The sequence below is a fragment of the Streptomyces cadmiisoli genome, from assembly GCF_003261055.1.
In the GTDB taxonomy this organism is placed as follows: Bacteria; Actinomycetota; Actinomycetes; order Streptomycetales; family Streptomycetaceae; genus Streptomyces; species Streptomyces cadmiisoli.
In genome coordinates, this window is sequence record NZ_CP030073.1 from 8999638 (window position 1) to 9057308 (window position 57671).

The window sequence follows — 57671 nt, forward strand, 5'->3', positions numbered from 1 at the left end:
TGCCGTCCTTCTTCTCTTCGACTCGCCTGGACCTCTCTCCATGACTCGCATACTGCGGCGTGGCCCGCTTGCCCTGATCACGCTCGCTGCCGCCGCTACGTTGCTCGTCGGCTGCTCCACCTCTTCCACGGCCGGCGCAGGCCAGTAACGCACGGCACCTGGCAGACCCTCTCAGCCAAGCGCGAAGCCGACTTCCACGCCTTCGAGTAAACAGGCAATGTCGTTTACGGCTCGGACAGCCAGAGCGGCAAGGTATGGGCCAGTACCGACGCCGGCCGCAGCCGCGCGCCTGTATCGAGGCACTCGACCTGGCCTCCCATCCCGCCAGCTCCGCAACCCTGTGGGCCGCCACTGGCACCGCTCTTGAACGCAGCTCGGACGGCGGGCGCACTTTCCGTCCAGTCTCCTCGGCACCCGCCCTGGTTGTGGTGGAGGAGCCGCAACCAGGCTTGCTCGTCGGGCTTGCTGCCGACGGCCGCGTACTGACCGGCCGGCGCGGCGGTGAGCCATGGACCCGAGTGGGCCGCTTGCCCGGAAAGGGCCGGGCCGCGGTGCTGACCGCGGTGACCCAGCAGTGGCTGCTGGCCGCCGACAGCACCGATGCCTCCGTGATTACCGCACCGTGTGCCCGGCCAGACGCGATCTGCGCAGTGTGTGTCGCTGGTGCGAAGTAGCGGCGGTGGGGAGTGGTGGACGCGCCGGCGGTGCGGCCGAGTGCCCCTTGTCCGGGGGCACTCGGCCGCACCGCCGAGCCAGTGGCTCCGGTGAAAGCGGCGGGTCCGGGCCGCCTAGCGCAGCGGCCGGAGACCGTTGCGCACCTCGTTCACGAATGCCTCGGGCTGCTCCCAAGCGGCGAAGTGACCGCCCTTGGGGAGCCTGTTGTAGTGGATGAGGTTGGGGTAGGCCTTCTCGGCCCAGCTCCGCGGAGCCTGGTAGAGCTCGTCAGGGAAGACGCTGACAGCGACCGGGAGCTTGACGCCCTTGACCCCGAAGAACTGGATCCCGGCTTCCGCGTTCTCCCAGTAGACACGCGCGGCGGAAATCGCCGACTTTGTCAGCCAGAAGAGCGTGATGTTGTCCAGGACGTCGTCGCGCGACAGGCCCTCGGTCTGCCCTGCGAAGGCGCGGGAGATCAGGTCCAGGCTGTCCCTGTCATGGTCGAGCATGAATGCGGCGAGGCCGACGGGCGAGTCGGTCAGGCCAGCGAGCGACTGCGGGCGCGAACCCATCATGTGAGCGTAGGCAACGTGCCGGTACACGAAGTCCAGCTGCTCGACCGCGCGCCGTTCCTCATCATTGGAGAGAACGACGTCGGACGGCGGGGGGTTGCCCGCGGCGATCGCCTGCTCCAGGGCCGGCGGCACCACGCCGGCCATGTTGGTGTGGATACCGAGCAGGCCCTGAGGGGCCTGGGCCCCCATGAGGTCGGTGACGATGGCACCCCAGTCACCGCCCTGCGCCGCGTACTTCGTGTAGCCGAGGCGCTGCATCAGCTCCGCCCAGGCTCGGGCGATGCGGGCAGGGTTCCAGCCTGCCGAGGTCGGCTTCCCGGAGAACCCGTAGCCAGGCATCGAAGGGATCACCACGTGGAAGGCGTCCGACGCGTCTCCGCCGTGGGCTGTCGGGTTGGTGAGCGGCTCAATGAGTTTCATCTGTTCGATGATCGACCCAGGCCATCCGTGGGTGACGATGAGCGGCAGCGCGTTCTCGTGCTTCGAGCGGACGTGGATGAAGTGGATGTCCAGACCGTCGATCTCGGTGACGAAGTTCGGGACAGCCTGCAGCTTCGCCTCGATCTTGCGCCAGTCGTACTCCTCCGCCCAGTAGCGAGCGAGTTCCTTGAGCGTCTCGAGTTGGGTGCCCTGGGACTGGTCCTTCACCGTCTCGGCCTCGGGCCACCGAGTGGTCGCAATACGCCGACGAAGCTCCTCGAGTTCCGCCTCAGGGAAGTCGATCGTGATCGGACGGATCGCCGCCGTTTCAGGCTGGAAAGACACCGCTGTTCTCCTCGATATAAATGTTGCCGGAAATTGCGTGTCGCGCCGGGTTCGCATTGCTCCGCAGAGCAACCGGGCTCCATGAATCCGTTTTGTTTCCCCGGCGCTACATAAATGATGCGATCCGGCGTGCCGCCGCAACAATCCGCAACATGACCTAAGTGCTCGGCGCGGATTTCAGGTCTCTCTAGGTAAGTCATGGCACTGTCCCGATGCCCCGTCGGTTCCTTGGTGCCGCAGCCCCGCGCCCCGGTGAGCAGCCTGCAGCGTTCGGACTGCCGCACTCCTTGGGGCGCCGCTGGCGGGGCCGCGCGTTCCGCAATGCGTCGCCCCACCGCATTCCAGGGGCGCCAATGCTACGGGTGCTCGACTCTGAAAAGCTATTGTCTTTGATGCAACTGTGGGTGTCCCGTTTCGTGCACAAGGGCGGTGGCGAGCCGTGTTGTCCCGGTCACGTCGAAGACACAGGATGCTCCTTCATCGCGTTCCTTACACTTCGGATTCCCGCGCTCGCTCAGTCGGCATCCGAGGCCGCTGATGCGTCCATACTCGCGGTGAAAACCACGTCGATTAGTTGCGGCCGGACCGACGCTTGCTTGGCGCGACCTGATCCTTGAGAAGGATGAATTGCACGAATGCATCTCCCACGCTCGTGCTGGTGCAGGGCGCCTGGCACGGCCCCTGGTGCTGGCGGCCCGCTGATCGACAGTCGTCGGATATCGACATACGCACAGTTGTCCTGCCCAGCAGTGCGCAGGACCCGGTAACACTGGGAGACCACCTCTACGACGATGCACAAGCGGTGGTCGAGGTCCTGAAGGCCGTTGAGGGTCCCGCCGTCGTAGTGGGCCACTCCTGTGGCGCCACCCCTGTCACGGAGGCTGCCGCGACGATGGGCAACGTGAAGCGGATCATCTACTTCACCGCCCTCATGCAGGATGCCGGCGACTTCGTTCTCTCCCTGGTGGGCGGCACCTTTCCGCCCTACTGGAAAGTGCATGCGCAGCCTGACGGGGCCGCCGGCCTGGGCTACTTCGAAGCTGGTCAGCCCTTGGATGTGCTGTACGGTGACGTCAAGCCTTCTCTGGCTCGACGGTGCGTCGCGATGCTCGCCCGGCTGTCCCCGGCTTCGGTTCCGCAGTCCCTTACCCAGGCGGCCTGGCGCACCGTGCCGAGTACGTACATCCGGTGCGAGGAGGACGCGGCCCTGCCGCTGGCGCTCCAACAAGCCATGGCTGCGCAGGCCCAGCGAACCCTGCGGATGCGCTCCGCGCGCTCGCCCTTCCTTTCCCAACCGGCAGCACTGGCCGCCGACATGCTTCGAGACGAACTCAGCCGCTGAGAACCCCTTGAGGCCGGGCGATGCTGCCGACGCTCGATGCAGAAATCTCAGCGCGGACTGCCATGCGTACCCGCTCAGTGCGCATGGCGGGTCCCGAGGCATGAGCGATGGCCTTGACCGCCCTGGCATCGGCGTTCGTGGCTTGTCCTCCAGGAGCCGATCCTCTGTAGCTTGGACCCTCGGTCGGCTGTGATCACGGCGACACGGTGCGCGGGTCGTTGGAGGCTCCGGCTGTACTTCAGGTCATCGCGACGGATTTCTCGGTGGTGCGTGAGTGCTCGCATGTGTAAATGATCTCTGAGTCAGTGCGGCAGGCCGGCGACCCCTGGTCGGTGATCGCAATGGATCGGCTTCATCTGGCCACGCAGGTACCCAGAGGGAAGCGATGTGGCTCGCCCGCAGGTGCGGGCGAGCGGCCTAGTGTCGGGGGAACCTGGGCACGGGCCCCTCCTCGCGACCCCGTCCCGCTGCCGTTGGCGCCCGCCTCGGCCTGATGCGCACATCTCGTATCGGCGCAACTTGCAATTTGCCACCGAGGTGACTACCTTGCGACTTGCTTGCGATTCGCAAGTGTAATGGACTTGTTGAGGGCGCCGGGGTGCGGTCTTCAGGAGAGGGGAGTCGCCAGCCATGTACGGACACATGCGAGAGTCGCTCCGTCATTCAGACCGAGACGTCCTCAGTGCCAGGCAGTTCCTGTTGGGCACGCACGGGACAAACCGCCACTATCCCGCGATGCTCACGAGGTCCTCGTGAAGCGTCAAGAGCTGATGCACTCCTCGTGCCCGATCGACCGCGCCATCTCCGAGGTTGGCGACGCCTGGACCTTCCAGATCCTGCGTGACGCCATGCACGGCGTCACCAGGTTCACGGACTTCAGCAAACGCATCGGTGTCGCGTCGAACATCCTGACCGCACGACTGCAAAAGCTGGTGGCGGTGGGCATCTTCGAGATCCAGGAAGCAGCGCTGGGCAACTCCCGTGAGTACGTCCTCACCGACAAGGGACGCGACTTGCACATCGTCCTTGCCGCACTGCGTCAGTGGGGGCAGAGTCACCTGTTCGAAGACGACGAGGTGATCACTCGCGTCGTCGACACGCGCACAGGGCGCCAGCCCCGTCCGATGACCGTCACCGCTGAGGACGGCCGCGAACTCGGGCCCGAGGACATCCTCGTCGTTCAGTCGCGGGCTGCGGATCCGATCGAGGCCGCCGCACCCGTCACCGGCACCTCCCCACGCCCCAAAATCTGACCCTCTCGCCCGCAGCACTTCAGCCGGCTGTTACTCGTCACCACAGGGGCCCAGCGGCGCACCCACGCCCTCTTCGGGGCCAAGGCGTGCTGTGGCGCGCCCTGCTTCAGTCCCCGTACGCCACTGTCGTGCCGTTCCCTGCCGAGACCACCGACATCCCCCTGTGAGGAAGACACCCGTGCCGCCCACCCGCCTCCTGGTCAACCGCCAGGCCCACGCGCCCTGCACCAGTGGCCGCACGAAGGGGGCGCGCGGTGACGGGGCCTGACACTGTCGACAACAGCACAGCCACCGGCCTGTTCGGCCGCGAGGACGACCTCCAGCACATCAGGCGCCTTCTAGGTATCGGTGCCGGCGGCGGAGCACTGCTCCTTTCAGGAGACGCAGGGATCGGCAAGACCGCTGTCCTAGACGCCATGGCCGCTGCTGCCCGTGCGGAAGGCGCCCAGGTACTGCGCGCCGCGGGCGTGGAGTTCGAGGCGAAGTACGACTACTCAGGCCTCAACCAGCTCTTGTTTCCGTTTCAAGACACCCTCCGCACACTGGAGGCCCCCTTTCGCGACGCCCTGCTCGTCGCACTGGGCTTTGAAAGCGGCTTGCCGCCGCCGCAGTTGATGGTCTCCAACGCCGTCCTGCTGCACCTGCGGGCGATCGCCGGGGACGCCCCACTGTTGATGGTCGTCGACGACTTCCCCTGGCTCGACCGGGCAAGCGCGGACGTGCTGGGCTTCGTCGCACGCCGTCTCGCCGGCACCCAGATAGGCGTTCTTGCCGCGGCTCGTTCCGAATCACTGAGCCTGTACGACAACGGAGCTCTGCCCGAATACCGGCTGCAGCCGCTGGACCAGCGCGCTTCAGCCCATCTGATCGCCACACGACACCCGAATCTCGTTGCCAGCGCACGCCACCGCCTGATGACCGTGGCGAAGGGAAACCCCCTGGCCCTCCTCGAACTGTCCTCCGTCCTGCCCACGATGCGAGAACCAGCCCTGGGCGAGGCGTCCGCCGTACTACCCCTCAGCCGACGCCTGGAGACCGTATTCGGCTCCAGAATCATCGTCCTTCCCCGCCCGACTCAGAGCTTGCTGCTGCTGGCTGCCCTGGAGCCCACAGGCGACCTCGCGGTGATGCAAGCGGCTGCGCGCCAGGCGAACAATGGATACGGGCTGGATGACCTGGCACCCGCTGAGCGGGCCCAACTGGTGTACATCGATGAACGTCGGCGACTGAGGTTCCGCCACCCCCTCATCCGATCCGCAGCAGTAGAGGGCTCAACAAGCACTGCACGGCGCGCCGTGCACGCAGCATTGGCGCAAGCCCTCACAGATCAGCCCGAGCGTCAAGCCTGGCATCTGGGTGAAGCCACCGTTGAGCCGAACGAGGACGTGGCAGCCCTGATGGAGCGCGCGGCACGGATCACGCTGCGCCGCGGTGATGGCGTCGGCAGTATGCGGACCTTGATGCGCTCAGCCGAGCTCACCCCGCACGGATCCGACCGTGCGCGCAGACTTGCCGAGGCGGCCTACATCGGCGCCGAGTCCACCGGCGCCCTGACCAGCGCCCAACGGCTCCTGGACGATGCCCGGCACACGGCCTCAGACCTGACGTCTCTGCATGCCGCCGCGGCCGCTGCCCACCTCATCTTGAACAGCGACGGCGACGTCGACATGGCCCACCGCCTTTTGGTCCATGCCATCGAAAACGGAAACCACGCTTATGACGCGGCGGACACGGCGCTCATTGACGCCCTTTGCACACTTGCGTTGGTCGCCTTCTTTGGCGCCCGCCAAGACCTGTGGAAGCCCTACTACCAAGCCGTCAAGAAGCTGACACCCCGCCCGCCAGCCGTTCTGGCCGCGCTGGGAAAGACGTTCTCCGACCCGGCGCGCACGGGTGGCGAGGCAACAAAGGAACTCGACGAACTCATCGAGGCGTTGCCGAACGTGCCCGATCCTGTCGAGGTCGCGCGCGCCGGGTCAGCAGCTGTCTACGCCGACCGAGTTGGAGACCTCAGGGAAGCCCAGTGGAGGCTGGTGCGCATGGGACGTGACGGGGGCCCTGCCCGACGATACATGTCCGGATTGATGCACCTCTGCCTGGACGACTTCCTCACCGGAGAATGGAACGAGGCAGCAAGCCTGGCCGACGAAGGTTTCCAGCTGTGCGAGAGCCACGGCTACACCGCTTTCGCCTGGTACTTCCTCTATGTCCACGCTCTCCTAGCGGCTGCACGCGGAGAAACAGACGAGGCGGAGGAAACAGCCGAACGCATCATCCGATGGGCCATTCCCCGCAAGGTGTCCTGCGCCGCACACTTCGGCCACCATGCCGCCGCCCTGGCCGCGCTGGGACGCGGAGATTTCGCCGGCGCGTACGAACACGCGAACGCCGTCAGCCCGGCTGGAACCCTCGCCTCGCACGCTCCGCATGCCCTGTGGGTGACGATGGACCTGGTAGAAGCCGCCGTAAGGACCAACCGCCACACAGAAGCAGCCGCACACGTCCGAGCCATGCGTGAGGCCAACCTGCCTTCGCTCTCCTCACGGCACGCCCTGCTCACGGAAGCATCCGCAGCCGTCAGCTCCATCGACGACGAACAGGCACTTCAACTGTTCGTGAAAGCACTGGCCATACCCGGAGCGGCACGATGGCAGTTCGACATGGCGCGCGTGCAACTGTTCTACGGCGAGCGGCTGAGGCGGGTCAGAGCGACCACAGACTCCCGCGCACCCCTGAAAGCCGCACTGGGCACTTTTCGACACCTCGGAGCCCTTCCCTGGGCTGCTCGGGCCGAGGCCGAACTACGGGCCGCTGGCGGTGTGACACGCCCCCTCGCGGCGGCCAGCACACAAGTGCTCACACCACAGGAAATGGCGATAGCCCGGTTGGCAGCCACAGGCCTCACCAACAAGCAGATAGCCCAGCGCCTGTTCCTGTCCCATAGGACCGTGGGCGCCCACCTTTATCAGATCTATCCCAAGCTGGGTATCACTTCACGTGGCATGCTGCGAGACGCTCTACAAGGCAGAGCTGCATCAGACAGCCCCCACACACCGGGGTGAAGCTTGTGCTGGCCGACGCGAAGGTAGGCGATATACGTGGTCGCCGGGATCGTCGGCTGGACCGTCCTCCTCTGGCAGACCACGCACTGCAGCTTGGCGATCATGGAGAGCAGCGTAGACCTGCGGCCGCAGGCCGATAAGGCCGAGCCTGGGCTTCTACCTGCACCTGACAGTGGTCCACGCGACGGGCCACGACGTGCGCGACGGGCCACGACCTGGCCGCAAGCCTTGGCCTCGGCTGTCGCGCCGACCGGCTGCTGATTTGCCCGCCTCCGCTACAACTTTGCTTCCCGCGAGGATAGGGCCGCTGGCCGGAGCTCTGCGTCAGGTTGTACTGCTGGACAGCCGCCCCGACCGTGACCGGCTGTCTGTTGCCATCGGACCTGGACCGGCTGCCCCGAACTCGGACCGACTTCTTGCGTGGCTGCGGCCGGGGCTTCGTTCACTCGTCCGAGTCCCTCGACGGGCGGGTCGGACAGGAGCCGGGCCAGGCGCGGGGCGTCGTAGCGACGTCGAGGACCACGAGGATGTCATTGCCCCCGTCACGCCATTGCTCCTGATGGATCACGTGCTCAGCCTCCGGGCGGTCGGCGGTCCCGTCCGTACGACGAACAACTCCCGTACGGGGTCAGCGGCTCCGCGATCTCCCACAACCCGCCCGGAACAATCCAACTCCACGTACCCCGCCCCATACGAGTGATCATCGCATAGGACGCGACCTAATAGACCAAAAGAATATATTGGTAACTAGGCGAGATGATCACTCATGAGTCAATTGTCAAAACACTTAGTGAGGCCGGAGTGCTATGTCCCTTCAAAAGAGGTCTAGTCCCTGCTAGGGTTCCCGACCGAAGCGGCTTCGGCAGCTTGAAATGGAATGCGTATCAATCGAAAGGGTCAGCGTGCACCTGCGGAAGATCACATCTATAGGCGCGACAATTCTGATAGCTGGCGGCATTGCAGTTGGCACGGCAGCGCCTGCAAATGCCGCCACGGCTTGCCCTTCCTCCGGTGTTGCCTGCCTGTGGTACAACAGTGATTACGAGGGCGGAATATACGTCCAAGGCGCTTCCCTCTCGGACTACGCCGGATACTACTTCAGTACCTCAACGGCGCCGAACGGCTCAAATGGCTCAGGTCAAGAAGTTAAGAACAATGCCGCATCCGTGACCAATCGGAGCACATTCTACAGGTTTAGAGTGTACTACAACTCGGGGTGGGACGGCAGTTATGCATACCAGACCATCGGCATTTCCTCACGGGCAAATCTGAATGCAACCATGAAGAACGAAAACGCTTCAGGAGCATTCGTGGACTGAGGCAAGAAGCGAGAGGGGCGCTCCAGAGGTATGGGGCGCCCCTCTCGGTATGCAATGAACTCCCGATGTTATGGAAAGTAACTACTTTGTCAATTTTTCCAACTAAGGTCGACCTGCTTCTCTCTGTGCTGACTATCGCCTTGGTGACGGGATGTGCGACGGGTTCGGGTGGCACACCTGACAATATTCCAGTCCAGGAAAGCGTCACTCCGACCGCGACAAATGACGCGCCCACTCCCGTCCCAGTCGAAAAATATCTGCTGTCCGACGAAGAGTGGCACACCCTTGAAAAAGCCGATCACCTGTTGCGTAAACGTTGCATGCAGCGCTTCGGGTTCGCCTACCCCATCACGTTCAAGGACAGCGAGCCTTTGGGTTATTCCTTGACTACATATCGATACGGCATCCTCGATCCGGACTACGCTACGCAAAATGGCTACCGCACACCAAGGGCCCTCAATGCAAGGTCCGTCGATCAGGAGAATCGAAAAAGGAACGCTCAACTGGAAGAACTTTCGCACGACGCCAAACTGGTACTTTTCGGCGTCCAGCCCGAGAAGAATGGTCGACCTGTTGCAACTGGCAAGAATCTCCGCAACTATGAAAAGATTCCAAAGGGTGGATGTCTGAATGAGGCTTTGAAATCTCTCTACGGCGACTCGTCGGCAGGTACAGACTCACCTGTGGCAGTCGACGTAAACCTCAAGAGTTTCAATCAAACTCTACGCGATCCAAGCGTGCTGAAGGCGTTCGCCGGCTGGTCCTCATGCATGAAGAGAAAAGGGTACGTATACGCTACCCCAATGCAGGCGAGCGGCGACCCACGTTGGGCGGCCTCGCCGGGTTCGTCCGATGAAAAGGTTACCGCCAAGGCCGATGTCGAATGTAAAATTCAACATAACGTAGCCGGTGTATGGAATGCGGCAGACGTGTCCTACCAGAACAGAATGATAAAACGACATTCGACGGAACTTCGTGCTGTCGAAACCTCCATTGACCGCCAGGTTGAGCGAGCGCGGGCGATACTCGCGAAGTCAGATTCTGAATAGACGCGACCCACGCCGGGCGTTCGGGAGTGTTCTCACTCCGGGCTCTAATATTCCAGGCTTTACTCAAGTTGAACTCGTATATTCCGCGCGATGGGCTGACGAACCATGATCCTCGCGCTATTGCTGGATTATGAGGTACGCGGCAGCGGGCGGGTACACACCCGCGGAGCAATAGCGCCGGGAGCAAATGCGGTTGGAGGTCGCGGAGCAGTTCAAGAGAGGCGAGGCGACCGCGGAAATCGCGCGGGAGCTTCGGGTGACGCCGCGCTCGGTGCGGCGTTGGCGGCAGCTGTGGCGGCGGGGCGGTGTGGAGGCGCTGGCCTCGCCCGGCGCTGTCGCGCGAGAGGTGATGCGGTCGGCCGAAGACTTGGATACACCGAACAGCGATGCGAGCTGGCGCAGCGTCAGGTCTGTTCGCCAGTAGGCCATGGCCAGGAGCACCCGATCCTCAAGCGGTAACCCCCACAGCCAGCCTGGCCGCACAGTGTCCGCGCCGTCGCGGCGCAGCACCGTGGTGATCTTGCGGAAGTGGCGCGGGCGACGCATTACTCGGGGTGGCGACAACGGCGCTGCGCAGCCTCGGCTCGGCGCTGCCGGAGAGTGCGATGGACGCCAGCCGGTTCCGGCCTAACCTGGTGCTCGACGTGCCCGGGGACCACGCGTCCGGGTACCCCGAGCACCGTTGGATCGGCCGCCGGATGGTGATCGGCACGCTGCGGCTGCGCTTCACCGAGGCGTGCGACCGCTGCGTGATGATCACCAGGGAAACTCCGGCTGTCCCGCATGACCGCGCCGTGCTGCGCTGGGTCGCCCGTGAACTCGGCAACGCCCTCGGTGTGTACGCGGCGGGCGAGAACCCCGGACATGTCCGCATCGGGGACAAGGCCCGCGGGCTCGACTGAATGTCGCCAACTGTGCCTGAGCGCTCCAGCGCCACTGGCAACTGGGGCGCTCAGTGAGCAGATGGCTGGTCAAAGGCCGGGCCACCTCATCCTCGAGGGCCGCCCGGTCCCGCTCACCGGTCTCGTCCGCGAGCGCACCTTCGTGCGCACGGTGCGCAGCCTGCCGTCGCGCTGACGGGACGACAGGAACGTCGGGGCAGCTGTTCCCCGTGCTCCGTCGGAGGTACTCCGTTTCGGTCACGCTGCTGCACGTGCTCGGGCCAATCACTCCGCTGGGTGACTGCGCTCGGGCGCCTTGCGGGTCAAGATCACGTTCATGAAAGCTTCGTTGCTTCGTCGCGCATGCACTGCGGCCCTGCTCCTCGCCACGACGCTGGCCCCCTCGGCGGCAGCCCAACCCGATGCCGGTGCCGGACGGTCCGACGTCCTCGGGGCGCAGGCGCGCCTTCTCGGTGAGAAGATCGTTCCCCACAAACTCTCCTTCCAGGGCACGACTGTTGGCGGGCTGTCCGGCATCGACCAGGATCCGTGCACGGGCGAGTACGTCATGGTCAGTGACGACCGCTCGTATATGCAGCCCGCCCGGTTCTACACCGCCGAGATCGACGTGGACGGCGCCGGGGTGCACTCGGTCGACTTCACCGGTACCCATCCGTTCCTGCAGCCGGACGGCTCGGTTTACCCGCCGTCAAGCGCCGGCGACGGTAAGGCAGTGGACCCGGAAGAGCTGCGCGTTGACCCGATGAGCTGCCGGTACTGGTGGGCGCAGGAAGGCGAACGGCCGAAGTCGTCGAACGACCCGGTGATCCAGCCGTCGATCCAGCTGGCCAGCCGCACCGGCGCGTACCGCGGCCGACTGCGTCTGCCGTCCCACTACGAGAACACCCTGGCCGATCGGGGCATGCGGCGGAACAAGGCGGTGGAAGCGATCACGTTCGGCGGCAACGGCGGCCTGCTCACCAGCGCCGTCGAGGGTCCGCTGATCCAGGACGGCCCGGAGCCCGACCTGGAACGCGGTGCTCTGGTCCGCGTCACCCAGCAGACTCGGTGGGGCCAGGTGGTCGGCCAGTACGCCTACCCGCTGGACAAGATCTTCGCGAAATCCGATCCGTCCAGCCCGTGGCCTCCGGACACCGGCGTGACTGCCGTCCTCGCTTTCCCCGACGACCCCAGCCGCTACCTCGTACTCGAACGCACCTGGGTGGCGGGCGCGGGCTTCAAGATCCGCATCTACGACACCACCACCAGCGGCGCGACCAAGGTCCAGAACATGGACTCCCTTGCCGGGCAGCGAGTCGTGCCGATGCGCAAGAAGCTGGTCGCGGACTTCCACGACCTGAACCTGTCCGCGATCGACAACACAGAGGGCATGACCTGGGGCCCGACCCTTCCGAACGGCGAACGGACACTACTCCTGGTCAGCGACGACAACTTTGCCGACGACGAGGTAACCCAGATCGTCGCACTCGGCATCCGCGACAGCGAGTGACGACGGTGGCGGCCGCGGAAGCTCGGCTCACGGCCTCCCGTTCTCGTACCCGCTCACGGAGCCGGCCATCGGACTCAGTGATCAGCCCGTGCCCACCAGCGTCGAGAGAGGGCGTATGCCCCGGGTACGGCGGCGTGGCCGTGATGTGCGGCGGGGTGGATCGAGTTGTACTGGTCAGAGGCGTTCGCCCGCTGTGTCTGGCGCTGCCTACGAGCCATGAGGCGGTGCTGAAGGCTCACAACTGCTCCGGGAGTCGCTGTCCGGTACTCGGTGTCCGGTGAGAACCATCTTCCAGTGCAGGTCCAGCGTGAACCGTCGGGCTTCGATCCCGTCCACCGTGTAGTCGATCCACGCGCGGTTGATCACTGCGCCCTGTTCCCCCGCCGTGACAACGAATAGGAGTTCGGTTAACCCGTTCCCTCCTTCAGTCACATTGGCGCAGGTCTGGGTGATCCGTCGACCCGGTTCGAGTTGTTCGTACGTCCCGGGCCTGGGGGTGCGCGTGTGGCGGTCTGGATCCACGAATTCGGGCGGCGCGCCCCTGACGGACGTGATGCTTGCCGCACTGGCGTCCCCATTGCGCAACTGGAACGAGACGTTGAGCGGTCGCAAGAAGGCTTCGTACCGGATGCTCTGGATCCTTATGTCCCGCCCTCGTGTGCTGCAGAGGCAGTAGGCACCGAACGACGCCGCCCCGGGGATGAGTTTTTGGTTCGGCGACAACGATGAGACCGCCAGAGGTACGTGCATCGAGGTGATCGTTCGGCTGGCGTCCGCTGTCGGCTGTCATGGAGAAGAGCAGGGTGCCCGCCATGGCCCCTGCTAGCAGGGGTGAAACCGCGCGTTCGGTCCGCGGGGGAGGCGTCTGAGGAGACGCGCCTTGGCGGGCCTTCACCGGCGATGCTGATGCCATGGGGAGCACCTGCCCCTTCCTTCTTGCCTATCGGGGGGATGCCCATGCAGACGTTGCAGGGCGGACGTGCTGCAGTGCCTTCCTCCTGTGCCGGCGCGCCGGCATGAGGTTCCTGCCCGGCTGACGGCGATGCGGAACGGAAGCTGGTCATCGGCACGAGCCTTGTCGAACGCCGGGCCAGAAGAGCACTCTCCTTGATCACAGTCGACGAACCCGCAGCTCGCAGCAAGAAGGAGCCCTGACAGCGGCAGGCGGCATCCCGCGCCGGCTGACGCACACCCTGGCGACTCGCGCAGCAGACTGATCGGCGCACCGTCAGGAGCCAGTTCATCGTCGCGCTCGCCACCGTCCGCGCCTTGACCCACGACGGCCTGCCATCGTTGCTGCTCAACGACCCAGACCGAGCCGAGGCATCTGCGTGTCCGTCGCCGGGGGACGCCTTGATCACATCGTCTATCCCGACGAGCTCATCACCGAGTTGGCGACAGTATGGCTGCGAGCGGCTATGTTGTCGGCCCAGAACCACCAACCCCCACCTACTGGTCAGCAGGGTCTCCGCAGCCGACGAGGCTGGGCCGAACATCAGTACCGAGGCCACGAAGACCGTCTTCGAGCGGGTCGGTATCAGCGCCAGCAGGCTGCGTCAGGACCGAATCTACGACGAAGCCCGACGCACGGCCGACCCTGTCCATCTGATACCCATGTTCGGGCTGGCGACGTCGGCGGCCATGAAGTACGTCATGGCGGCGCGCCACAGCAAGCAGGCCGATCCGATTCAACCTTGAGGAGTGTGCGTCACCAGGTGGTCCAGGCGAACGTGTCGATCCGATTGCCGCGACGGTCTGACCGGCCGATATCCTGCGCCAGTGATGACCGCCGATGATCGCGAGTTTCCAGATGCGCTTGCCGCCGCGCTCGCTGTCCCTTTCAGCTACGACGCCGGTGGCGGGGTTGATTTCGAGCCCTTCCATCGCTTCCTGTCTGCTGACGAGACCACGGACTGGATTCAGGCATGGACCGGAAACACGGAGCTGACCGGTGACGATTTCCGGGTGTTCGGGCAGAACGGCGCCGGAGGCTACGCAGCGTTCTGGCTTGTCCGCCCTGACGAGGATATTGCCGATCAGCCCATTGTCTTCCTTGGCTCCGAGGGCGAGACCGCTGTCGTCGCACGAGACTTGGCCGACTTCCTGTGGCTGCTTGCGGGCGGCTACGGCCCCTTCGAAACGATCCCCTCTTTCACTGACACATACGAGCCTGACTGGCGTCCGCGATCCAGCCCGGAGCGTGCCGCCATCGCCGAACGCTTCGCCCCGCAAGGCCGGCGCCCGCCTGCCGACGTGATCAAACTGGCCGCCCAAGAGTTCCCTGACTTCGAGAACACGATTGACCAGCTGTGTCGCTGAGTGGCTGCCCCGCAGCACCCTAAAAATGCCAAAGGTATGCACGCACAGCCGTGCCCTACGGTGCACACAAGGGTGTATGCCGAAACCGGATGCTCGAGAATGCCCCCGCGAAGTCGCTGAACCCATCGCACACACCCCCGCATATGCCCCGAGAGGACCGGCAGGTCCACGCTCGACCCCCTCCAAGAATTCGGGAACCTGTCGGCTTCGGTCTGCGTACAAGTGCAGTCGGCCCCGAAGGTGCCGTCGACGAGTGTGCGCTGCGGGGTGGACGGCTAAGCCGGGGTGAGGGCCGGGCTCGTGCGGCCGAGCAGATCGAGGGCGGCCCGGGGACCGTGGTCGCGGCGGGCGGCGGCCACCTCGTCCAGGTCCCAGGCCATCTCGCCGACGACGGTGCGGCACGGGCCGCGGGTTTCCACCCGACCACGTACCAGCAGCAGCCCGGAGTGGAACACGGCGCGCGCGACGTGCCCGTGGGAGTCCTTGAAGAAGGCGATGTCGACGAGTCCGGAGGCGTCCTGCAGGGTGCAGCAGATGATCCGCCGCGTGGCACGCGTGCCGCGAGCCCCGCGCGTGCCGCGCACGCGTGACGCCAACTACCGACCCGGCCCCGCGGCCGCCGGCAAGCACCTCTGAGGGAAATCCCCCCGGCGTGTGTGCCAACATGCCGTGCATGTCCACCGATCCCATACACGCAGACGCTGTGCACCACACGGCCCGCCTCGTGGCCACGGTGCCTCTTCCGCTCGGCTCCGCCCGCGCCGATGCCGTGCAGCTGCTGCCCTGGTCAGGGCGCCTCCTGCTTGTCCAGCACGGTGACGAGGAGCTAGCCGTGGCCGAAATCGGCGGTGCGGGCGCGCAGTTCCGCTTCCCCGCTCCGTGGCCCCGGAGGTTCGGCGGGGCGACCGTGTCGCCCGGCGGCGATGTCGCGGTGTTCTCCGGGGTGCACAGCGTGCAGGCCGTGGACCGGACCGGGGAGGTCCTGTGGGAGCTACCGCACGGCTGCTGGGCCACCGCCACTTGTGCGTGGACCCGGGCTCCGCTCGCTTCGTACCGGGACGATCCCCGCCACCAGAACCCCGACCAGGGCTCGGCCGCGTTTTCCGTGGACGGCAAGACGGTGTGGGTCCACGTCCGGCAGTACGCCGAAGGCCGGCGGCCGTATGAGGAGTGGCTGGTCCTCGATGCCGCCGACGGTGAGGTTCTGTGCCGGGCGGAGACGATGACCGTGGGAGCCGGTTCTGTCCACTTCCCGCACCCTGACCCCGCCTGCATGGGGCTGAGCATCGCGCAGGGAGACGATGACGCCCCGGTGCTGTGGGGCCGCCGCGACGGAAGAGCGCTCGCTGTGGCGCGGGCCGAGGGCGAGATCCTCCAGTCGGTCAGCCCTTCGGGGCGCCACTTCCTGTGCACCGACCCTGGGCAGTGGGCCCTGTACCTGCATGACGCCGCAGACGGGGAACAGCTGCGCCGGGTGGATGCCAGGGCTGTGCTGCCGCCCGTTCCCGGTGATGACATGGCCCGGTGGGACTACGAAGGCGCGTACCCGTACGAGGACGGTGCCGTCGTGAGCACCGAGGAGTACGCCGAGGTGCCGAGGCACTGGCTGGTGGATCCCCGGTCCATGTCGGTGCGCGGACGGATCGCCTACCCGGTGCCCGTGGCGGGCAGCCCGCGATCCGCGGGGCCGGGTATGTGGTGCACTGTCGCCGGCCAGGACGCAGCGGTCCACCTGTGGCGCCTCGCTGACGAGGCAGGCGAGGTCGGCGAGGCCGGTGAGGAGATCAGGAGCTGAACCGTCGCAGGCACGAACGCCCGGCCGGAATGGTTCCCGGCCGGGCGCTCTGTGTGCGACGGTCACGGCACGGTGTGCGGTGCCAGGGTGACTGCTAGCGCCTCAGTCGCCAGAACGTGCGGAAGTCGGTCTTGTCGTCCGCTCCGGCGAAGACCTCACCGCCCAACTCCATTGTGCGCTCCACCAGCGGAGCGCAGATGTCGGAGCACACGTTCTTCGAGGTACCGCCGTAGAGCACTTCGTAGTCCGGGTTCGCCTCCAGCCATCGGAACACCGATTCCTCGGCGTGCTCGAAGGCGGGGTTGCCCTGCTTGGTCGACCGTCCCGGCACCAGCTGGCCGGGTACGAACTCCTCGCCGTCGGAGAGCTTCAGGAGCTTCTCCTGCTGGCCGGAGCTCATGCCCACCTTCTCGATGATGTCGGTGGTGCCCTTCTTGCGGACCCCGATCACCGCCACGGTGACGTTCTTCTCCTTGATGAAGTGCAGCTGGTTGGCGAGTTCCTGGGCGCGCTGCTGCGCCCTGACAGCCTCGTCCTTGTAGCCGCAGTTGTGGACCAGGACCGAGGTGCTGCCCGTGCCCACGTAGTACGTGTGGACACCCTCGACCGACAGGTTGTGTACCTTGGCCGAGTGGTGGGCGGTATCGACCGCGGTGATCTGGACCCAGGTGCCGGCCGAGGTCTGCAGCCACATTCCGGACTTGAGGTCCGTGGCCTGGACCCACTTGCCGAAGTCCGGCAGCCAGTACAGGTGCGCGGCGGTCGAGGTGAGCTTGAGCGCCTTTCCCTTGCCAGCGGTGTCGACCGTCAGCGTGACGAGGTCCTTGACGCCCTCGTGCTCACGCGTCTCGGTCACCGCCCGGGCCCGGGTGTCCCCGGTCTCCGGGTCGGTGGCCACAACCAGGTCGCCGACTTTCAGCTTCTCGATGTCCCGGGTCGCGCCGTCCGCGAGGACGACCTTCGTCCCTGGCAGGAAGCTGTTCACCTTGCAGGCGGGTGCCTGCGGGCTGTCCGGCGACTTTGTCGTCGGCGCGTCGACCTTGCCGGCGTTGGCCGCGTCGCCGGCGTTGTCCGCCGTCTTGCGGACGTCGTTGGCCGAGTCCACGGCGTTGACGCCCTTCTCGACGTACCGGCCCGCCTTGACGGCAGTGGCCGCGTATCCCGCGAGCGGGATCGCCGAGCTCAGCGACAGTGCGGCGTCGACGTAGTTGCCCTCGGCGGCGTACCAGATGCCGTTGGCGACGTCGGCGACCTCACCGACCACCGGGACCAGGCCGACCACGTCGAGCGCGGCATGGCCGATGTCCGAGAGCGACAGACCGAACAGGTGTCCGTCGATTTCGACGAAGCTGATCGGGTTGCCGCCGGCGAACGCGTACCGGTTGCCGGTGAAGGGGTCCGTGGCCAGGGACATGTCGGCCAGAGCACCGCTGTACGAGTCCCGGGTCAGGAAGCGGTTGAGCCCCGGGTCGTAGTTGCGGAAGCCCATGTCGTACGTGCCCGAAGCGCCGTCCCAGCGTGAGGAGTTGAAGCGGAAGGAGTTGTAGTCGCTCTTGCCCTCGGTGCCGCTGGCCGGCTTGTCCGCACCGGTCATCTGGGACTGGTCGTCCGAACCGTAAGCCGTGTAGCCGTATGTGGAACGGGTCTTGCCGTCCTCCTTCGTGATCGCCTCGACATCGCCGCGCGGGCTCGTGACGTACTGCGAGATCTCCTTGGCGCCGTCGTCCTTGTGCTTGATCTGCGTGGCGCGCTGACCACCGGCTATGTACTGGTAGTCCTTGTCCGCCTTGCCGTCGACCGTCTCGCGCAGGAGCGTCTTGTCCATGGCGAGATAGGTGAACGCCGTGGTCTCGCCCTGGTCGCCCGAAGTGGTCTGGGAGACCGTGCGGTCGAACGGGTCGTAGGCGTACGACGTGACCACCGCGGTGGCACCCACGCCCTGGCGGACCTTCGCCTCGCGGTCGAAGCCGTCGTAGTAGTGCTTCTCGACGGTCTGACCACCTGTGCTGACGGTGTCGAGCCGGCCCAGCGGGTCGTAGTTGTACGTGGAGGTGACCCCGCCCGAGCTGGCCGACAACAGCCGGTTGCGGTCGTACCGCTGGGTCGTGGTGGTCCCGTCGAGCGTCTGCTCGACGATGTTGCTGTTGCGGTCGTACCGGTACGACTCGGTGGACGCGTCGTCACCGCTCTTGGTGACCTTGGTGACGCGGTCCTGCGGGTCGTAGTCGAAGGCGTACGTGTTGTCGATGTAGGCCGTGTTGTCATCGGCGTTCATCAGTTTCAGCACGTCCTTGGAGCGGTGCCCGTTGGGCGAGTACTCCAGGTCGTGCTGCGCCACCACTGCGCCGCCCGACGTCTCTTCGACGGACTGTTCCACCGATCCGTCGGGGTAGTAGCGCATGTCGAGCGTGTTGCCGTTGGGCTTGGTCTGCTTGAGGAGCTGACCGCGGCCGGTGTAGGTCATGGAGGTGATCTGCTGATCGCCCGCGGTGGGCGCATCGGCGTTGGTCACCTTCTTGACCATGTCGCGCTCGTCGTACTCGATCTTCGTCCAGGTCAGATCGTGCGTGGACGTGACGGGGTTGCCGTTCTCGTCGTAGGTCAGCGCGGTGGTGTTCTTCACCTCGGTGCCTGCGAACTCCTCGACCCTGGTGATGTGGTTGAGGCCGTCGTAGGAGATCTTGTACGTGTCGATCTTCGCGGCGGGCGAGAGGTCGTGGACCTCGGTCATGTTGCCGTTCGCGTTGTAGCTGTAGGTGAAGTCCTTCTTCTCGTTGTCCGTCTCGCCAGAGTTCGAGCGGACCAGCTTCACCGCGTCGGCGAGCACGGTGCCGTTCGCCTGGTCGGTCAGTGTGACCTTCTGCGGGCCGTCCTCGACGAACGCGTAGGACCCGAGTGTGACCCAGGTGCCGGTGTTCGCGGTCTGGTCGACGGTCCTGGTGGTGCTGCCGCCGTCGTGGTCGACCTTGAACTTGGCGTCGGACGCGGCACCCGTCATCTTCGGGTACCGGACGAGTACCTCGTACGTGCCGTTCTGCGGGATGTTCAGCTGCCACGACAGCGAGGCGCTGCCGGTGCCCGCGGGATGCGAGTACGTGTCGTAGCCGTACTGCTGCTCGGCCTGCGTCCGTGCCCAGGAGCCCTGGGTCGCGGTGTTGTTGAAGTCCGAACTGTCCACCAGGACGACCTGGTTGCCTACGGGCACACCGTCGTCCGAGCGGGCCTTCTTGTTGCCCGACGGGTAGTAGTCCCAGGTCAGGGTGCGCTGCTGGGAGCCGCCTGCCGAGGTCAGTGTGTTCTTCGTCTGCTGGCCGAGCTTGTTGTACTCGTAGGCCGTGGTGATGTCCCACGGGTCCTTCGCCGTACGGGTCCAGCCGTTGTCGAAGTACGTGTACTCGGTGATGTTGCGGACGCTCTGGCCGTCAGATGGTGGAGCGGAGACCGACTCGAGGTTGCCGACGGAGTCGTATGAGTAGAACACCGAGTCCGGCGAGGAGTAGGTCGTGTCGTCCTTGTCGTAGGGCGAGCGTTCCTCCTTGACCCGGTTGAGCTCGTCGTAGACCGTCTCCGACAAGAAGTCCGTGGCGTCGCCGCCAGTGGCGACTCCGCGCGGAGTGATCGTCTTCGTACGGTTGCCGACCTGGTCGTACTCGTACTGGGTCGTGCGGTAGGTGATGGTCCCGGAGCCGTCCTCCTTGACCGGCACCTTGGACTCCACCAGCGCGCCGCGTTCGTCGTACGTCGCGAGCGACTCGTTGCCCTCCGCGTCGGTCTGCGCGATCTGGAGGCCGTCCTTGTCGTAGCGGACCGACGTGGCCCACTCCAGCGCGTCGATCGTGCGCTTGACCCGGTGGTTGAGGTCGTACTCGTAGCGGCTGGTGTAGTCGCCCGTGTCCGGGGTGGCGTTCTTGCGGGCGTCCACCACCTTGACGACATTGCCGACGTTGTCGTACTCCACCGAGGCCTTGTTGCCTTCGGCGTCCACCATTTCGACGGCCTGATAGATCGGGTCGTAGGCAGTGGTGGCGGTGAAGTCGCCCTCGGTCGCGGTGAGGTTGCCCTGTGCACCGGTGGCCGAGACGAGGTTGCCGACCTTGTCGTAGACGGATGTGGACTTGCGCACCGGACCGGTGGGCTCGTCCGACGGCTTGACCGTCTCCACGCGCTGGTCCGCCTTGTCGAACACCGCTGTGGTCTCGCTCCCGTTGGGGGCGATGGCCTTGGTGATGTTGTCGTTGGCGTCGTAGACCGGTGCGGGTGTGACGAGGAACTCGCCGGCCCGCTGGTCCTTCGGCTCGCGCTTTTCCAGCGGTCGGCCGAAGGTGTCGTAGGTCTGGCTGACCTCGGCGTCCTGGGCGTTGGTGACCTTGGTGACATTGCCGCGCGCGTCGTAGGCGAAGGTCGAGGGGTGACCGGCCGCGTCCGTGATGGTCTTCGGGTAGCCGGCCGGCTGGAACTCGCTGTACTGCGTGGCGTGTCCGTTGGCGTCGGTCTCCTTGATGACCTGGCCGTAGGCGTCGTATTCCGTGCGCGAGGTGTAGTCGCCCTCGGTCGCCGTGGCGACACCCTTCGGGTCGGTGACCGACGTCAGGTTGCCCTTGGTGTCATAGCCGAACCGGTAGGTGCGGCCTTCCGGGGACTTCTTCTCGAAGAGGTCCGCGATATGGCCGTCGAGCCCGTAGGAGTAGGTGAGGGTCTGTGCCGCGGTGTCGTTCTTGTTGGCCTCGGCGTCCTTCATCTCCAGCGGATAGCCGGTGTTGGGGTCGTACTTCCAGGTGGTGACGGCGCCGTTGGCCTCCTCCAGGCGCGTCACGTTGTTGTCCGTGTCCCAGGCCGTCTTCGTGGTCTCGGACTTGGCGTTGGTCATCGCCGTGGCGCGGCCGTAGCCGTCCAGGAGGTACCGGGTGGCGTGGTTCTCGGCGTCGGTCACCTTGGTGTCGATGACCGAGCCCGATGTGCCGTCCGGATCGGTGTATGCGTACTGCGTGGTCCCGCCGAGGCGGTCCGTCAGCGTCTGGGTGTTCCAGTGGAACTTCGGGTCGTCGCCCTCGCTGGGGTAGTAGTAGTCGAGCGAAGTGCTGTTGCCGCGCGGGTCGGTGACCTTGACCAGCTTGGCGTTCTTGTTGCCCTGCTCCATGTCGTACGTGAAGCGGAACACCTTGGGCTGCGCACTGCCGGCACCGTCGGTGAAGGTGGTGAGCAGGCCCTTGTCGGAGTACTCGAAGGTGAGCTTCCGGCCCGAGATGTCGGTCATCGACTTGACGTGGTCGATGATCTTCGGGCTGTTGGTGTCGGCCTTCGTGTAGTACTCGACCGTCAGCGACTGCCGGGCGGCCGGGTCCTCGATGTAGGTGAGGAACTTGACCGGCTTGTTGTTCGACTTCCGCTCGGCGTACGTGTAGGTCTGCGTGTTGCCGTTCTTGTCGACGATCGACGTGAGGTAGCCGTCGCAGTCGAAGAAGAACTGGGTGCGGTCCGGGCGGGTCAGCGACCAGGCCCTCGGGTCGCCGTCCTTGTCGGGGGTGCAGTCCACGCCGGTGCCCTGCCGCAGCAGGTAGTGCACGCCCGCCGGGGCCAGCCACGTCCCGTCCTCCTGCTTGCGGAAGACATGGGCGGTGCCGTCACCGTCCGGGAGGGTGACCTCGGTCGGGTGGGGGTTGGGGTGGAAGTCCAGCGCGGCGCCCAGTCGTAGCGGCATCGCGGCCTGAGCCGACCAGCCGTGGCCGAGCACCGTGTCGGAGGTGTCCTGGGAGTTGTACGCGAACCGGGCGAAGGTGGTGATGCCGCGGCCCGGGTTGGAGAACGCGTTGTACTGCCAGACACTGTTGCCCGCGTACAGGTTCGTCATCAGCGACGAACCCGCACCGGTGTTCTTGCCCGCGTAGGAGTAGAACTTCTCCAGGCCGAGCTGGTTGGAGGTCGGGTCCTCGGTGCGGACGTTCTGCGCCAGCGGGGCGATGCCCTCGCCGGCGGACAGCCAGGTCCCGGTGGCGGTGTTCTTGAGGTCCCACTTCAGCACGTAGTCCAGGCGCTTGTTGCCGGAGTCCGAGTTGATCGGGGCCTTCAGCTTTGCCGGCACGGTGACCGAGTCACCGGGCAGAACCTCCTCCGGCAGCGCCGTCTCCAGCTGGTTGCCGCCGGTGGTGGCGTCGGTGCCGTCCGGGAGCGACCAGGTGTAGGAGAGCGCATAGTCGCCCGCCGCCCAGGCGCTGGTCGTGGTGTTGGTGAGGGTGACGTCGGCGGTGTACTCGTCGCCCGGGATCATCCGGGACGGCGTGTACGGGGCGTGGTAGGTCGCCTCCGTCGACTTCGTCAGGTACGTGACGACCAGCTGCGGGCGCAGCTGAGGCTCCTCGGCCTCGGAGGAGAGGAAGAGGGTCCGTTCACGCGGGCCGCCGGTGGACTCGTCGCGCAGCTTGACGGCCAGGCCATGGTTGCTCGACGGGTTGGATATCCAGCCCTGGGCCAGCGAGGTCACGGACCACCACTGACGCGCCGGGTCGTTGGTGACCGTGCCCACCGTGTCGGAGACGGCGGCGTCCATGTCACCACCGGCCGTGGTCCACGAGGTGGTCGAGTTCGCCTTCGTCCAGGACGCCGTCGCCTCGTCGAAGTCGCGGGTCAGGCCGTGCGCCTCGTAGATCGCACCGGACGAGTCGGTCGTGGTCTGGAAGCCCCACATGTTCAGCTGCGCCTCGAGGACCCGGGCGTTGCTCGGGATCTCGCTGACGCTGGGGAACTTCAGCACGGCACGGGTGTTGCCGTAGGTGGCCGAGTTGTTGCCCACCGACAGCCACGGGTGGGCGACACCCGCGTCGTTGAGCGTGTCGTGACCGGTGGCGGACTCGGTGGCGGAGAGCGTGGTGTCGCTCTGCCCGGACTGCAGGACCACTGTGGTGCGGCCGGCCTTCGGCAGACGCACCAGCTCCGTGGTGGACGGGAGGATCTGTCCGTCTCGGGTCTTCACCGCGACCATGTAGTAATACGCGTCGCCGAACTCCTCTGCGGAGTCGGCCGGGGTCGGCCGGGCCGAGGTGTCCGTGTACGCGCGTGTGTCCTTGGCGACCGGGGAGACCAGGGTCTGCGAGGACGGCTTGAAGTGCTGGAAGACGCTGCGGTGGACCTGATACTCGACGATGTCGTCGCCCTGCGAGGTCGACGGGTCGGTGTACGCGGGCCAGCTCAGCTCGGCACCGGTGGAGTGGATGACCTTCGGCGGGTTGACGTCGACGCCCTGGTTGCCCCAGGTGAGGACCAGCTTCGGGTAGTTGGCGGCCTCGCCCTTGTAGGCGTACTCGGCGGCCTCGTACCGCGGGCCGCCCTTGGGGGCGCTCGCGGACTCGTCGGCGGCCTTCACCACGAAGCCGTGGTTCTCGTAGGTGCCGTCGAGCCACTGCTGGACGGTCTTGGTCACCGGGAAGGAGTGCCAGGTGTTCACCTGCTGCGGCTGCTTGGTGACCACACCGCCCTTGGTGAAGCGCACCGCGTCCGCGAGCACGATCGTGGAGGCCGAGGCGGGGCCGTCGCCGAGCACGACCTGGCCGGTGGTGCCCGCCTTGAACGCGTGCTTGCCCAGCGGTTTCCAGACACCTTCGGTGCCGGCCTGCTGGTTGACCTGGTAGGTCTTGGTGCCGCCGTCGTACGTCACCGTGTAGGGCGCGTTGGTGGCGCGGTCAAAGGCCGGGACGTGGTGCACGTCGACCTGGTACTCACCGTCCTCGGGGAGGTTCGGCCGCCAGGTGTACGTGTCACCCGCTGTGGTGTCCTTGTTGTACCGGTAGTCCTGCCCGATCGCGTACTGCGTGTACGCGGTGTTCCCGGAGGTGGGCCAGGCGCCCTGGGCGGCTGTGGTGCCGGAGTCGCCGTCGTCGACGAGGACTGACGTGCCGGACAGCTCACCGGTGATGCCGCCTGCGTTGTTCCAGGTGGCGCCCGCCTCGGTCCACGCCGTGGTGGCGCGGTGCGCCTCCAGCTGGACCTCGGTGGCGCCTGTGGTGTGCGTTTGGTCGTAGTACAGCTTCAGTTCAGCCGCATCCACCTGTGTGCCGACGGGTATGCCGGACAGGCCGAAGCGCAGCAGCGCACGCGATGTGCCGGTGCTGGTGTTGCCGACCGAAAGACGCCAGAGGTCCCCGTAGTTGGCATTCGGGTCGTCCGAGGAGATCATCGCGTCCGCGGACTGCGAGGGCGTCGGCGCGATCGTCACTGTCGGGTCGACCGTCACCGGGTACTGGCGCTCAGGCGACGCAAGCCACTTGGCGTCCGGCTTCAGGCTGACGCCGTACGAGCCGTCCTTGCCGGACAGGACCTGACGGACGGCGTCGGTGCCGACGGTGCCGTACGCCGAGGAGGCGTCCTTCTTCGCATCCGTCATGAACGGCGCGGGGATCACCAACGCGGGGGTGCCGGCGGGGGAGTTCTCGCCGTACAGCGAGATGGTGCCGTCCTTCTCCGACTTCGCAGTCAGGCCGTCCGTGGTGAGCGTGAACTCGTAGGAAGGCGTGCCCTTCGGCCGCTCGTTGAGGACGATGTCCTCCTTCACGCCGCCGTTGCCGACGGTGTAGGAGAGATCGATCCCTTGGCCCAGGGCATCCTTGTAGGTGATCTTGTTGCGGTCGACCGCCGGGATCAGTTTCGAGGCTCCGGCGTTCTTCAGGCCGATGGCGACCCAGTGGCCCTCGTCGAGCTCGAAGCGGACCAGCTCACCGGGGCGTGAACCGAAGTAGGTGCGGGCGAGGTTGGTGGTGTTCGCCTTCTCGAAACCCTTGCGGCCGGTGTCGGTGACCGCGGTGTCGATCGGCTTCCACTCGGCGTCCTCGCCCTTGCCCGTCTCGTACGAGGTGGGCACGGCCGAGACCTCGGACTGGACCCGCCCGTCCGACATGCGCCAGTGACGGGAGTACGGCGTCCGTCGATCCGTCAGCTCCTTGACCCGCTTGGCCTTCGGAGCGTTCTTCGCCTTGGCGAGCTTGTCACTGGCCGCGACGTCGGTGTCGGGGAGCTTCGGCGGATCAGCCGGTTCGGTGCTGTCGTCCGTGAAGAAGTCGTGGAGGCCGTCGGCAAGTCGGCCCGTATCGGGTGGCGCTGCGAACGCCGGTGTCATCGGCGCGGCGGTCGCAAGGACCGCCAGCGCCGCACTTGAGGCCAAGAGCCTTGCGGCCCGTGGTCTGTGCATCGGTTTCCCTTCGAAGGAACCAAATACCGGCTGCCGGACGACAGTCGGCAGCCGAGAGTCCTAACACCGGGCGCCCTGTCCATGTCAATCGCGCGGACCATTTGCACAACTCACCTCAAACACACGTCTGTTTGTGTCTGAGCTGCTGCTTCACTCTTCCGTGCGGGATCTTCCCGCAAAGCTGGGCAATGAGATCAGGCCAACCATGGGCGCCAGGTCAAGATCCCTTGACAGCGGTCACTCCACACCTTTTGGATCGGGCGGGGCCCGTCCGGGCCTGCTGGTGAGGGGAGTTCGGGTGAACAGCGAGACACGCGAGGCGGAGCCCATCACGTCCGCCGTCGAGCATGCGAGGGCGGACGCAGGCACTCCGGGGGCGACCGAGACGGTCGGCGCCGAGGCCGGGAACGGCGCAGACTGCGGGACTCCCCAGACCGGCACCGAGGACGGCGGCCACAAGGCCCATTCCGACCGCCCTGTGCTGATCGCGGCCATCAGCGTCCTCGTGCTGTGCCTCGGCTTCGTGCTGTTCGGTGTGGTGCGCGGCACCGGCGACGAGGACAAGGCCGAGCCCGAGGTCCCTACCGCGCGGGTGACGTACGAGGTGACCGGCGAGGGGACTGCCAACCTCAGCTACCAGGGGGCAAGCGAGCAGGGTACGGCGGTGTCCGTCTCCGGCGCCCGACTGCCCTGGAAGAAGACGGTCGAGGTCCCTCTCGGACAGAACCCCGTCATCAGCATCACCCTGGGCGAGCAGGGCGGCCAGGCCCGCTGCGCGGTCGCCGTGCGCGCGCAGCACGTGCAGAGCGCCACGGCCAGCGGTGAGTTCGGCCGGGCGACCTGCTCCGCGTCCCTGCCGGCGCCGGCACCCGAGGCGTCCAACTGATTCGCGGGCGCGGACACCTGCGGCTTCCGCGATCGCGGATGCGGCACAGTCAGCCGCCCAGGGGAAGGAAGGGCACGTCGTAGACCTACGACGCCAACGGCCAAAGGGAAACGGCCGCTGGATGAAGGTCGCCTCCGGCCGGCACGCCCTCGAGCGGCACCCGAATGAGGCCTACATTCCGTCCGGGGCCCGACTGTTGATCGAGCAGATCGACGCGACCGAGATACGTCGAGGGGATGTCGTACTCATCGATACGACGCGCCCAGGGATCGCTTCGTCCCGCCGCACCGCGGCCCGGGGCTTGAGCGCGTGGTCCCAACTGAGGAAACCCGTTCGCACGATCGGGCACCACACCCCGGCCAGCCGTGCACGCTGCTGCCCAACAGCCACGCCTGCGGTTCGCACCGCCGGGCAGTTCGGCGCAATTGCTGCACAGGTGCGCGTATCCGGTTGAGATCAAGGGCTTGAGGCTTCCCATTGATGTTGGTCACCTGGAGATCGGGACGTGAGGTTCCAGAGGAAGTAGTGCCGGGTGGGAAGCAAGAGCAACCGCAGCAGGCGGTATACGGCGGAGTTCAAGCGGGATGTGGTCGCGCTGGTCCGGTCCTCCTGGAAGACGGTCACCGAGGTGGCCCGGGAGATCGGGATCTGCGCCGACGGCACCGTCCCGACACGATCGTGAACGACGGACCACACCCCGTCGTCGTGCGGCGGACGGCCCACAGCATTCACTCCAACGTGGGTTCGGCGTCGAAGGGTTGCCCTGGGTTGAACGGAGCCGAAGACGCGTCGCCTGTGCCTGCGGGCTGTTCGGTCACCTCGCCTTGATTCCCTCACGCCCTGCGAGGGCCCGTGTCAATCCTCCGGAGTTGCCCCCGAGCAGCGCAGCACGGACCAGAGGAACATCCACGGCAGGGATGGCGAGCTCCCAATAGCGATCAGCGGCTTGTACGGACAGAAGACAGCGCAGTCCCTTGTCGAGTGCCTGACTTCCAGGGCCGGAAACCGGACCTGCCCCATGGACGTGGAACGGAGGAACCAAGGCAACGCCTTCACCGGACCGGCCGAAGAATCGAAACGGCAGCCATGCCACTGGAGACGCTGCGGCGAGATCAAGAATGAGGAATCCTTGCCGGAAACGATTGTTGTCACGGACGAACGCGGAGACCTCCAGCACCTCTCCCGCGTTCAACGCTGCAACGTCCGCCGCTGCACGAGGTCCAGTGCTTGCTGTCAACTGCTCGACGACGCGACTCGGATGCCGCAGCAGATCCGTGAAGGAATGCGTTCCCGCAGCTCGTCGCACCTTTCGCCCCACCATTACCCCCCTGCATGGGCCCGCTGCCACGTGCACATTACCGCCGTGTGCTCGGGGGTGAGCTCGGATGCGGATGATCAGGCCGGCGCGGATGAAGTCCCGCCTGGTGCCGTTGCGGCGATCGGACCGGCCGGCACGATGAGTTGCGACATCGACGCCATTGTCAAGGCGTGGATCGCACGGCCTGCTGATCCGTGGCGTCGACGAAACCGAGTCCTACACCTGGCGCCGCTTCCGGTCTGCCAACTACGTCTCCGTTGACGGCTCGACCGAACCGCACCTGAAGATCACCTACAAGTACTACCCCGAAGTGCCGAGCGCGCCCTCCCTGTCGCCGCCCACCGGCACCAACGTAGTCACCTCGCGTACACCGGCGCTGTCAATGACGGCGAACGACGCCGAGCTGCAGCGCGTGCGCGTCTGGTGCGCCATTGAGCCGGACCCGGCGTACAGCGACACCAGGTACACGCTCACCTCGGACACCCCGACGTCGACGCCATGGAGGCCGCGGCCCTCGCTGTGCCCGAGGTGTCGCAGCTGCCCGACGGTAAGTGCGGCCCTGTAGGTACGACGGCATCGATTACTCGCCTGCCTGGAGCTCCTGGAAGGGTTTCACGGGCGACACTCCAAGGCCCCCGTGCCCGAGGTGCCCACCGACTTGGCGACCGGCGCCTTCCAGACCACGATCCCGCTGCTCACTGGCGGCAGGCGTCCAGGACGGCGACCGGGCTGCTTCAAGGGTGTCACGGACTGCTGACCGACGGCGTCACCTACCGCTGGAAGATGCGGGCGCGGGGTACCTGAAGACCTTCATGGAGCGGCACATGCTCCGTTCCAAGCGGAACACGAGCAACGCGTTCATCGGTAACATCATCTTCGACGACTGGAAGAACGACGGGAAGGTCGACCACGCTTCGATCATCACCAAGATCAGCAATGGGAAGATCTACGTGTCCCAGCACAACAAGAACTACAAGTACCGGAGCCTTGCCGCGCAGAGGAGCGCCGAGCCGAAGATGAACATCTGGATCTACCGACCCAAGCTGGAGTGGTACTGATGCGGCCAGGGCCTGGGGTGTGGATCGTCGCCGCAGAGGCGCTCCTGACCCTTGTCGTGGCCCGGACCCTGTGGACCTGGCGAGATGACCCGTACGTCTACCTCGCGGACGTCCCGTACATGAAGTGGTCCAGCATCGGACTCACGGTCTCGCTCCTGCTGAGCCTGGCCCTGGTCTCGCGTGAGCAGCTGCGGCCGCGACGGCTCGGCTGGTCGCTGACGGCGGCCCGGGTGTGCCTGCTGCCGTGTGTCGCGTTGGCCTGGTATCCGGCGATGTCGCCGTATATCTCTCTGTGGTGACAGGCGGGCATCACGCCTGATGCCGACAAGTAGCCGGCCTGGGGCCGGGTCCATGCTGCGGGCCCGGCCTTGCAGCGCCGGCCGCTTCCGTGTCCGGCCGCGCGGTGGTGGTGTGGCGGGGCCCGAGGAACTCGTCCTCGGGTGACCACCCGGATCCCTTGCCACATTCGCGGACCCGGACGGAAACGGCTGGGTCCTCCAGGAGAGCACGGAGCGGTTTCCCGGCCGCTGAAAGGGTGTCACCGCGAGCCGTGCTCGTCTGACGTAGCCGAAACGGGCCCTGGGCGTGGCGACGCGGGCCGAGATCAGACGGCAACGTCATTGGCATTTGTGGAAGCGGCAACGAGCACCAGAGTGTGGTGGCTGCCAGCGGCGATCTGGGTCAATGCGCCCCTGATCGCGGACAGCCGCTCCCGCCCGGTGTCCCTGCCGTCACGCCGGGACAACGGGCGGACTGCGTTGGCTGACGCCGCAGCGGATGCTCCCGCGCCATGTACGACAGGCTGGTCTGCCCACCCGAGGTGTGAGCTGCCGCTTCTGCTACTTGTCAGCTGTTCGATTCACCGAAGAGCACCGCCGCCCTTCACCTTCGACGGGAACGCGGCGCAGACCACGGCGGCGACCCACGGCGTTGTCCTGAGGCCGGTGGACCGCGTGGCGGTCGCACGGACGGTGGACTACTTCGTCTGTACGGGATTCCTGCCCGCCCCGTCCGGCGCCCCCCGCGACCCGGGGCAGACCTGGTGACCTTGGCGACGCCCTGGCGGCGCGCCACCTGATCCCCGAGGTTCGCTTGAGCCATCGACTCGACCCGGCCCCGAAGGGGCGAGTCACCTCCGGCATCTCCATCGACAACTTCTCGCGTGCACAAATTGTTTGATGGGACATCAGCCTGCCAACCACGTCATCCTGGTGTGGTTGGCAGCCCGACATCCCCGGGATCGTCTGCGACGAGACCGGCCCGACCGGCCTCGTCGGGCAGATTGGGCGACAGCGGACTCATGCCCAAGATCGGCCTTTGCGCCGTGGTCGGTCGATGCGCGCGCCGTCCCGCAATGGTCTGGGAACCAGGCTGGTCTCGGGGGTGGTCCTTGGAGCTAGGGGTGACGCAGTGCGATGCGCTCGTTGAGTGCGTAGGCGAGACCCTTGTATGTGTTCACTCCCGGGTATCCGTCGACCGGACCCTCGTAGGTGCCGTAGTGCCCCGCGTACCGCTGGAGACCCTTCCACGTCTCCACGTCCCCGGACCCGGTGTATGTGGGCGGGGTGTAGAACAGCAGGGAGTCCAGGCGCTTTTGAACGCCCATCCAGGAGTTGTAGCCGAGCACTCCGTCGATGGGGCCGGTGTAGCCGCCCTGCGCGCCCAGGCACTGCACGAGCTTCCAGAAGTTCGGGCCCGGTATGCCGTCGTACTCCGTCGTGCTGGGGACCACCACACCTGGCGAGCACGGCCCGGCGGCCGCGGCGCGGGGCTCCGCCTGCCGCTCCGCGGAGTGGGCCGTCGCCGCGGTGCCGACCGCAACGACCGTTGCCAACGTGATCCCGAGGACTGTCTTTGCCAAGTGCCGCACGCGAACACTCCTTTGATTGAAAGCCAGTTGTACGTTTGGTCAAAGGAACCCTAGATCAACATGCCGTCGCTGTGTAGGGCCTTGCGGGTCATGACGAGAGGCCGCGGATCCGTCCCCGACTTCGGCACGGTCGTGTTGTGGGATGTCGAGGAACTGGATCTGGTGCGAGCCCGCGATGGCCCACATGTGACGGATGTTCGTGATCATGACCGAGTAGCGCCGGCCGGTCTTCTTCTCGAAATCGGTCAGCTTCTTCGGCTGCCGCGCGGAGGGACGAGGTGGCAGCGCCCCCGAAACATGTAGGAGCATGGCTACGGCCTGCTACGGCTTGGAGCGTGAGGTACGGAATCGACACCGAGCAGGCCATTCACCTCCTCACCTCAGGCGTAGACTCCCGCACCTTGGCCCATGCCATCGGCCGCCAAGCCGCAGCCCAAGATGTCGCCCCCCACCGAACTCCGCGCCTGGTTGACACTGCAGCACATCACCACGTGGCGAGCGGCGTACCACCCACGTGATCTAGAGATCGACGACCTCATCGAATACGTCCGCGTCCGCAAGCACAGCCTCCTGCGCGCCCTCCTCAAGGACGGCGAGATTGCGATCGAAGTAGAGGGACGGCTGGCCCGGCCCTCTGTAGCGAAGTTGCGCTGGACGGATGTCGAGCCCACCAACGAGATCGAGGTAACCAACGGTCAAGGGGGATTCCCTGGCCCGAATATCCGAGGGAGACCACGCCGACGTGGTCGCGATCCTGAAGAGCGGTCTACCGATCTCTGTGACGCTCCAGGGCACCCCGCTGCTGAAATCGCGGGCGCGAGGACAGCGGTGACGCTCCCCGGAGCGGTAGGGCGGCTCGGCAGTCGGAACAGGTCGGAAGCCCGGTGTCGATGACGAGTGCCACACGCAGGTCAAGGGCTGCGATGAGGACATTGCTCCGTAGCCCACAGAACCCATCTTGAGAGCCGGCCCTCCGGGCCCTCCGAGCAGTGCCGCTCCGCCGACCTGATCGGCTGCCGTGTCATGGGTTTTCTCGTTACTCCACAACGCGGCCGATGAGTTTGTGGTTCCCGGCCGGTCCAAGCTCGTGACAGCTAGGAAAGGACACCGCCATGTCGGAGCTTCTCGTCGACTTCATCACCTCCCTCGACGGCCACGCATCGGGAGAGGGATGGCCCGGGTTCTGGGGCCTTGAGGGCCCGGAGTACCTCGCATGGCTCGGCGAGCAGCCCGAGGCCACCTACCTGATGGGAGCGAACACCTACCGCCTGATGTCGGGCTTCGCCGCAGGCGAGGTACCGACTGGCCAAGACGAGTTCAGGCCCGAGGAAGAGGCGTCCGTCGACGAGCTCACGCAAGCTTCCAAGGCGGTGTTCTCCTCCTCGCTCGAGGAGCCACTGACGTGGGCCAACTCCACGCTCGTCCGCGACGACGCCGTCGAGGCGGTCCGCGCCATGAAGTCGAGCGGCTCGGGGCTCCTCAGCACGATCGGCAGCCTCAGCCTGTGCCGGTCCCTGCTACGCGCCGGACTCGTCGACCGCTTCCGGGTCGTGATGTTCCCGGTGATCACCGGGGCCACGGGCGAAGAACGCATCTACGACGGCTATCCGGACGTTGCCCTCGAGATGATCGAGCACCGCACCTTCGACGGCCGTATCCAGCTGGTCGAGTACAAGCCCCGCGTGCTTGAGCACCCGCCGCTCGGCGCCCCTGCGTGACGGTGCCCCGTCCGCCGGTCTGGACGGCCGCCAGACCGGCGCCGGCGGACGCGGAGCAGGACCCAATAGGGGACGAACGGCCGACGTCACAGGATGCCGTCGACCGGGTGTGCGGGGGTCTGGTTCGTTGATGAGGTGTGCGTTGCGGTGCGCCCTTCGGACAGCGCGCCGAGGAACAGGCCGGACAGGAAGAGGGGTATGCCGGAGAACTCCTACCGGGCGGGGCGGGAGACGCCGGAAACGTAGGCGGTGATGCCGCGCCGTTGGATACTGACACGCCGGATGTTCTTGGCGTTTGGGGGCAGTCGGGGTATTGCGCTTGGCGCGTACCGTCTGACCTCCGCCTATGAGGTGCCGGTTGTCCACTTTCACGTTGCCGAACATGATGCCGTAGTAGGCCATGAAGCGCCGCACGGCTGCGGCGACGTCCTCGGGTACGTCGACCGTGCCGTAGGCGATGTGCTCGTAGTTGTGCATCCCGTTGGGGCGGCCCGGGGCACGCGGGTGCGCTGGCTGCGCAGTTGCCCCGTCCTTGGGCGTATGGTGGCAAACAGTTGAGGGGAGCCCGGCAAGTTTGCCGGGCTCCCCTCAACTGTGGGATTGACTTCCATGAGCAAGTCAGGATTGGGCGCTGGCGATGTCTCCGCCGCTGTCCCCGTCGTCCACCTCTGCGGTGATGCTGTTGATGGTGCCGTTCGCCGCGAGAGTCACGTTCACCTCGACGGGCTGGATCGGGTTGGGCGGAACGATCGGGCCCGGCGGCCAGAACTTGAGGAAGGTGGGCCTGATGGTCAGCGGGGTGACCGGGTCGGGCGGATAGGCAACGGTGTCGATGTCGGCGCCGGCGAAGCGGTAGCGGGCGCCGGTGTCCTCTCCGATGCCGATGGTGCGGCCCAGGTTGCTGACGATGCGTGCGGTCCCTCCGCCGCCCGGCGCGGTGCGGGTGACGACCGTGACGCGGATGCTGCCGGTGATGTCGATCGGCTCGGCGTCCTCTTCGTCGAACGTGCCGTTCAGGGGCAGCAGGACGGTACGTGCGTGCACCAGCTGCGCGACCTGGGCGGGCTGAGCTGTGGCAGGGACGGCGGGGGTGGTCAGGCCCAGCAGCGCGAGGACGATGCTGGTCTTCGTGGCAGCGGTTACGAGACGACCACGCATGATGCTCCAATCCGTGAAGCGGGACCTATTGCCCACCCGTCCCGTGGCGACGACACCCAGCCTGCACAGCAGGGCGAGTGGCTGTCTCTCCAGAAAGGCCGAACGAGCTATACGCCAAGCCATCGCGCACCACGCTGTTGACGACCGCGGTCCGGTGCGATGTGGGCCGGCGGCTGACACCCGCGGGATCCGAACACTCCTGGCACGGGTGGCATTTCAGCGCCGGCTGGGGAGCCGCTGGGGGGCCGGAGTTCCGCACGGTTCGTTCGGACCTGGTGGCCGAGTTCGTCGCCGATACCGCTGTCGGCGCTGGCTGCTACCGCCACCCGGTCCGCTTCGTACGGCTGTGCGACGACCTCACTCCGCACGAGACGCCCCTCGCCCCCTGACCGCCCTCGCGGACGAGGACGCCTCGCAGATCAGGACCTTTTCCGCGCGGGTTACGGCTGGACCCCGCCGCCGGTCTCGGGCACCGGTGCGCCCGGCGGTGTGAAGGCGGCGAGCACCGTGGCCGTGATGTGGCCGGCCGCATGCTCGGAGGTGAGGCGACCGGCCCGGATCTCCTCTGCCGCACTGTGCATGACCGCGTGCAGCACATTGACCATCCACGCGACCGGCAGGTCCGTACGGAAGACACCCTCGGCACGGCCGCGCGCAACCAGCGCCTCGACCCGGGCGGCGGGCCCGGCGTGCAGCTCGAGGATGCGCCCAGCGGACAGCTCCCGTTGCGCGGCGGCTAGCAGCGCCCGCGCCTCGTCCACTAGGTGCCACCCGGCTTCGATGTACCGGGCCAGGGCGAGCCGCGGGTCACCGGTCATATCGACCGTGTCCAGGACCTCGTTGCCCCGGTCGAGGGCGCGGCTCATCGCCGCGTCCACAACCTCCGCCCGGGAAGCGAAATGGCCGTACAGCGTCACCCGACCCACGGCCGCGGCCCGCGCGATCTCGCTCAGGCTCGCCTCTGGGTTGCGCCCGAGGCACTCGCTCGCGGCCTGCACGATCGCCTCGATGCTGCGCAGCGCGTCGGCGCGCTTGCCGGCCGTGGAGTTCTTGCTCGCCATGCGTCAACTCTACCCCGCTAACTCATACAGCACTGTTTGGCTTATACCCCCGGGGTGTATAACGTGAACAGTCCTGTACGACTTAGTGAGGAGGGGTGAGCGTCATGAGCGACACGGAAACCACCACCACCCAGGCCCCGGATGCACCGCATCCGCTGCGCTGGACGGCCCTGGGGCTGCTGGGGCTGGCCCAGCTGATGCTGATCCTCGACATCACCGTCGTCGCGATCGCACTGCCGGACATGGGGGCCGAACTGGACCTGGACCGCGCGGCGCTGACCTGGGTGGTCAGCGGCTACGCCCTGACGTTCGGGAGCCTGATGCTGCTCGGCGGCCGGGCCGCGGACCTGTTCGGCCCGAAGCGGGTCGTCCTGGCCGGGCTCGCCGTCTTCACCGCCGCGTCCCTGGCCGCCGGGCTCGCCACCGGCGCCCCGCTGCTGCTCACGTCCCGCATCGCCCAGGGGGCGGGCGCCGCGATGCTGTCGCCGGCGGCGCTGTCGGTGGTGGTGCGGCTGTTCGACGGCGACGAGCGCAACCGAGCGCTGGGGATCTGGTCGGCGCTCGGCGGCGGAGGCGCCGCTCTCGGCGTGCTGTTGGGCGGGCTGATCACGGCAGGTCCGGGCTGGGCCTGGGTGTTCTTCGTCAACGTCCCCGTCGGCCTGGCCGTCCTCGTCTCACTCGCCCGGGTCCTGCCCCGCCTGCCCCGCGCGGCCACCGGCTCCCTCGACGTACCCGGCGCCGTCCTGGTCGCCGCCGCGACCGGCGCGCTCATCTACGCCCTGATCCGTGCCGGCGACCACGGCTGGCTCGACCTTGTCACCGTGGTCCTGTTCGCGGCTGCGTCCGCCGGCTATGTGGTCTTCGCTCTGTGGCAGCGCCGGGCGGCGGCGCCGCTGATGGACCTGCGGTTGCTCGGTCGGCGGCCGGTAGTGGCGGGCACCTTCGTCATCGCCGTGACTACGGCACTGATGGTGGGGGCCTTCTTCCTCGGCTCTTTCTACCTGCAGAACCTCCAGGGCCACGGGGCGCTGATGACCGGTGTGCTGTTCCTGCCCGTGGCGTTGCTGACCATGGCCGCCGCCGCAGCCGCCGGCCGTGTCATCGGCCGTCTCGGAGCCCGACTGCTGGCGGTGATGTCGCTGGCCGTGGCAGCCGCCGGTTTCCTCGTGCCGGTGCTGTGGTCCGGAACAGCCGCGATGGTCACCGGGATGAGCGTGGCCGCGGCGGGGCTGGGCGGCCTGTTCGTGGTCGCCTCCGCCACCGCGCTCGCCAGCGTCGCCCCGCACGAGGCCGGAGTCGCATCGGGCATCGTCAGTACCTTCCACGAGTTCGGCGCCTCCGCCGGCGCCGCAGCCGTCTCCAGCGCCGCCGCCACGAGCATCGCCGCCCACACCGGCGCCCAGAGCGCATCCGGTTTTGACGACGCGTTCCTCGTCGCCACCGGCCTGGCCGCACTCTCCGCCGTCATCGTCTGGTGGCTGATCCCCGCCAAGCAGCAGTAATCCCAGGCCTTCCGGGTCCCCGCCAAGACGAAACGGGCCCTGCACTCTCCTTCGACATGCTTATGGAAGGCACACGATGAACATCGCAAAGCGCCGGCTGCTGACGGCCGGTATCAGCACGGCCTGCATCGGTGCAGCCCTGGGCGCAGCCTCGTGGATCGGCGGCTCCCAGCAGGACGACGGCGCGGGGCGGACCGATCGGCAGGAAGCGGTCGCCGAACGCGGCCGGAGCGTGATGCCCTTCGACCTCGAAGAGACCACCCACCACTTCACCCCGACCGGCACCGGCGGCATCCAGGACGTCATCGCCGACCAGCCCGACGACGCCAAGCAGGTCGGCCCCATCCGCACCCACCTGAAGCAGGAGGCCAAGGCGTTCGGGCAGGGAGACTTCGGCGACCCCGCCCAGATCCACGGCGACAGCATGCCGGGACTGGCCGCACTGGAGGAGGGTTACGAGCGCATCGACGTCCGCTACAACGAGCGGACCGACGGAGCCACCCTGACATACACCACCGACGAGCCCGCCCTGATCGACGCCCTGCACGACTGGTTCGCAGCCCAGCTCAGCGACCACGGCGACCACGCCGAAACCGGCCACTGACCCACCAGCCGAGCAGCACGGCACCCGTCACCGCACCCAGCGCACGATCGGAAGTGGACAGCGTGAACGACCCCTACGAGTTGAGCGTCGGTGTGCCCTCGGTCGCGGTCTTCCGACGCCTGCGCACCGACGCCGGCCTCTCCGACAAAGACCCCGAAGCGGTCGCGCTCGCCCTGCCCAACACCTGGCACGGGGTACTCCTCCACCACGAGGGAAAGCCCATCGGCATGGGACGGATCGTCGGGGACGGCGGCATCGCCTTCCAGATCGTCGACCTCTGCCTCCACCCCGCCCACCAAGGACGTGGCCTTGGCAAGCGCATCATGGCCGCGCTCACCGAGGAACTCGAACGCCGGGCGCCCGCCACCGCCTACGTCTCCCTGATCGCCGACGGCCCGGCCCGCTTCCTCTACAACAAGTTCGGCTTCGCCGACACCGCCACCCACAACTCGATCGGCATGTACCGCGTCATCGGCAAACGCCCGGCGGCCGGCCAACCACCGGCGCAGCTCTAGACATCGCCGAACCCCTGGTCGCGGCTCCTGCCGGGCCCACCCGTCCCGTGACCGCGACGGCCGGGCGAGGGCACCGCTCCCCGCCCGGCCGACCGTGAACATCTCATAGCAGATCGCCTCCCTGTCCTCCGAGGCACTGATACTGGCCGGGCGAACAACGGTTGGCGGGCTGCTGATCGCGACCGTGACCGCCCCCGTCGGCGTGTCCGGAGCGGTATTCCTCCTCCCCGTCCAGCTGAGCGTCTTCGGCGCGCCAAACCCGGCCGTCATCCCGACCAGCCTGCTGTTCAACGTCGTCGCCGGACCGGGCGCCCTGTGGCGCTACCGCCACGACGGCGCCCTGCGCGGCGGCCTCGCCCGGCGCCTGGTGCTGGGCACCCTGCCCGGCGTCGTCCTCGGCGCCGCCCTCCGCGTCGTCGCCCTCTCCGGCCCCGGCGTCTTCCGCCTCCTGATCGCCGCCCTGCTGCTCCCGCTCGGCCTGCGCTCCCTCACCCTGTCCCGCCACCGGCCGCCACACGCAGGCGAGTTGCCCCCGCTCACGCTGACGGGCCTCGCCCTGGCCGCCGGCATCTACGGCATCGGCTCCCTCCTCGGCCCGATCCTCGTCGGCCGCGGCCTGCCCGTCGCCCGCGTCGCCCCGGCTGCGCTCGCCGCCACCTTCGCCACCCCCCTCGTCGGCGCCGCCACCTACGCGCTCCTGTCGCTTGTCAGCCCCGGAGACGTCGCCCCCGACTGGTGGCTCGGCCTCGCCTGCGGCACCGGCGGCCGGATCGGCGGCTACCTCGGCGCCCGCCTCCAGCCCCGCCTACCCGAACGCGCCCTGCGTCTCCTCCTCGGCACCCTCGCCGCAGCCCTCGACACTCTGTACGCAGCCCAGCCCCTGACCTGAGCACCCGGTTGCGGAGCATGGACGAGGGCTTCCCAAGGAGAGTTGTATGGACAACGGACAGCGAGAAACTGCGTCCAAAATTTCGGCTCTGCTGCGTGCTGCGGCGGCAGGTTCGGGCTGGGCACGAAGGAGGCCAGCATCGGCTCCGGCGGGGTCCAGGTCACGCCGGATGTCTTCCACCCGTGCTGCCCGGCAACCAGTGCCTACCGCCATGGCCTCCCTCGAAACGGGTCCCGTCAAAGGGGCCCATGCCTGGCGGGGGCACCACCGGAGGTCCGGGGGATTTTGTGTTTACGTGGTCGTGAAGGGACAGTGTCCCCGGGCCTCATCTATTGCCTGGTGGGAAGATCGTTCGGTTGAAGCCCTACTTGTGCCTTTTCGCCGCGTAGGCGACGATCCCCCTTCACGATCATGCTCTTGGTCTACGGCCCCGGCCGGTGCTCTCACCGGCCGGGCCGCAGCGCGTTGAGGCCGCGTGACCGGCCCTCGGCGCGGGTACGTTGCCCAGATTATGAACGACGACTACGAGCACGACGACCTGGACGACATCGACTTCGCGCCCGTGGAGCACACCGTGGAGCGCCTGGCCCTGCTGACCCTGGAAGAGGCGCATGGCCTGCTCCGGCTTCTGCAGACGGTGGCACGGCAGGACGGGCCGGTCTCTCCGGAGGCGTACCAGCTCGCGCGGGAGATTGCCGCTCGGATCCCGTCGGAGAACTGACCTGCGATCGGGGGCGGTGATAGGTCGAGGATGTGCAGCCGGGTGTTCGGCTCGCAGTGAGTGCAGGAGCTCAATCCTGCGGCCAGGAGCCGGCGGGCTTCGTCGCGGCTGACGGCCCGGCGGCGTTTGTCCGCGATGTGGCGGTGCCCGGTGTGTACCTGGACGGGCTGACGGCCCTGCACGGCTGGGACGAACTGCTCGTCGATCCGCCGGCCGACCTCGCCCCCGCCGCCCGCGCCCACCTGCCACAGCTCGCCGAACTTGAAGCCGAGTGGTCCGCCCTCGCGCACGGCAACTGCATCGTCCACGGCGACCTGCGGGCCGACAACATGGTCCGCGACCACCACCTTGGCGTGACCTTCGTGGACTGGGCACACGCCACCACCGGTCCGGCCTGCATCGACGCGGCCTCCCTCGCCCCGCAGCTCATCCTCGCCGGACACGCGCCCGCAGATGTCGCCCGGCTGCTCCGTGACCATCCCGCCACCGCCAGCAGCCCCGAGACCACCACCGTGTTCCTCGCCGCGCTCACCGGGCACTGGCACGGCAACGCCCGCCAGCCCGCACCCCCCGGCGCCCCCGGACTGCGCGCCTACCAGCACCGCGCGGCGGCCGCGGGCCTTGCGATCCTCGGCTATCGCATGAGCTGAAACGTAGCTGTCTCGCTCTCGCGTAAGTGGCCAGTGACCCCGTTTCAGGGCTGGAAGACTTCGTGGTTGTCGGCTGTGGCTCCCTCGCATCCGGGAGGGGAGCCACAGCCGCCCACCTGCTCTCCGCCGTCCTGGACGGCGGACGCACCGTCAGCCAGCTACGCGAGCCGGACAAGACCACCGAGGTCACCGGCTTCACGAAGCTGCCGGCCCCGTTCGACCTGGCCGGTGTCGTGGTGAGTGCCGACGCCCTGCACACCCACCGTGACCACGCCAGGTGGCTGGTTGAGGCGAAGAAGGCGCACTACCTGCTCATGGTCAAGCGGAACCAGCCGACGCTGCACCGCACGCTCCGCTCACCGCCCTGGAAAAAGGGTGACCGCCCGCCGCTACGACCGCGAGGCGGGACACGGGCGACGTGAGACCCGCCCGGTGCGCACGCTCACCGTCACCGGTCCCGGCCTGGACTTCCCGCACGTGACGCAGGCCGCGAAGATCCACCGACACCGCACCGACCTCACGACAGGCAAGATCACCCGCGAGACCCTCTACACCATCACCGACCTGACGGCGCGTGCGGCGTCTCCCCAGACAATCGGCCAACTCGCCAGCGCACAATGGGGCATCGAGGCCCTGCACCACGTCAGAGACACCACGTTCGGCGAGGACGCCTCGAAGATCCGCACCGGACACGGACCGGAGAACACGGCCACCCTGCGCAGCTTCGCGATCAACACCCTGCGCACCGCCGGACACCACAGCATCGCCGCCGGCCCGCGCGAGGCCTCCTACACGCCCTTCATCCGTCCGCTGGACCTGATCGGACTGCCATGACCAGCAACGCCACGTGATCACCAGGACTTTGAATCAGCCCTGGGGCTCATACGGACTCGACAGCCACATGATCACCAGCGGCCATGCCTGTTCTGCATCGAGGGGACCGCTGCCCACAGAAGCTGACAACCCATCACATGACGGACCTGGCAGGGTAACCGCCCACCTCGAGACTTCTCAAAGGCCCTGCGTTTGTGCCGACCGATCTCCGGCGCAGATCACTGGTTCCTGTCGGGGAACGTGAATATGATCAACGCTGCTCATCGGGCGCCGATCGAGGGTCCGAGCGATTTCCAGGGGGATGCTTATGCGCCGTTGGCTGAAGATCGCTGCTATCACAGCCAGTGCCGCACTGATCGGCATACAGCCGGCCGTTGCCAGTCCTACCGTGGGTTGGAAGATCGTGGACACGAACTCCTACTGGGAGTGCGGTGACTACGTCAAGCACACGCGGACCTTCACTCCCGGCGACTTCGGAATCAACTTCAAGGCGTGCACGGTCGTGAACTCAGTTGGCGGGGCTCAAGCTGTGCTGGTCGTGCAGAACGCCAGCGGACTCAACCCCTGGATCCTTCAAAAGGGCCGAGTGGTCTTCGAATCCCAGAGCGAGGGTGACGTATGGTGCGCCGAGTCCACACTGAATCCCGGCTTCACCCGTGGCTGTTACGCACCCACCGTCCAGAAGGGCACCTGCGCAACACTGGATGCTCCTAGGGTGGAGCTGACGATCGGCGGACGCACCGAGGTGGCGTACGGCGACTACTATCTCATGACCCCGCCCTGCTGGGATTAGCGTGAATCCTCACCACATCGAATGGTGCGCCGCACTTGACCGCTCGGAGGGATATCGGGTGCCTTCGGAAGCCGCTTTCGGCTCAACACGTGGTCCGAACTGAGGAACGTTTACGCACTCTGTGTGAAGCGGTGGGTTGACGCTCCTGCATCGTCACGTCCGGGGAGATAGTTTGGGTGTGGGGGAGACAGGGTCGTCCGGTGGCCCTGCGCATCCGTTCTGGCGCCGAGGGTGGGTAGATCACCGTGGAGCTCCACCGCTTCCAGGGTGGGTTCGTGAGCACGCGCAACCCGGGAGATGGGGTTGCGGACCGAGGACTCTCAGCGGTCAGTCCCGCCTTGTTTTTCCCACCAAGGACGGCAGCTCGCCGGGGGCGGTCCAGCATTCCGGTCCACCGCCCTGGCGCGGCCATACCTCGGGGCCGCCGCCGTGCCACTCGATGAGGTCTGAGTCGGCGACGTCGAGCTCGTCCCCGCCCACGAGCCCGCTCTGCCGCAGGAGCAGGGCGGCCGTTCGCGCGGTGCACGGACGACAGCGCTTCAGTCGTTCGTGCGGAGCAACTGTCGAGCAGCAGCTACTTTGGCGTCCTGCAGGTCCAGGAACCGGTCGAGAACCGCCCTGTTCTCCTTGATCAGGTTCTGCTGTACTGCGGACTCGGCCGTGTTCCAGCGACGGATGAGGTCAACCTTCTTCTTGCACTCCACGTCGCGCTGCGCCACGGCACGCTCATGGTCGGAAAGACAGCGTTCGGGCAGGGAATCCCGTTCGTGGTTCAGCCGGCACGGGCGTTTTTCAGTCGGTGCGGGACAGGAACCGTCATCAAGGGGCCCCTACGGGCGTCTCCATGCGACAGGGCTTCGCCCCGGCCTTGTCCGTGTCCCGGAGGCGGCTGGTCATTGGGTGGCCGCGGCGCTGTGCAGTACGGCGCTCTGTGCACGTCCGGGTGCACCAGGTGGTGCACTCACTCACAAGTGAGCGCCGAGAGTTGAAGAAGGCTTCCGATGACGGATTTCGCGCAGTACGACGGTTACAAGCAGGACTTCGACTTCTATGTCGGGCCTGCGCGGCAGGACGACTTCCGGAGCAGAGAGTTCGGCGACCGCCTGTGGGCGGACGTGTCGCGCATCCTGAAGACGCCTTTCGACGGCGGGACGATCACACCCGACAGCCACGAGGGATACAACTACTGGTTCGACAACGACGACCTGAGCTCTTCCCTGTACTCGGGTCCGCGGGAATCGGGATCGGGAGTGCTGGACCAGATGCCCGCGATCCTCACCGTGATCTCACGGTCAGAGGACGTCGCGAGTTCGGAGCTGGCGGAACGGATCTACGCCGGGCTGACCGCGTCGGACGACTATCTCGTGGTGGTGTTCGCGCACAACGGCATGCCGATCGCCGCCAAATTTGACATCGGCGATGACTGGTGAGTGCGTTGTGGCAATGGGAGTCCCTGTTCGATGAGCAGGGGCTTCTTCGGGTGCGGGGCATGATCGCGGAGGTGTAGGGGCAGGCAGGGGACGGCTTGTTGTGGATCGGGGAGGTGCGATGCCGTCGGTGCTGGGGTTGATGGAACAGCGTGAGGCGCGGGCGAGGCAGGATCTGGAGTCCTGGACGGAGGTTCTGGAGCAGGCTCAGGCGGAGGTGGATGCCGCGCGGGAGCGAGTCGAGCGGGCCCGGGTGGGGCGTGAGGAGCTCGTGTCGGTGCTGGCCGGGGAGAGCCCGGTGAATACGCCGGTTTCCGTGCCGTCTGGTGGTGAGATGGCTGCCGCTGCGGGATCGGGCGGCTTGGGCGCGGGGCATGGCGAGCGGCCGCCGGTGTGGCGGTTGGGCATGGGTGAGGAGGTGCTCAGCGGCCTGTATCGGGAGGTGTTCGTCGCGGTGGTGGCCGCTTCGGGGCCGGTGAACGGGGTGGAGCTGACGCGGGCGGTGGGCCGGGAAGCGGAGATCAAGAACGAGGTGGGGAAGATCCGTCACCGCGCTTACGTGCTGGAGAAGCGGGGCTGGCTGGTGCGGGCGGGGGACGGACGGTTCATGCCCGCGCCCGGAGCAGTCGGCCGGGGCGCTTCTCCGGCCAGCGCGGAGCGTCCCCGGCCAGGCGCCGGGACAGCCTGATCACGGCGGCCCACCACACCATCTGGGCGTGGTGGTCGAGGCGGCGTTCGTGGTCACGGTTGAGGCGGCGTGAGCGCGACAGCCAGCTCAGCGTGCGCTCCACCACTCACCTGCGGGCTAGGACGACAAATTCGCGGCGTCCGTCGCAGCGGCGCACGACCTCGACGCGCACCCCGTGACGGGCGAACGCCTTCGCCAGTGCGGGGCCCTGGTAGGCACAGTCGACCCACACCAGTTTCAGCAGCCGGCCCGGCTGTTCCATGAACGTTTCCAGCAGCGCGGGGGCGGCCTTGGAGTCGTGCACATCGGCCGTGGTCACGGTTACCTCCAGGAGCAAACCGTCGGTATCCGTCAGGATGTGGCGCTTGCGCCCGTCACGTGACTTGCCGTCGTCGTATCCACGCCGCGCCGCCATGGCCCTGCCGGCTACCCCCGGCTGACGCTGATGACCTTGTGCGAAACCAGCACCCGGGGCCTGATCACCGCTGCCTTCGGACCCGCCTTGAAGGGCGAAACCGACTACGCACACGACCTGGTCAGCCACCTGACTTCGGACATGCTCCTGCTGGCTGACGGCGCCTTCGACAGCAACAAGCTGCTCGCAGACGTCGTGGCTCAGGGGGCGCAGTTGCTGATTCGTGCCACCAGCACCCGACGCCCACCGGTGCTTGCGCTGCTGCCCGACGGTTCCTACCTCACCCGGATCGGCTGCGTCCGACTGAGGGTGGTCGAGGCCGAGATCCGCTCCCGCACCGCCGGCGACGATTTCGGCGGATCCTACCGCCTGCTCACCACGCTGAGCGACTAGCGCACCGACCCGGCAGACCACCTGGTCGGTCTCTATTACGAGCGCTGGGGGATCGAGACCGCCCGTCTGGCACTGCGTCACACCCTGCTCAACGGCTGTCGGGCAAGTTGTGGCGAAGCCGTACCGGATGGCGGCCGTACCTGGCGCAGAGGCCAGGCCACGCAGGACGGCGAGTAGCGCGTAGCACTGCCGAGTGGGCAGCTCGCCCTCATGATCTGCATGTGCGGAGTCCACCCGTATCGAGGACGCCATCGTGGTTTTCCACTCCGAGGATCTCTGGCGTGGAGAACGGCAGTGGGTGGCGTGCAATGTCGACGTACACCTGCCGGTGGAGCTCGTGTCGGCGTCGGCTGAATCGTGGTTCTGGATCACTTTCCGTGCAGCGCTGACGGACGGTCACGGATCCGTCGCGGTCGCCGTACGGTCATCCGGCCAGGAGGACGCGCTTGCGCAGCAGAGCCAAGCCCGCGCGGCCGAACATCTGCCGCTTCAGCATCTTGATCCGGTTCACCTGCCCCTCCACCGCTCCCGAGCTGAACGGCAACGTCAGCCCCGCCTCCACCGCCCGCAGATCACACTTGATCCCGTTCACGAACGACAACAGCTCAGGCAGGCTGCTGGTCTTCACGCTGTCGATCCAGGTCGCGAGCTTCTCGCCGGCGCGCGCGTTCATGATCTCGGCGAACGCCCGGACGTGCTCAGCGGTGGCATCGAGTTCGGGGCACCGGGCCAGGAGGTCCTTGAGCTGCAGGGTCTGGTCTTGGGTGAGATTGTCGGGGTGCCGAGTGATCCAGCTGGTCACGTCCCGGACCGACGGGGGCCGCCTCCGGTCGGCGGGCTTGGCCCCGGCACGCAAAGGTTTGAGATAGTCGCGGACCACCGAGTAGCCGCCGCGGAACCCCGCGGCCTTGATCTCGTCGGTGAGCTTCTTGGCGCTGGTGCAGCCCTCTTGCCACCGCTGGTGGAGGTAGGGCTTGTAGTCATCGAGGATGCTCGCGCGGCCTTGCCATTTGCCCTCGCTCAGCTCATCGGCCCTGGCCGCGCGGGCGAACTTGCGCACGGTATTGCGGGCCAGGCCGAGCTTGCGGCTGATCGCACGCAGGGTAAGCCCTTTCCCGATCAGGGCGTGTATCTCCTGATGGCGGTCGCGGGTGCGGTCTGCGCAACGGTGGGCGCTCCGTTCCGTCTTCGCAGCCTCGGTGATCTTCTCCCACTCGGCGGTCGCGGCGACGGACGCCTCCGGACTGGGCTCTGGTTCGGGGGCCCGCAGCTGAGCGGAGTGCCTGGCCACGCAGCGTTCCACGGCTTCGGTGAGGTTGTGGTAAAGGTGCCAGCGGTCTGCGACTTGCACGGCATCGGGGGCTCCGAGGCGGGCGCCTTCGGCGTAGCCGCTGGCCCGGTCTCGGCAGATGATCTCGACGCCGGGGTGGTCGGCCAGCCAGCGGGCCAGGGTCGCCGATTCACGGTCAGGAAGCAGGTCGATCGGGCGGCGGGTCTCGACGTCGATCAGCACAGTGCCGTAGACGTGGCCCTTGCGCAGGGCGAAATCGTCGACGCCGAGTACGCGCGGCGTCACTATCGGCGGATCGGGCAGGGCCCGGATCAGCCGCAACAGAGTGGAACGGCTGACATCGGCGCTCAGCACTTCGGCCAGCCTGGCGCCGGCTCGTCCGGCCAGCATCAGCGCCACCACCTGCAAGACGGTGTGCAGCCGCTGACTGCGCCGCCCGTGCCGGAAGGTGAGTCCGTTGATCTGCTCGACGAACGTCGCTCGGGGGCAAGCCGCGACCGGGCAGCGGAAACGCCGGACCTGCAGATGCACGACCACCGGCCGCCCACCCACCGCAGCGTCCGCCAAGCGACGCTCGTAACCGCTGTGAACCCGTCCCGATGTTGCCCCGCAGCTCGGGCAGGCGGCGTCGCCCGCGCGCGCCCGGGCCGTTACGGTGATCGCTTCCTCACTCAACTCGACAGCGTCGACCCGCAGGCCGTCCAGGTCGGCGAACAGAACATCCCCCACCTCTATATCGCTCACAGAGCTGGATCGTCAGGTATGCGGCGAGGGCGGCGCGGGGAAGCACCGAAAGCGATCACAAGACGTCGTTGTCGTTCGTGAACGGGATCAAGTGTGATCTGCGGGCGGTGGAGGCGGGGCTGACGTTGCCGTTCAGCTCGGGAGCGGTGGAGGGGCAGGTGAACCGGATCAAGATGCTGAAGCGGCAGATGTTCGGCCGCGCGGGCTTGGCTCTGCTGCGCAAGCGCGTCCTCCTGGCCGGATGACCGTACGGCGACCGCGACGGATCCGTGACCGTCCGTCAGCGCTGCACGGAAGGTGATCCAGAACCAGCGTTCGGCCGTCGCCGAGAGCTCGAAACGGGTTGGCGGCCGAACGGTCCACACCCTGGTCACCCAGCACTCGCCCAGCCTGTACACGACGCCCTCGACATCGGTGCCGATTCGGCAGGCGCCCGTGTGCCCACGGTCAGCGAAGTGTGCGAGCCACAGGTCACAGGTCGGCCTCAGCGGCTTCTGGGTTCGGGATCTTCTCCATCCGCGTATTAGAGCGCCCGGCGGTAGGCGTGTCTCGTTGATGAAGGCGACCCCGGAAGTCGAGCAGGCACGAGCCATGGTGATCATGGAGTTCTCTACGCTCAGTGATCACCGGAGGGCCCGTGCCTGTCCTGCCATCATGCCTGCTCGAACCCCTGTGGGACCAGTTCGCGACGCTGTTACCGGAGCACGTGGACAGCCACCCGCTGGGCTGCCACAACCCGCGCATCGCGGACCGCGTGGTGTTCGACCACGTAATCGCCGCCCTGGTGCACGGCTCCGGCTACGAGCGTGTCGCAACTCCTGGATGCTCGGACCGCACCATCCGACGACGAGTCGCCTACTGGGCCCAACTCGGAATAGCCGGGCAGTTGCACGCCCTGGTGCTTGAGGCGTACGACCGGATGATCGGCCTTGAGTTGAGCGAGTTGTCCGTGGACGGCTGCATCACGAAGGCTCCCTGCGGTGGCGAGGCCGCCGGGCGCTCCCCAGTGGACCGGGGCAAGCAGGGCCTCAAGCGCTCGGTGGCCACCGAGGCCCGCGGCATCCCGCTCGGCATCGTCTCAGCCGGGGCCAGCCGGCACGACTCACCGCTGCTCGTGCCCACCTTGGAGGCCGCGAAGGAGCAGGTCGGATGCCTGCCAGATCAGGTCAATGTCAACTTGGACCGTGGCTACGACAGCCACAAGACCCGGGCCGCATTGTCGGAACTCGGCTTCACCGGCGAGATCGCCCGCAAGGGCGTGCCCGCTCCCATACAGGCCGGCAAGAGATGGGTGGTCGAGCGCAGTCACGCGTGGATGAACGGCTTCGGCAAACTGCGACGCTGCACCGAGAAACGCAGCCGGGTCGTCGACTTCTACCTCTACCTGTCCGCCGCCATCGTCACGCTCCGTATGCTCATCCGCCGCGCCACCCCGCTCTACCGATGGGACGGTCGCCCCACTACCAAACGCCTGAAGTAACGCCTACTGCCGGGTGCTCTTAGCCCAGCAGTCGCACCGACCTCACCGGGGGAAGGTGTGCGTTCGCCGTGGTCTGCGGTACCGTCCGAGCCGTCGGGACTCCTTCGGCCAGCGCGAGTTCGTCAGTCGTCGACGTTGACGTCCTCGAAGAGAGCGATTAGCCGGCCGAGCACGCGGACACAGGTGTCCACGTCCGAAACGGTGAGATCGCCCGCCCCCGCGCGCAGCAACGCGTGCTCCCGGGCGATGACGGCGTCGATTGCCGTACAGCCGGCGTCGGTTAGCCGGATCAGTGAGGACCGAGCGTGCGCAGGGTTCGGAACGGCTTCCACCAGGCCGTCTGCCACGGCGCCGTTGACCATCCGCTGGACGAACTGTCGGCTGATCGACTGGGCTCGGCCCATCTGGGGAACCGTCATAGGTCCGTGCTCGTGCAGCAGATCGAGCACCGCACGTACCCCCACTGACAGGCCCTGCTGCGGAGCATCCTGTTCGATCTTCCGATGGACCCGCCGGTAGAGCGGTCCGACCAGGGCGAAGACCTCCATCAACCGCGGACCCGCTTCGTCGGGGGGCAGCGGGCGTTCTTCATCAGTCACACGCCGATGATAGATGACAACCCGGTTGTCATCCTTGCGCTTGCATGACAACCTAGTTGTCATGAGTGAAGTTTCCGGCCTCCGCTTCTTCGCGTCCTCCGACGGCGTGCTCGCCTACCGTGACACCGGCGGCACAGGCCTGCCCGTCGTGCTGCTGCACGCGGGGTTCCTCGACCACACCATGTGGGACGAGCACGTGCCTGCTCTCCGAAACCAGTTCCGGGTCATCACGCCCGATGCTCGTGGCCACGGACGCTCCGCCAACGCGGGCGGCCCATTTCGCCAGGCCGACGACCTTGCCGCACTGCTGCGCCACCTGAGGGCCAGCCCCGCCATCCTCGTAGGCGTCTCCATGGGCGCGGTCATCGCCGTCGGGACCGCGCTGGAACACCCTGAACTGGTTGGGGCCCTGGTCATCTCCGGCGGCGGCACAGGTGAATATGAGTTCACCGAGCCGTGGTCCAAGAAGGCCCAGGCGGCACAGTTCCAAGCGCTGGCTGCAGGCGATATCGAGGCCTGGCATGAGGCGAGCGATGCCTGGGCACACGGCCCGGAGAGGCCGCGCCAGGCCGTCCGGCCCGAGATCTACACGCGCCTTCGCCAGATGCGCCGGAGGACTATCAGCAAGCACACGCCAGGCGAACCCGATCACCACGTCCCGGTCGAGGACCTCGGCGCCCGAGCGGGCCAGATCAGCGTCCCCGTGCTGGCCCTCAACGGCGCACAGGACGCCCCCGAACTCAGTGCCATGGCCGAGTTCATTGCCCGTGCGGCACCGCGAGGCCGCACAATCGTGATCGACGACGCCGGGCACTTCCCCAACCTTGAACATCCTGACGAGTACGCCCGGATCATTAATGACTTCCTCTGCAACCTGGACCAGGAAGGATCCCGCCCCATCTGATCGCTGTCAGGATCAATTCGAACGGGTCGCGTCAGGACTTGGGCATCAGCACGGTGTCGATGAGCTGGACGGTTGCGTTCTCGGTGGCGAGGTCGCCGCAGACGATCGACGCCGAGTCGTTCACTTTGAAGGCGTCCCCTGATCCCGAGGTGGTGATCTCGTCGCCTTGCAGCGTCTTAAACGCGCCGTCGGGGAGTTCGCCGACTGTCACGTCCTGCTCGACAACGTGGTACGTGAGAAGGTCTGTGAGCTGCTTCTTGTCGTTGAGGATCTTGTCGAGGTCGGATTTCGGGATCTTTTCGAACGCGTCGTTGGTCGGCGCGAACACTGTGATGTCCTCGGCGTTGTTCAACGTGTCGACCAGCCCGGCCTTTTCTACGGCGCGGGCCAGAGTGGACAGCTCGGGACTGTTCGACGCCGCGGTCGCAACGGGGTCGTCCGCAATGCTCGCGGCACTGCCCTCACCACTGGTCGGCAACGAGGCGCAGCCGGGACCAAATGGTTCGCCGACCGCTCCGGCGTGGGCAACCGCGGCGAAGGCCGTCAAGGACAGGGGTATGAAAAGTGCGCCGGCTGCGGCGACAGCCGCGCTTCTGCAGCGATGGGTGGTGGTCATGAGTCTCACCTTTGCTGTGCGAATGCGAGAGGGCTCGTGCTGTTGCCCTCCACACAATCGCTTCGTCGGCAGCGTACGCCCTGGATGCATGTATGCCGCAGCGTCTGGGAATGGCTTGAGCTGTTGCTTCGACCGATGCCCGGGGCACGAGGGACAGTGCGCAGGTGACGGCGCGGACAGCGACACCGGCACAGACCAGCGTGACTCTCATCCTGAGGGAAACCCTCAACGGACACACGTATCCGGTACGGGCCGACGCACGGGGTCTCATTCAGGACGGGCGGCTGAACCGGCGGCTGTTCGACATCACCACCCTCAGCTCCCCCGCCTACGCACACCGCCAGGACCTGCGGCTCATCGTGCGGTACGACACCGCCCGCCCGGCCGCCAGGACGGCCCTGCGCGCCGACGCCCGGACGCAGCGCACTCTGACCAGCATCAACGCGGACGCCCTTCCCGCTCCCGCCGGTGACGCGCAGCTGTGGTCCACGCTCACCACCGGGCCGGCCGGCGCCGCCGACCGCGGGACCGCACCGGGCATCCCCTCGGTGTGGCTCGACGCCGTCGTCGAGGTGAGCCTGGACAAGAGCGTGCCGCAGATCGGCGGCCCCCAAGCCTGGAAGGCGGGGTTGGACGGGTTGGATCGCGTATCGCCGTCCTCGACACCGGCATCGATGCCACCCACCCCGACCTGGCCGGGCAGGTGACCGCCGAACGCAACTTCACCGCCTCTCCGGACACCCTCGACCACGTGGGTCGGCACGCATGTCGCCTCCACAGTGGCAGGTATCACCGGTGCGAAGTCCGGCGGCCTGTACAAGCGTGTGGCGCCGGGTGCCACCATCCTCAACGCCAAGGTTCTGGGGGACCGTGGCTTCGGCGACCATTCAGGGATCATCGCCGGTATGGAGTGGGCAGTGGCCGAGAAGGCCGACGTCGTCAACCTCAGCTGGGCAGCACGGATACTCCTGGCGTCGATCCGGTGGAGGAGGCCGTCAACAACCTGTCGGCCGAGACCGGAACACTGTTCGTCATTGCCGCCGGCAACCTCGGCAGTCAGGGCGCTGGCAGCATCGGTTCGCCGGGCAGCGCGGACGCCGCCCTGACCGTCGGAGCGGTGGACAAGCAGGACCGCCTCGCAGGCTTCTCCGGCATCGGCCCGCGGGTCGGTGACGGCGCGATCAAGCCCGACCTCACGGCCCCCGGTGTGGACATCGGCGCGGCGAGGTCGAAGGACGGCGGCTTGTCCGGCGCTCCCGTCGCCGACGGCTACTTCGCCCTGAGCGGCACCTCCATGGCCACCCCGCACGTCGCCGGTGCCGCCGCCATTCTCGCGCAGCAGCACCCCGACTGGAGCGGCGAGGACATCAAGCACGCGCTGACCGCTTCCGCGACGCCGAGTGCCTACACCGTATTCCAGCAGGGGGCCGGGCGGGCCGACCTGGGCGCGGCGATCCAGCAGTCGGCGGTCACCCGGCAGACGTCGCTGCCCTTCGGCACCGCACAATGGCCGCACGCAGACGACGAGCCGATCACCAAGGACCTGACCTACCACAACCTGGGCAGCACACCGCTCACCCTGAAACTGACCACCGAGGTCACCGGGCCTGACGGCGCCCTCGCCCCTGACGGTATGTTCACCGTCGATCCAGCACCGACCGCGGGCAAGAACAGCCGTGTTCAATGTGTTACCTGCCCATGTGCACCTCGTATGTCACCCCGCGATGAGGTCGATCCGAATGGTGTCGTCGTACAGGACGACGAGGGTTCGGCTGCTCCCTGCCACCCACCGTGCGGGTACCAGAAACAGTCGGCCGTTTGGTTCGACGAGGAGACGCGGCCCGATGTAACGCTCCGGAAGGACTCCTTGTTGGCGTGGGGGAACTCCGTCTGCTCGACTCCAGCGGGAAGGTTCCTCAAGGGCTCCGTGGTGTACAGGACGGCTTCCAGATCGCGCAGCCGCCGCTGCACCGTCCGCGTCTCCGCCAGCACCGCGTCCACGAGCTCGAACGGCACCACGCCGGTCAGCTCTCCCAGATGGCCCGGGGCGAACCGGCCCGCGGCCACGGTCACCGTACGGGTTATGGCCTCCGTTGGGCTTTCGCTTCAAACCCTCAACGTGCTTGCAGGACCTGCGAAAACGCTGACTTCCTGGCCTTGGGACAAGGCCCCCGACGCTGGCGTCCCGCAACAGTCAGCCCGCCCCAATCCGCGTATCTCACACAGCAAGGGATACGGCCACCACCCCAGGCCCACAAAGGACTCCGCCGAATTTCTCCCTGACGAGCCGAAGTTAGTGGGCCGCGCCGTCGCCCGCAGTCTCACTGCAGAGCTCTATGCGGTCGACAACTTGCTCGCTCCATGCCCGGATGACCGCCGCCTCCTCAGGTGTGAGTGAGTCGAAGAAGTGGCGGCGAATGTTGTCGGCATGCACGAGCATGGCGCTATGGACGGCGGAATGGCCCTCGACGGTTAGCCCGACCCCGGCGCGGCGGCCATGGGCCCCGAACTGGCTGCGCTTGACGAAGCCGCGTTTTTCCATGCGCGTCAGCTGATGGGCTACGCGGCTCTTGTCCCAGTCGAGAGACTCGGAGAGTTCGCCGACGCGCATCTCACGGCCGGCGGCCTGCCACAGAGTAACTAGCACGCTGAATTCCGCTTGCGAAATTCCACTACGACGCTGAAGGTCACGCTCCAGCTCCCTGGTGAGTAGGCGCTGTGCGCGCAGCCAGGTGTCCCAGAACTTCCGCTCCTCAGGATCCAGTGATCGAGGTTTCGTCATGTTATCAATTTACCGTGACCTGCACAGTTGCCACTTCAACTCCTTCCGTCAAGGTCAGCGCCTGCACCTGCGGCCTGATGACCTTTCCCCACTCGCTGACACCGCCGAGCATGCCGATGGGGAACGCCAGATCCCCTCGGCAACCATCAAAACCTCCTGCTCGGCCCCGGCACCGCCTTACCCGCCAGGTCATAAGCGTCCTCGGAGAAGCCGGCGCCGCCGTTGCCTGGGCCGGCGAACACGGCGTCCGCTACTACGCCGAGCGGACATGACCCGCTTCCCCTCCGCCAAGCACCTGGCCTCCTGGACAGGGGTCTGCCCCGGTCACCACGAGTCCGCCGGCCGCGCCAAGAGCACCAAGGTCCGACCCGGCAACTGCTACCTCAAGGGCGCACTGGGTCTGGCCGCGTTCGGAGCCAGCCGCATCAAGGACACGTTCTTACAGGCCCGCTACCGACGCCTGACCAGCCGCCGTGGCCAAATGAGAGCCCTGGTCGCCGTCGAGCACTCCATCCTCTCAACGGTGTGGCACATGCTCACGCAGGACACCCGCTTCCACGATCTCGGCGGCGACTACTACACCACACACAACCCCGAACGCGCCCTGCGCCGGATCACCCGGCAAGCCAACGCGCTCGGCCTGACCGTCCGCTTCGAACCCATCGAAGCGGCGTGACACTGGTTGCCTGGAGGCAGTCAGACGTTATTTTCGGATCAGGGGTGGCCGGTCAGCAACTCAGCACTTACCTGCGGCCCAGCGTCCTGGTGGTCGATGAGGTCGGCTACCAGCCCCTCGAACGCGCCGCGGCGAACCTGGTCTTCCAGGTCATCTCCAAGCGCTACGAGAAGGGCTCGATCATCCTCACCTCGAACAAGACCTTCAGCCCCAGATGAATGGGGCCAGCTCTTCGGCGACGAAGTCTTGGCCACCGCGATCCTCGACCGGCTCCTCCACCACTGCGACGTGGTCTCCATCAACGGCCCCAGCTACCGGCTCAATAACCGACTGGCGGCCATCGAACGGGACACCCAAGTGGCCTGACACTGAGCACGTCTATCCGTACTTGGTTGAGCCACTGCAAGGAGTACGCCGACACCAGTTGTCGCAGGCAGGAGGGCATACGGGAAGATGGGCTCGCGGGCATGGACTCGCTCGGTGCTCATACGGACTCGTCACCCACATGATCACCACCGGTCATGCCTGTTCTGCATCCAGGGGACCGCTGCCCACAGACGCTGACAACCGATCACATGAGGGACCCGGCAGGCGAACCGCCCACCTCGAGACTTCTCAAGGCCCTGCCCTCCACACCGGCACCGGACCACGCGTCATGGCCACCTTCCGCAACCTCGGTATCGGCCTGCTCGAGGCCCTTGGCGCTGCCAATATCGCCAAGACCACCCGGGCAATCCGCGACCAGCCCGAACGAGCCCACCCACTCCTGGGCATCACCAACAACCCCGACGCTCAGGGAACTTGATCAAGCCCTGGCGTGGGGTGCTCCAGAGTGGACATGGAGTTCATGACGGTTCCGGGAGAATCACCGAATTCATCAGCCGACCCAGCGTTTCCCCTCGCGTGATTTGCTCCGGGTCGGTGACCGGCGGCGGCGCCTCACCCGGCCGTGCGGGCAGGGCGTGATCGACGAAAATCTGCTCCAGACCCGGAGGTGTGTACATGAAGATCATCTTGGCGGCGTGGTTGCCTTTGTTCGTGAAACGATGACGCACCCCTCGAGGGATGTAGATGAAGTCACCTGCCACCGCAGTGAAGATGTGATCGCCGTCCAGGAACTCCAGTTCTCCGCTGAGAATGTAGAACGTCTCGTCCTCATCCGGATGTGCGTGGGGAATCGGACCGCCGCCCGCCGGAACTGTGGCCTCGATGAAACCGAACCCACCGTTCGTCTGCGCACCTGTGGCTTTGACCGTATAGACGTCACCCGCGGACCATACGGTCGGACCCTGACCTGACGGAACGTAGAGCGCGCCGCGCTTGTTCCAGTGCGGGTCGTCGGGGTGCAGTTCGGCCAGCGAAAAGGTCATAAAGATCTCGATTCTGATCTGAGTTATGCAAACAGAAGGTGCCCGGCACTCGTCGGCGTGGCCTCGAACTCGCCGTTCCGCACGTCGATGCCGCCCTCGGCTGCCCGACCGCATGGCCGCACCACAAACGCCGACGCGCTAGTGGACAGAGCATCAGGGAAGACATGTGCCTGGAGGCGGCCCGCACGCCGATGACCGGTGCGGGCCGCCTCCGGCAGTGGTCACTCGCCGTCGGTGTGCAGGATCCGGCGGAAGGCGGCGGAGAGCACGGCCGCCGGGTCGTCGACCGACGCGGCGGAGCGGAAGGCGACATGTCCGTCCGGACGGACGAGCACCGCACCGGTGGTGGATATCTCCCGCTGCTTGGTCCACGCCAGTCGGGTGTCGACGAAGTCCACGTCACCGAGGCCCACCCGGGCCGCGCGCAGCGGGAGCTTCCGCTGCTCGGCGATCTGGGTGGCGGCTTCCACCCAGTCGTGGCCGTCCTCGCCCGCGATGAGGGCGAAGTGACCGCCGTGGATGAGTTCACGCAGTGCGGTGCGCTCACCGGCGCGGTCGACCCAGGCGTGGGGCAGTGGGTGGCCTGGGCGTGTGCTGGGCTGGTAGAGACGGATCGCGTCCAGCGGGGCGGGCGCCGGGGTGCTGTCGCCGACGATCGCGGGGGAGTCGTAGGTGTACCCGAAGTCGGTGTTGTGCTGGTGGAAGACCAGGGTCAGGTTGCCCAGCCACTGGGTGAACGCGTGCCGCCGCTCGACCGCACCGGGGCCGTCCTCCCAGAACAGCCGCAGCGCGGCCCAGTTCTCCTCCGCGCTCTTGTCGGGGGAGAGCCCCATCACCTCGGCGGCTCCGAACTGGGCGGGTGCGGCCTGCATCGCGGTGTCCAGGTTGTGCTGGTTGACCGGGCGGCGTTCGGCGGAGTAGGTGTCGAGCAGGGCGTCGCCGGCACGACCGTCGAGGACGGCGGCGAGCTTCCAGCACAGGTTATAGGCGTCCTGGACGGCCGCGTTCAGACCGAGACCGCCGGCAGGCGGGACCTTGTGCGCGGCGTCTCCGAGCATGAACACCCGTCCGGCCCGGAAGTCGTCGGCGAGGTAGCCTCCCATGTCCCACTCGGCGATCGTCAGGACCTCGATGTCGATGTCGGGGAGCCCCACCGCCTCGCGGGCCCACTGCACCATCTTCTCCGGCTGCGAGGCGTCCATGCCCTCCCCGGTGACGTGCAGGACCCACTCCTTGGACTTCCGCCCCCACTCGGGGCCCTCCGGCACCAGTACGGCACCCCAGCCCAGGTGCCGCGGGTGGTCGGGGTTGAAGATCCAGTGGAAGACCGCGTCCTCCGCCTCGTCGAGATACGGCGAGAGATCCATCGACAGGTACATGCTGGTCAAGGTCATGATCTTCTCCGGACCGGAGAGCTGGACCCCTGCCAACTCGCCCACGGTCCGCCCGCCGTCGGCACCGAGGAGATAGCGGGACCGGACGGTGTAGGTCTCACCGGTACCGCGGTCGAGGACCGTGGAGGTCACACCCGCCGCGTCCTGCTCCAGGCCCACCAGCTCGTGGTTGAACCTGATCGCGGCGTGGTCGTACCGCTCCGCGTGCTTCTTGAGGACGGGCTCGGAGCGCCGCAGGGACAGGTTCGCCGCGGCCTGCGGACTGGCGGCCACGTACTCGGGGTCGGTGTAGCCCCCGCCCCATGCCTCGATGGAGCCGATGCGGCGCCCGTGCCCGTTCTTCGGCCCCCCGCCCGCGAGTCCGGAGAGAAACCCGATGCGGGACATGTACTCCTGAGGGGCGCCCTTCGCCCGGATCTGGGAATCGACACCCATGTCGGCGAAGATCTCCATGCTGCGCTGGTTGAGCATGTGCGCCCGGGGCACGTGCGTGGTGCTCGGGTAGCGCGTCACCAGCAGGGACTCGATGCCCAGGCGGGACAGGAGAATCGACGAGGTCAAGCCGGCCCCACCGCCACCGACGATCAGGACGGGAATTTCAACATCGTACTTCTTCGTCATCGGCCGATACCTTTTCGTGTCGCAAAAGTGTTGACATGTACGCGCGAGTGTGAAGGAGAGTGAGTCATCTCCGTAGCGTAAATCACAATCACGCCGAGTTTTCCTCAGGTGTGGAATATGGTGCCAGTGTGCCGGGCGCGACCTCGGGTCGCCGATCAACCGCCGGGCCCGGAAGTAGGGCACTCATGTTACCTGTTTACGCAAACTGCCCGGCAACGCGTTGCTCGAACACTGATCTCAGCAGGCCCACGTGGCCATCGAGGAGTACCTGTCGTTCATTAGATACGAGACGTTCTGACCGTACCAGCCATAGACCATGTACTCGACGGTGCCCGAATAGTTCACATCATTGTAGAACGCCGCGCACCGGTCGGTGTTCTTCTGGACGGACGAAATGCTGTCGTTCAGGTTGACACCATTCGTGTAATAAAGGTGCCTGAAGTCCGAGTAGGCCGCGTAGGGGTCGAGCACGCGCGCGGAACCCGTGAAGTTGGCGTTCTGGTAAACGCAAATCTGATTTCCGCGGCATTCATATGCAGCGCTAGCTTGGGGTGCCACAACCACACTTGCCGCGAACGCCAGTGCCGTCATGGGAAGTACAGTAGCAAATTTCTTGATCATTGCAGGATTTTCCCTTTTAGATCGATGACGATACTGCAAAGCAGTGGCCCGGCAGAGTTGACAAGATTCAGTTCTGACGGGCAGGTGGACGAGCCCGCAAGGGCGTGTGAACTGAGGCGCCTTCGCGAGGGTTCCAGATCGTTCGGCCCGGGTACGTGGCGGACCCGGGCCGAATATCCCTGCGGAGGTCCTGAGTCAGCTGCCGCTGGAGCGCTGCCACACCGGGTCGAGGGCCATCTGCTTGAGTTGCCGGATGTCCAGTGCGGGTTCGCTGCGGTCGGGGGGTAGCCCGTAAGCGCGTGCATTGACCGCCGAAATCACGACGCGCAGGCCGTTCTTACGGAGGGCGTCGACGCTCCATTCGACCGCTC

Annotated in this window: 50 protein-coding genes and 6 pseudogenes (1 of these 56 running past the window's edge); 37 read left to right on the forward strand and 19 right to left on the reverse strand. The window is 66.7% G+C overall.

Features of this window, described 5'->3' with window-relative positions:
* Positions 1-788: 788 nt before the first annotated feature.
* Positions 789-1997: an epoxide hydrolase family protein gene (locus tag DN051_RS39515; protein WP_199314818.1), complete on the reverse strand. Its 1209-nt coding sequence runs from the start codon at positions 1995-1997 to the stop codon at positions 789-791.
* Between the two features lie 658 nt (positions 1998-2655).
* Here DN051_RS39515 and DN051_RS39520 point away from each other — a divergent pair.
* From DN051_RS39520 to DN051_RS47965, 6 genes are all read left to right on the forward strand, one after another.
* Positions 2656-3339, forward strand: a complete 684-nt coding sequence (locus tag DN051_RS39520) for an alpha/beta hydrolase (RefSeq protein ID WP_162625107.1) — start codon at positions 2656-2658, stop codon at positions 3337-3339.
* A gap of 752 nt (positions 3340-4091) precedes the next feature.
* On the forward strand, positions 4092-4592 hold the full coding sequence (locus DN051_RS39525) for a winged helix-turn-helix transcriptional regulator (RefSeq protein ID WP_112441777.1): 501 nt from the start codon (positions 4092-4094) through the stop codon (positions 4590-4592).
* A gap of 254 nt (positions 4593-4846) precedes the next feature.
* Complete coding sequence (locus DN051_RS39530) at positions 4847-7654, forward strand: helix-turn-helix transcriptional regulator (protein WP_112441778.1); 2808 nt, start codon at positions 4847-4849, stop codon at positions 7652-7654.
* 902 nt (positions 7655-8556) lie between these two features.
* Positions 8557-8973, forward strand: coding sequence for a peptidase inhibitor family I36 protein (locus DN051_RS39535; protein WP_159054249.1), 417 nt, complete (start codon positions 8557-8559; stop codon positions 8971-8973).
* 125 nt (positions 8974-9098) lie between these two features.
* Entirely contained in the window at positions 9099-10022 is a 924-nt protein-coding gene (locus DN051_RS45425; RefSeq protein ID WP_162625108.1) for a hypothetical protein, read from the forward strand.
* A 187-nt stretch (positions 10023-10209) separates the two neighbouring features.
* A complete protein-coding gene (locus tag DN051_RS47965; RefSeq protein ID WP_112441782.1) occupies positions 10210-10446 on the forward strand; it encodes a helix-turn-helix domain-containing protein in 237 nt (78 codons plus the stop codon).
* On the opposite strand, the pseudogene DN051_RS39545 reads toward DN051_RS47965, so the two are convergent.
* Positions 10371-10568: pseudogene (locus DN051_RS39545) on the reverse strand (helix-turn-helix domain-containing protein); the annotation flags it as partial. The gene DN051_RS47965 and the pseudogene DN051_RS39545 sit on opposite strands and share 76 nt — an antisense overlap.
* A gap of 8 nt (positions 10569-10576) precedes the next feature.
* On the opposite strand from DN051_RS39545, the gene DN051_RS39550 reads away from it, so the two are divergent.
* The 4 genes from DN051_RS39550 (at position 10577) to DN051_RS39560 (ending at position 14732) form a co-directional block, all read left to right on the forward strand.
* On the forward strand, positions 10577-10924 hold the full coding sequence (locus DN051_RS39550; RefSeq protein WP_112441784.1) for an MOSC domain-containing protein: 348 nt from the start codon (positions 10577-10579) through the stop codon (positions 10922-10924).
* Positions 10925-11219: 295 nt separating this feature from the next.
* Positions 11220-12413 carry an esterase-like activity of phytase family protein gene (locus DN051_RS39555; protein WP_246040777.1) on the forward strand — a complete coding sequence of 398 codons (1194 nt, stop codon included), beginning with the start codon at positions 11220-11222 and terminating at the stop codon, positions 12411-12413.
* 1269 nt (positions 12414-13682) lie between these two features.
* Positions 13683-14111, forward strand: a complete 429-nt coding sequence (locus tag DN051_RS45430; protein ID WP_162625110.1) for a hypothetical protein — start codon at positions 13683-13685, stop codon at positions 14109-14111.
* A gap of 84 nt (positions 14112-14195) precedes the next feature.
* Positions 14196-14732: an SMI1/KNR4 family protein gene (locus DN051_RS39560; protein WP_112442850.1), complete on the forward strand. Its 537-nt coding sequence runs from the start codon at positions 14196-14198 to the stop codon at positions 14730-14732.
* Positions 14733-14942: 210 nt separating this feature from the next.
* Here DN051_RS39560 and DN051_RS39565 read toward each other — a convergent pair.
* Positions 14943-15277, reverse strand: a pseudogene (locus DN051_RS39565) (DNA polymerase III subunit alpha); the annotation flags it as partial.
* Between the two features lie 128 nt (positions 15278-15405).
* Here DN051_RS39565 and DN051_RS39570 point away from each other — a divergent pair.
* On the forward strand, positions 15406-16527 hold the full coding sequence (locus tag DN051_RS39570; RefSeq protein ID WP_112442852.1) for a hypothetical protein: 1122 nt from the start codon (positions 15406-15408) through the stop codon (positions 16525-16527).
* Positions 16528-16621: 94 nt separating this feature from the next.
* Here DN051_RS39570 and DN051_RS39575 read toward each other — a convergent pair whose 3' ends face one another.
* Complete coding sequence (locus DN051_RS39575) at positions 16622-25630, reverse strand: golvesin C-terminal-like domain-containing protein (RefSeq protein WP_246040778.1); 9009 nt, start codon at positions 25628-25630, stop codon at positions 16622-16624.
* 370 nt (positions 25631-26000) lie between these two features.
* On the opposite strand from DN051_RS39575, the gene DN051_RS46850 reads away from it, so the two are divergent.
* The 4 genes from DN051_RS46850 (at position 26001) to DN051_RS39600 (ending at position 29263) form a co-directional block, all read left to right on the forward strand.
* Positions 26001-26588 (forward strand): hypothetical protein, encoded by a 588-nt coding sequence (locus DN051_RS46850; RefSeq protein WP_246040779.1) that lies wholly within the window; start codon positions 26001-26003, stop codon positions 26586-26588.
* Positions 26589-27120: 532 nt separating this feature from the next.
* On the forward strand, positions 27121-27270 hold the full coding sequence (locus DN051_RS39585) for a transposase (RefSeq protein WP_112441788.1): 150 nt from the start codon (positions 27121-27123) through the stop codon (positions 27268-27270).
* Between the two features lie 1460 nt (positions 27271-28730).
* Positions 28731-28964: an amidase domain-containing protein gene (locus tag DN051_RS39595; protein ID WP_162625111.1), complete on the forward strand. Its 234-nt coding sequence runs from the start codon at positions 28731-28733 to the stop codon at positions 28962-28964.
* Positions 28964-29263 carry a hypothetical protein gene (locus DN051_RS39600; protein ID WP_162625112.1) on the forward strand — a complete coding sequence of 100 codons (300 nt, stop codon included), beginning with the start codon at positions 28964-28966 and terminating at the stop codon, positions 29261-29263. The genes DN051_RS39595 and DN051_RS39600 overlap by 1 nt, the downstream gene beginning before the upstream one ends.
* A 1097-nt stretch (positions 29264-30360) precedes the next feature.
* Here DN051_RS39600 and DN051_RS39610 read toward each other — a convergent pair.
* Together DN051_RS39610 and DN051_RS39615 are read right to left on the reverse strand one after the other, a co-directional pair.
* On the reverse strand, positions 30361-30834 hold the full coding sequence (locus DN051_RS39610) for a hypothetical protein (protein WP_112441796.1): 474 nt from the start codon (positions 30832-30834) through the stop codon (positions 30361-30363).
* A 519-nt stretch (positions 30835-31353) separates the two neighbouring features.
* Positions 31354-31533: a hypothetical protein gene (locus DN051_RS39615; RefSeq protein WP_112441798.1), complete on the reverse strand. Its 180-nt coding sequence runs from the start codon at positions 31531-31533 to the stop codon at positions 31354-31356.
* Between the two features lie 413 nt (positions 31534-31946).
* Between DN051_RS39615 and DN051_RS39620 the strand changes: the two genes are divergently transcribed.
* Positions 31947-32552, forward strand: coding sequence for a dihydrofolate reductase family protein (locus DN051_RS39620; protein ID WP_112441799.1), 606 nt, complete (start codon positions 31947-31949; stop codon positions 32550-32552).
* 618 nt (positions 32553-33170) lie between these two features.
* On the opposite strand, the gene DN051_RS39625 is transcribed toward DN051_RS39620, so the two are convergent.
* Together DN051_RS39625 and DN051_RS39635 are read right to left on the reverse strand one after the other, a co-directional pair.
* A complete protein-coding gene (locus DN051_RS39625; protein ID WP_112441801.1) occupies positions 33171-33710 on the reverse strand; it encodes a hypothetical protein in 540 nt (179 codons plus the stop codon).
* A 440-nt stretch (positions 33711-34150) separates the two neighbouring features.
* Positions 34151-34771 carry a TetR/AcrR family transcriptional regulator gene (locus DN051_RS39635; protein ID WP_112441814.1) on the reverse strand — a complete coding sequence of 207 codons (621 nt, stop codon included), beginning with the start codon at positions 34769-34771 and terminating at the stop codon, positions 34151-34153.
* 104 nt (positions 34772-34875) lie between these two features.
* On the opposite strand from DN051_RS39635, the gene DN051_RS39640 reads away from it, so the two are divergent.
* The 5 genes from DN051_RS39640 (at position 34876) to DN051_RS39660 (ending at position 39002) form a co-directional block, all read left to right on the forward strand.
* Positions 34876-36273, forward strand: a complete 1398-nt coding sequence (locus DN051_RS39640; RefSeq protein WP_112441816.1) for an MFS transporter — start codon at positions 34876-34878, stop codon at positions 36271-36273.
* Positions 36274-36349: 76 nt separating this feature from the next.
* Entirely contained in the window at positions 36350-36877 is a 528-nt protein-coding gene (locus DN051_RS39645; protein ID WP_112441817.1) for an aspartate carbamoyltransferase, read from the forward strand.
* A 53-nt stretch (positions 36878-36930) separates the two neighbouring features.
* Complete coding sequence (locus DN051_RS39650; protein ID WP_112441818.1) at positions 36931-37392, forward strand: GNAT family N-acetyltransferase; 462 nt, start codon at positions 36931-36933, stop codon at positions 37390-37392.
* A gap of 184 nt (positions 37393-37576) precedes the next feature.
* A complete protein-coding gene (locus DN051_RS39655) occupies positions 37577-38281 on the forward strand; it encodes a sulfite exporter TauE/SafE family protein (RefSeq protein ID WP_246040780.1) in 705 nt (234 codons plus the stop codon).
* A gap of 511 nt (positions 38282-38792) precedes the next feature.
* A complete protein-coding gene (locus DN051_RS39660; RefSeq protein WP_162624716.1) occupies positions 38793-39002 on the forward strand; it encodes a DUF6417 family protein in 210 nt (69 codons plus the stop codon).
* A 92-nt stretch (positions 39003-39094) separates the two neighbouring features.
* On the opposite strand, the pseudogene DN051_RS46855 reads toward DN051_RS39660, so the two are convergent.
* Positions 39095-39184, reverse strand: a pseudogene (locus DN051_RS46855) (DUF6233 domain-containing protein); the annotation flags it as partial.
* On the opposite strand from DN051_RS46855, the gene DN051_RS39665 reads away from it, so the two are divergent.
* From DN051_RS39665 to DN051_RS39675, 4 genes are all read left to right on the forward strand, one after another.
* Positions 39146-39652, forward strand: coding sequence for a phosphotransferase family protein (locus tag DN051_RS39665; protein WP_246040781.1), 507 nt, complete (start codon positions 39146-39148; stop codon positions 39650-39652). The pseudogene DN051_RS46855 and the gene DN051_RS39665 overlap by 39 nt on opposite strands.
* Positions 39653-39714: 62 nt before the next feature.
* A complete protein-coding gene (locus DN051_RS45435) occupies positions 39715-40074 on the forward strand; it encodes a transposase (RefSeq protein WP_162625113.1) in 360 nt (119 codons plus the stop codon).
* Entirely contained in the window at positions 40028-40486 is a 459-nt protein-coding gene (locus DN051_RS39670) for a hypothetical protein (RefSeq protein ID WP_162625114.1), read from the forward strand. Before DN051_RS45435 ends, DN051_RS39670 begins: the two co-directional genes overlap by 47 nt.
* Before the next feature lie 388 nt (positions 40487-40874).
* Positions 40875-41279, forward strand: a complete 405-nt coding sequence (locus tag DN051_RS39675; protein ID WP_112441822.1) for a hypothetical protein — start codon at positions 40875-40877, stop codon at positions 41277-41279.
* A gap of 539 nt (positions 41280-41818) precedes the next feature.
* On the opposite strand, the gene DN051_RS39680 is transcribed toward DN051_RS39675, so the two are convergent.
* A complete protein-coding gene (locus DN051_RS39680; protein ID WP_112441823.1) occupies positions 41819-41998 on the reverse strand; it encodes a hypothetical protein in 180 nt (59 codons plus the stop codon).
* A 282-nt stretch (positions 41999-42280) separates the two neighbouring features.
* On the opposite strand from DN051_RS39680, the gene DN051_RS39685 reads away from it, so the two are divergent.
* Together DN051_RS39685 and DN051_RS39690 are read left to right on the forward strand one after the other, a co-directional pair.
* On the forward strand, positions 42281-42709 hold the full coding sequence (locus DN051_RS39685; protein ID WP_112441824.1) for a hypothetical protein: 429 nt from the start codon (positions 42281-42283) through the stop codon (positions 42707-42709).
* A 118-nt stretch (positions 42710-42827) separates the two neighbouring features.
* Positions 42828-43394, forward strand: a complete 567-nt coding sequence (locus tag DN051_RS39690) for a BAR domain-containing protein (protein WP_112441826.1) — start codon at positions 42828-42830, stop codon at positions 43392-43394.
* Positions 43395-43500: 106 nt separating this feature from the next.
* Here DN051_RS39690 and DN051_RS46075 read toward each other — a convergent pair whose 3' ends face one another.
* On the reverse strand, positions 43501-43809 hold the full coding sequence (locus DN051_RS46075; RefSeq protein WP_206751797.1) for a transposase: 309 nt from the start codon (positions 43807-43809) through the stop codon (positions 43501-43503).
* Positions 43810-43839: 30 nt separating this feature from the next.
* Here DN051_RS46075 and DN051_RS39700 point away from each other — a divergent pair, with 30 nt between their 5' ends.
* Positions 43840-44202, forward strand: coding sequence for a hypothetical protein (locus tag DN051_RS39700; RefSeq protein ID WP_246040782.1), 363 nt, complete (start codon positions 43840-43842; stop codon positions 44200-44202).
* A 424-nt stretch (positions 44203-44626) separates the two neighbouring features.
* Here DN051_RS39700 and DN051_RS39705 read toward each other — a convergent pair whose 3' ends face one another.
* On the reverse strand, positions 44627-46237 hold the full coding sequence (locus tag DN051_RS39705) for an ISL3 family transposase (RefSeq protein ID WP_112441828.1): 1611 nt from the start codon (positions 46235-46237) through the stop codon (positions 44627-44629).
* A gap of 77 nt (positions 46238-46314) precedes the next feature.
* On the opposite strand from DN051_RS39705, the gene DN051_RS45440 reads away from it, so the two are divergent.
* A complete protein-coding gene (locus DN051_RS45440) occupies positions 46315-46482 on the forward strand; it encodes a hypothetical protein (protein ID WP_213084369.1) in 168 nt (55 codons plus the stop codon).
* Between the two features lie 392 nt (positions 46483-46874).
* Positions 46875-47717: an IS5 family transposase gene (locus tag DN051_RS39710; RefSeq protein ID WP_112441901.1), complete on the forward strand. Its 843-nt coding sequence runs from the start codon at positions 46875-46877 to the stop codon at positions 47715-47717.
* 122 nt (positions 47718-47839) lie between these two features.
* Here the strand turns inward: DN051_RS39710 and DN051_RS39715 are convergent, their stop codons facing one another.
* Positions 47840-48265 carry a MarR family winged helix-turn-helix transcriptional regulator gene (locus DN051_RS39715; RefSeq protein ID WP_199315028.1) on the reverse strand — a complete coding sequence of 142 codons (426 nt, stop codon included), beginning with the start codon at positions 48263-48265 and terminating at the stop codon, positions 47840-47842.
* Positions 48266-48377: 112 nt separating this feature from the next.
* Here DN051_RS39715 and DN051_RS39720 point away from each other — a divergent pair, with 112 nt between their 5' ends.
* Positions 48378-49220, forward strand: a complete 843-nt coding sequence (locus DN051_RS39720; RefSeq protein WP_112441832.1) for an alpha/beta fold hydrolase — start codon at positions 48378-48380, stop codon at positions 49218-49220.
* A gap of 31 nt (positions 49221-49251) precedes the next feature.
* Here DN051_RS39720 and DN051_RS39725 read toward each other — a convergent pair whose 3' ends face one another.
* The gene (locus DN051_RS39725) at positions 49252-49836 is read right to left on the reverse strand and encodes a fasciclin domain-containing protein (protein ID WP_112441834.1); all 585 of its coding nucleotides are present in this window, start codon (positions 49834-49836) and stop codon (positions 49252-49254) included.
* Positions 49837-50000: 164 nt separating this feature from the next.
* On the opposite strand from DN051_RS39725, the gene DN051_RS46860 reads away from it, so the two are divergent.
* A complete protein-coding gene (locus tag DN051_RS46860; protein ID WP_246040783.1) occupies positions 50001-50543 on the forward strand; it encodes a hypothetical protein in 543 nt (180 codons plus the stop codon).
* A 72-nt stretch (positions 50544-50615) separates the two neighbouring features.
* Positions 50616-52234: pseudogene (locus tag DN051_RS47970) on the forward strand (S8 family serine peptidase).
* Here the strand turns inward: DN051_RS47970 and DN051_RS39740 are convergent.
* The gene (locus DN051_RS39740) at positions 52130-52618 is read right to left on the reverse strand and encodes a MarR family winged helix-turn-helix transcriptional regulator (protein WP_112441836.1); all 489 of its coding nucleotides are present in this window, start codon (positions 52616-52618) and stop codon (positions 52130-52132) included. The pseudogene DN051_RS47970 and the gene DN051_RS39740 sit on opposite strands and share 105 nt — an antisense overlap.
* A 94-nt stretch (positions 52619-52712) precedes the next feature.
* Between DN051_RS39740 and DN051_RS46875 the strand changes: the two are divergent.
* The 4 genes and pseudogenes from DN051_RS46875 to DN051_RS39755 all read left to right on the forward strand — a co-directional run.
* Positions 52713-52878: pseudogene (locus DN051_RS46875) on the forward strand (type I-E CRISPR-associated endonuclease Cas1e); the annotation flags it as partial.
* A gap of 8 nt (positions 52879-52886) precedes the next feature.
* Positions 52887-53294, forward strand: coding sequence for a transposase (locus DN051_RS39745; RefSeq protein ID WP_112441838.1), 408 nt, complete (start codon positions 52887-52889; stop codon positions 53292-53294).
* A 56-nt stretch (positions 53295-53350) separates the two neighbouring features.
* A pseudogene (locus DN051_RS39750) lies at positions 53351-53660 on the forward strand (ATP-binding protein); the annotation flags it as partial.
* Between the two features lie 289 nt (positions 53661-53949).
* Positions 53950-54099 carry a hypothetical protein gene (locus DN051_RS39755; protein ID WP_246040784.1) on the forward strand — a complete coding sequence of 50 codons (150 nt, stop codon included), beginning with the start codon at positions 53950-53952 and terminating at the stop codon, positions 54097-54099.
* Between the two features lie 40 nt (positions 54100-54139).
* Here the strand turns inward: DN051_RS39755 and DN051_RS39760 are convergent, their stop codons facing one another.
* The 4 genes from DN051_RS39760 to DN051_RS39775 form a co-directional block, all read right to left on the reverse strand.
* Positions 54140-54664: a cupin domain-containing protein gene (locus tag DN051_RS39760; protein WP_053762661.1), complete on the reverse strand. Its 525-nt coding sequence runs from the start codon at positions 54662-54664 to the stop codon at positions 54140-54142.
* 221 nt (positions 54665-54885) lie between these two features.
* The gene (locus DN051_RS39765; RefSeq protein WP_112441840.1) at positions 54886-56679 is read right to left on the reverse strand and encodes an FAD-dependent monooxygenase; all 1794 of its coding nucleotides are present in this window, start codon (positions 56677-56679) and stop codon (positions 54886-54888) included.
* 237 nt (positions 56680-56916) lie between these two features.
* The gene (locus tag DN051_RS39770; RefSeq protein WP_162625115.1) at positions 56917-57270 is read right to left on the reverse strand and encodes a peptidase inhibitor family I36 protein; all 354 of its coding nucleotides are present in this window, start codon (positions 57268-57270) and stop codon (positions 56917-56919) included.
* Positions 57271-57495: 225 nt separating this feature from the next.
* Positions 57496-57671 carry the final stretch of a hypothetical protein gene (locus DN051_RS39775; RefSeq protein WP_112441844.1) on the reverse strand. The gene runs 925 nt beyond the window's last position, so the window shows 176 of its 1101 coding nt (coding positions 926-1101); the start codon falls outside the window, past its right edge; its stop codon occupies positions 57496-57498.

Coding starts and splice junctions, on each gene's coding strand:
- DN051_RS39690 (WP_112441826.1), top strand. CDS start 42,828: ATGCCGTCGGTGCTGGGGTTGATGGAACAGCGTGAGGCGCGGGCGAGG.
- DN051_RS39635 (WP_112441814.1), bottom strand. CDS start 34,771: ATGGCGAGCAAGAACTCCACGGCCGGCAAGCGCGCCGACGCGCTGCGC.
- DN051_RS39575 (WP_246040778.1), bottom strand. CDS start 25,630: ATGACACCGGCGTTCGCAGCGCCACCCGATACGGGCCGACTTGCCGAC.
- DN051_RS39600 (WP_162625112.1), top strand. CDS start 28,964: ATGCGGCCAGGGCCTGGGGTGTGGATCGTCGCCGCAGAGGCGCTCCTG.
- DN051_RS39720 (WP_112441832.1), top strand. CDS start 48,378: ATGAGTGAAGTTTCCGGCCTCCGCTTCTTCGCGTCCTCCGACGGCGTG.
- DN051_RS39685 (WP_112441824.1), top strand. CDS start 42,281: ATGACGGATTTCGCGCAGTACGACGGTTACAAGCAGGACTTCGACTTC.
- DN051_RS39625 (WP_112441801.1), bottom strand. CDS start 33,710: ATGCGTGGTCGTCTCGTAACCGCTGCCACGAAGACCAGCATCGTCCTC.
- DN051_RS39745 (WP_112441838.1), top strand. CDS start 52,887: ATGACCCGCTTCCCCTCCGCCAAGCACCTGGCCTCCTGGACAGGGGTC.
- DN051_RS39760 (WP_053762661.1), bottom strand. CDS start 54,664: ATGACCTTTTCGCTGGCCGAACTGCACCCCGACGACCCGCACTGGAAC.
- DN051_RS39725 (WP_112441834.1), bottom strand. CDS start 49,836: ATGACCACCACCCATCGCTGCAGAAGCGCGGCTGTCGCCGCAGCCGGC.
- DN051_RS47965 (WP_112441782.1), top strand. CDS start 10,210: ATGCGGTTGGAGGTCGCGGAGCAGTTCAAGAGAGGCGAGGCGACCGCG.
- DN051_RS39595 (WP_162625111.1), top strand. CDS start 28,731: ATGCTCCGTTCCAAGCGGAACACGAGCAACGCGTTCATCGGTAACATC.
- DN051_RS39755 (WP_246040784.1), top strand. CDS start 53,950: ATGGCCACCTTCCGCAACCTCGGTATCGGCCTGCTCGAGGCCCTTGGC.
- DN051_RS39660 (WP_162624716.1), top strand. CDS start 38,793: ATGAACGACGACTACGAGCACGACGACCTGGACGACATCGACTTCGCG.
- DN051_RS39700 (WP_246040782.1), top strand. CDS start 43,840: ATGACCTTGTGCGAAACCAGCACCCGGGGCCTGATCACCGCTGCCTTC.
- DN051_RS39640 (WP_112441816.1), top strand. CDS start 34,876: ATGAGCGACACGGAAACCACCACCACCCAGGCCCCGGATGCACCGCAT.
- DN051_RS39715 (WP_199315028.1), bottom strand. CDS start 48,265: ATGGAGGTCTTCGCCCTGGTCGGACCGCTCTACCGGCGGGTCCATCGG.
- DN051_RS39645 (WP_112441817.1), top strand. CDS start 36,350: ATGAACATCGCAAAGCGCCGGCTGCTGACGGCCGGTATCAGCACGGCC.
- DN051_RS39560 (WP_112442850.1), top strand. CDS start 14,196: ATGACCGCCGATGATCGCGAGTTTCCAGATGCGCTTGCCGCCGCGCTC.
- DN051_RS46075 (WP_206751797.1), bottom strand. CDS start 43,809: ATGGCGGCGCGGCGTGGATACGACGACGGCAAGTCACGTGACGGGCGC.
- DN051_RS39765 (WP_112441840.1), bottom strand. CDS start 56,679: ATGACGAAGAAGTACGATGTTGAAATTCCCGTCCTGATCGTCGGTGGC.
- DN051_RS39620 (WP_112441799.1), top strand. CDS start 31,947: ATGTCGGAGCTTCTCGTCGACTTCATCACCTCCCTCGACGGCCACGCA.
- DN051_RS39770 (WP_162625115.1), bottom strand. CDS start 57,270: ATGACGGCACTGGCGTTCGCGGCAAGTGTGGTTGTGGCACCCCAAGCT.
- DN051_RS39570 (WP_112442852.1), top strand. CDS start 15,406: ATGTCCACCGATCCCATACACGCAGACGCTGTGCACCACACGGCCCGC.
- DN051_RS39740 (WP_112441836.1), bottom strand. CDS start 52,618: ATGACGAAACCTCGATCACTGGATCCTGAGGAGCGGAAGTTCTGGGAC.